Genomic DNA, 56,368 nt, shown 5'->3' on the forward strand with positions numbered 1-56,368 from the left:
GGCTGCGCTTCATGTCCTGGTCCTTGTCGTGGGCCAGAACGAACTCAAAACTGGATTAAGCCCAGGGGGCAAGGTCAAGCTTTGACGTTACCCAACGCGACCCGTATGACATCTGCTATTACAACCAATTCGCTGGCGGCAATTAATACGTCACCGGTACTTGCGATATGAATTTCCGGCTCGAAATTTCTCATTCCGCGCAAAGCAGATTCAGACGCAATCTCTACGGCCTGCTCAAGGGTATATCTGTGCATCCCTTGCCCAACTTCTTGTCGCACGAACCATTCAGACACGCTCTCGATTTCCGCCTGGATAGTAGCCGACGCGTCCCCAATAGCCGCACTCAGTTCCGCAACAGCGGGGCACTCGGCCATCAGAGGGTAGATCTTAGCTCTCAGCTGCTCAAAGAGCGTCGCAATCTTCGACTTAGTATCTACACGCAGTCTTTCTCGGGCTCGCTCCAGCGACGGATTAAGTGTCACCCAAAAGAGCGCAAGACAAGTGCGCGCGAAGTCTTCCACTTCTAGTCGCTGCTGCACCACACTGCGTAGCAGATGCAGCATGGGCGCCGTGAGCGTGAATTCGAACAAACCGCCCGGATGCTCCTTCGAGCGAATGTGAAAGTCCTCAGCTCTAAGGGCGACCAATATCCTATCGAAACTTTCGGAAAATTCGTTTAGATACGCCTCCAACTCCAAGCTTACTTCAATTGGACACTCTTCACTCACCTCAGTCCAACGAGTGTTCTTCTCATACCTTCCAGTCCTTGAGTCTATTTGGGTAATCAATGACTTTCGCTCAAGAGGGTTACGCAAATAGCTAGTCAACGATTCATGGCGAACGCGCTTGCTTAGATAACTGTCCAACCCGTAACTACTGTCATTAATAAATCGATCGGAGATCTGGGACACCATACGAATAAGAATATCGTCTGCCTCACTCTTAGGAATCTCAAAGTACGCCTTGTTGAACTCGTCTGCCTTGAAGAATCCTCGCATGAGAGTATCGTAATTGTCCGCTACGCCGACACCTGCCTTTACAAGATCGCAATATCTACGAAACGTCTCTCCAAGCTCTCTCGACGCCCAAAATACCAATGCATCCTGATCGACATGTATTCGACTGCTGTCGACGACGCGTAGACCGCTCTTAACGACTCTCTGATGTTCGGATACAAATATCTCATCTTGATACAAATCACTATTTTTTGGATCGAGCTCCGACAGAGCTCGACAAATATTTACCCGCTCGTCCTCCACTATCTGAGAGCTCGAAAGCGTTGGCAACATGTCCAGAACGGTTGCAGTGCATACCGACTGAAGAAAATAAACTATCCTCTCTGGACCGACATCGCCCGCAGCCTGAGCTATCTGAGACGGGACCGCCAACGAATGTGCTGCCAGGAATTTCTGAACGGCGAAACGCTTAGCGGTCGAGTCCCTGTCATCACCAGTAACCCTCCAGATGAGATCAATGACAATAGGAATTGCTATATTTGCACTGTATTGCCTAAGTCGTCGCCACGTATCACCTGCCGCGAGCTCTCGGAGGGGCAAAACCTGTGATGACAGCCCCTTCAAGAGCACCAAGTCCACTATAACATCGGCAACCATGCCTAGCTCATCGGTTTCCAGCAACCGATTGACGAGATGAAGCGCACAACGGTTCTCAACAAAATCCGGAAGCTTACTTTCTTTTATTTCAGACCAGATACTAGGCCACTCGCGAGACGCTGGATCGTTGATCCTATCAATATGAGCGAGCGCTATACTAAGGTAAGGATCCAGGTTTTTGCTGATGCCAGTTCGATCACCCAGCAAGTAGCCTAAATACTCAATCGTTAGCCCGCTTCTTCCATCTATCAATTGCTTGACTTGATCGTTTCCAACCTTAACGAGGTCGAATATGCCCAACAGAGAGCGAGGATCATTCGAAGCGGAATTGAGCAACCGCTTAAGCGACCACGATAACGCTCGGTCGTTCAGAGACCTCGAATCCCATAGCACGAAGGCGGAAATGGCGCGGACGGAGGGCAGAAACGACCAATTGACCGCAAACTTTTGCAGATCTGCGTTAGCTCTTTCATATTCGCTACCCTTACGTAACAAGACAGCGAGATTTCGAGTTTGATGACCGAGCATCAGCTTCCCACCGCTGAGGCTCAATTCAAGCTTAGAGGCAGCCCTGACTGTTGCGATCGATATTAAGTCGTTCGAATTAAGCTTTCCCTTTCGGAGCGAGTCGCGATTGACGCGCAGCGCCTCTCCAAGTCTACCCGCAAGCATGAGATCGCTTCCCAAAATCTTAGCCTGCTCCTCACCTTCGACCGACTTGTTTTCGCCTGTGACTAATAGAATCTGGCGGAGACGGAAATCGTCAACCCTCTTGGCGAGATCCCCTACGAGAGATCCTACAAGACTGACAAGATCCGCTGATGGAGCCTTGGATACGATCTCCTGGCACACGACCAAGAACGTTTCATACAGATCGATGTCAGCGCTACCGTGCTCAACCATTAGCAAATCGGCAAGTCGAGCGAGATTGACCGGCATCAGCCCCGCTATTTTAAATAGCAGGTATATTTTTACTGACGCAGAGTATTTCGTTTTCCTTATGATGCTTTCAAATTCCTCTGCAAATCGAGCCGGCGTAGCGTTTGGTTCATTTCGAACGCTGAGATAGTAGGAATAATATTCGGCTTGCCGCCGCCTGGAGATACTTCCAATCCGCTCTGCAAAACGCTTTTGAGATTCCAGTCCGGATACATATTGCTTCGTAGCAATCGTTGCCTCTATCAACCAAAGCGAATGCCCGAAGCGCTTCTCGATTTCCCCTAAGATGCTTTCGAGCATATCGGTTTGATCGGCCCAAACAGCCGCTTCGAATACGCGATGAACCCTTATTTGTTCTGAGATTTCTTTTGCGGTACCGCCAATATGCAGAGCCGCAAATAGAAGCTCGTCGCGAAGCGACCTTGGGCTTCGCTTCGGAAGAAATCCAAACTCTTCATACAATAGTGGCGCGGTGGAGAGAGAGGCCAATTGCGAGTTTATCAGGCTCCGCGTCCACTCGAAGAAGTCGGAGTAAACCGGTTGATCAAGCAATCTTCGACCATCAGCGAGAACCCGCCTTATTTTCATTCGCGTTTTAGACAACGAAGTCTGAGCGCCGGGGGACCTATTTTTTGCGGCGGCTAAATGACCTCTAACCCGATTTTGCAATCGCATCAATTCTGAGTTGGACAACGGGGAACCTTCGATTTCGAAATTCAACTTTAACTAGAGCTGCGCGAGCTACAAATCAAGCGACTAATAAGTTTAGTGCGGCGCACTATTTCTTTGCGTCCGAACGGACCGTCTTCGGGGGAAATAATCGCAAGAGAATAGCGGTTCAATCGAACCGCAATGTGCTTTTGGATTACGGTGCCACTGCACAAAACTCGAGGCACGCGGGGGACGAGATCCGGAGCGCCGACGAGATCGAGAGCGCCGCAGTTTCAAACGCATCTCACGCGGACGCCAGTTGCGAGATGACGAGGTCGAGCAGCGCCCGCAGCCGGGCGAGCCGGCGCAGATCGCGGTGATAGCCGACATAGGTGTCGCGCCCCGGCGGCTGCTCGCCGATGTCGACGGGCCGCAGGCCCGGCGTCGCGTCGCCGAGCGGCCGGGGCAGCACGGCGAGCCCCGCGCCTTGCGCTGATAGCATGGCCTGAACGTCGCGGTTGTTGCTGCGCATCGCGACCTCGGCCTTCGGCAGTCGCTTCGCCAGCCAGCGCGCATCGGGCATGTCGGCGAAGGCCGTGTCCATGGTGACGACCCTGATCCCCTGGCCATCGCCCTCGACGGCCTGCGGGCCGTCGAGCGGGCCGTACACGGCATAGGGGATGTGCAGGAGCCGGCGCGAGATCACCTCCGGCTCGTCGAACGCGCGGATGCGAAACACGAGATCGGCCTCGCGGCGGGGAAGACTGTAGAGCCGCGCGTCGGTCAAGAGCTCGACACAGACGCGCGGGTGCAGCCGGCCGAATTCGGCCAGAACCGGCGTCAGCATCAGGCGGCCGAACCAATCCGACGACGAGATCCTGAGAAAACCGTCGAGCTGCGCCTGCGCGCCCGCCAGGCGCCGCTCGAACGCGAGCGCCTCCTCCTCCATCCGCTCGGCGTGGGCCAACACCGCCGTGCCCTCGTGAGTCAGCACGAAGCCTTCGGCCGTGCGCTGAAACAGCGTCTGGCTCACGGCCGCTTCGAGCGCCGCCAGGCGGCGTCCCATGGTCGGCTGAGACAGGCCGAGCCGGCGCGCGGCCGCGCCGAGCGTGCCCTCGCGCGCGATGGCGAGGAAGATCCGCAGGTCGCTCCACTCCATGCGAGGCCTTTCGACGACGGGGGCGACGGACACGAGACGCCCATTCAAAACTGAATGGATTACATACGAACTCGATGATGTCCATTCATGGCACGACGGCCGATGATGCCGCCATCACAACAGGAGGTCGCCATGACCATCTCGATGAAGGCTGCCATTCTCCACGAAACCGGCGCGCCGCTGCGCGTCACCCCGATCAGCCGCCCCGCGCCGGGACCCGGCGAGGTCCTCGTCCGCATCGCCGCGGCGGGCACCAACCCGCTCGACGCCAAGATCCACGCCGGCCAGGCCGCCCATGCCAGGCACCCGGCCCCCGCCATCCTCGGCCTGGACATGGCCGGCACGGTCGAGGCCACGGGCGAAGGCGTCACCCGGTTTCGTCCGGGCGACGAGGTCTACGGCATGGTCGGCGGAGTCGGCGGCCACCCGGGAACGCTGGCCGAATATGTCAGCGCCGACGCGGATCTGCTCGCGGCCAAGCCGGCGAACCTCAGCTTGCGCGAGGCGGCCGTCCTGCCGCTGGTGACGATCACGGCCTGGGAAGGTCTGGTCGATCGCGTCGGCATCCGGCCGGGACAGACGCTGCTCGTCCTGGGCGGCGCCGGCGGTGTCGGTCACATCGTCGTCCAGCTCGGCCTCGCCTTCGGCGCAACGGTTTTCGCAACGGGACGTCCAGAGAGCCGGCCGGTGATCGAGCGCCTGGGCGCTGTTTTCATCGACCGCAACGAACCGATCGCCGACGCCGTCGAGCGCATCACGGCGGGCCGCGGCTTCGACATCGTCTACGACACGGTCGGCGCGCTCGACACAGCCTTCGCCGCGGTCGCGCGGTTCGGCCATGTCACCTCGTCGCTGGGCTGGGGTACCCATCCGCTGGCGCCGCTGTCGTTCAAGGGCGGCACCTATTCCGGCGTCTTCACGCTGCTGCCGCTGCTCGACGGCAAGGGACGGCGGCATCACGGCGAGATCCTCGCCCAGGCCGCACAGCTGGTGGAAGCCGGCAAGCTCACGCCGCTGCTCGACTCGCGCCGGTTCGCCCTCGAGGACGTCGGTGCGGCCTATGACGCGCTCAAGACGGGCGGCACCGGCAAGATCGCCATCGACATCGCGGCGGCATGAGCCGGCGCGACCCGCGAGCCTCACACGCAACGGCAATATCGAGGAATAGTCCGATGAGAGTCTGGTTCATCACAGGGGCCTCGCGCGGCTTCGGCGCGCTGGTCGCGCAGCAGGCGCTGGACAGAGGCGACGCCGTCGTGGCGACCGCCCGCAATCCGACGGCGATCGTCGATCGCATCGGGGCGCATCCCGACCTCCTGGCCCTCGCGCTCGACGTGACCAGGGAGAGCGAGGCGGTCGCGGCGGCGCAGGCGGCGATCGACCGCTTCGGCAGGATCGACGTGCTCCTCAACAACGCCGGCTTCGGCCTGATGGGCGCGGTCGAGGAAACCAGCCAAGAGGAGATCGAGGCCGTCTTCCGCACCAACGTGTTCGGACTCCTGGCCGTCACCCGCGCCATTCTGCCCCACATGCGCAAGGCACGGTCCGGCCGCATCCTCAACATCTCGTCGATCGGCGGCTATCGCGGCTCGGCCGGCTTCGGCGTCTATGGCGCGACCAAGTTCGCCGTCGAGGCGTTGTCGGAGGCGATGCGCGCCGAGCTCAAGCCGCTCGGCATCCATGTGACGGCGATCGAGCCGGGCTACTTCCGGACCGACTTCATGGACGCCTCGTCGCTGAAGGTCAGCCGCATCGTGATCCCCGATTACAGCGCGACGGCAGGTCGGGTCCGCGCGAACGCCGGCACCGTCAACGGCGCCCAGCCCGGCGATCCCGACAAGCTCGCGCGGGTGCTCGTCGACTTCGCCGGCGAGCCCGATCCGCCGGTGCGGTTACCACTGGGGGCCGACACCGTCGCGGCGATCGAGGCGAAGCACGCCTCCGACGCCGCCATCATCGCCCGATGGCGCGAGGTCGCGCTCTCGACGGGCTTCTGAGTGGGGACCACGGTGACGGTGCACCGGATCAAACGCTAAGGAGAGACGCCGTTTGATCACCCGTGCCGTCTCCCGCTGCTGTGACAATCGCGGCCGACCTCACGGCCAGACCGGCGCCCCCTCCAGTCCCGCCGTCTCCTCCAGCCCGCACATCAAATTCGCGTTCTGCACCGCCTGCCCGGCTGCGCCCTTGCCGAGATTGTCGACGACGCCGAGCGCGATCACCAGGTTGCGCTCGGGGTCGGCGGCGTAGCTGACGAAGGCGAGGTTGGAGCCGGTGGCCCATTTGGTCTGCGGCGGCTTGTCGGTGACACGGACGAAGGCGCTGTCGGCGTAGAAGCGGTGGGCGGCGTCGAGGCACTGCGCCGTCGTGGCGCGGCCGCGGGCGTAGATGGTGGCGAGGATGCCGCGGGTCATCGGCACCAGATGCGGCGTGAACACGAGGCCGGCGGCGCTGCCGCCGCTGATCCGCGCGATGGTGCTTTCGATCTCGGGCATGTGGACGTGCCGGAGCAGGCCGTAGGGGATCAGGTTCTCGTTGCTCTCGGCATAGCCGAATTTGCTGTCGCCGCCGCGGCCGGCGCCCGAGATGCCGGTCTTGGCGTCGATCACGATGTTGTCGGGCGAAATCAGTTTGTCGGCGAGCAGCGGCGCCAGCGGCGTCAGCGCCGCCGCCGGGAAGCAGCCGGGATTGGCGATGCGGGTCTTGCCTGCGATCTCCCTGGGCCAGACGTCGGCGAGGCCGTAGGTCCAGCCGTCGACGTAGCGGTGGTCGCCGCCGATGTCGACGATCTTCACGCTGCTTGGCACGCGCGCCAGCGCCTCCCGCGAGGCGCCGGTGGGGAGCGAGGCGAACAGCACGTCGAGCTGCGGCAGGCGCGCGGGGTCCCACTTCTCGATCACGAGATCGGCGAGCCTGGCCGGCACGCCGGGGAAGCGCTCCGCCAGCCGCTGGCCGGCGCTGCCCTCGCCCGCGGCGTAGACCAGCTCGAACGCCGGATGCCCCGCGACCAGGCGCATCGCCTCGCCGCCGCCAAAGCCGCTGATCCCGACAATGCCGACGCGAATGCTCATGGGGGTGTCCTGATGGTGAAGTGAGGGGATAGTTGAGTGACTTCGGGCTGGCGGAGCGCGACGCTCGCTCCTATTGCGACACCCATCTCGGTCGTGTCGCGTTGAGAATCGGCCTCATCTCGTCATCGATCTGCTCCGCAGATGAATTCCCGTCCGGGAAAATCGAAAGCGCCCCGACCGTGCTAGCCTCGCGCACTGATAGAAAGAACGCTTCCCGCATATAAGCAATCGCGTACAGACGAAAGTTGGTATCGAGGGCATCCAGGTGGCGACCAACCATCAACACAAGCTGCGATGCGGGAGCACCGGCCTCGGCTGCCTTGCGCAGCTCTCGAACCAGGGCATGGTCAAGACTCATCCCGCTATTTCCCGGTTGCCGTGACGCCGCACGAAGAGCGCTGCGCGGAGGCGGTAGATCGACGAACCGCCAATCTACAAAGATTTGCCCCTCACAGCCACGGCGCCGGCGTATCCATCGCGATCAGCTGCTCCACCTCGATCCGCGGGCGGATCACGGCGGCCTGGTCGCCCTTGACCAGCACCTCGGGCACCAGCGCGCGGGTGTTGTAGGTGCAGGCCTGGACGGCGCCGTAGGCGCCTGATGTCATGATGGCGAGGAGGTCGCCGGGCGCAGGCTCGGGCAGCGTGCGGTCGAGCGCGAGGTAGTCGCCGCTTTCGCAGACCGGGCCGACGACGTCGGCTGTGAACGACGGCGCACCGGGCGCGGGCTGGACCACCGGCAGGATGTCGTGATGCGCCTCGTACAAGGTCGGGCGGATCAGGTCGTTCATCGCGGCGTCGATGATGACGAAGTTCTTGGCCTCGCCGTGCTTCACGTAGATCACCTTGGCGACGAGGATGCCGGCATTGCCGACGATCATGCGGCCGGGCTCGAACATCAGGGTGCAGCCGAGATTGTGCGAGACGCGCTTGACCATCGCGGCATAGGCGGCGGGCTCCGGCGGCACCGCGCGGTCCATGTGATAGGGGATGCCGAGGCCGCCGCCGAAATCGACATGGGAGATGTCGTGGCCGTCGGCGCGCAGCGTCTGCACGAAGTCGGCGAGGATGCGGAACGCCGTCTCCATCGGGCCGAGATCGGTGATCTGGCTGCCGATATGGACGTCGACGCCGGTGACCTTGATGCCCTGCATCTTCGCCGCGCGGGCGTAGACGCGGCGCGCGTGCTCCAGCGGGATGCCGAACTTGTTCTCCGACTTGCCGGTCGAGATCTTGGCGTGGGTGCCGGCATCGACATCCGGGTTGACGCGCACGGAGATGCGGGCGGTGTGGCCGGTCTCGACCGCGAGGCGCGCCAGCAGATCGAGCTCGGGCTCGGATTCGATGTTGAGGCAGTGGATGTCGGCCGCGAGCGCGGCGCGCAGCTCGGCCTCGGTCTTGCCGACGCCGGAGAACACGATCTTGCGCGAGGGGATGCCGGCCGCCAGCGCGCGCTTCAGCTCGCCGCCGGAGACGACGTCGGCGCCGGCGCCGAGCTTGGCGAGCGTGCGCAGCACCGACTGGTTGGAGTTGGCCTTCATCGCGTAGCAGATCAGCACGTCCTGGCCGGCGAAGGCGTCCGCGAACACGCGGTAGTGCCGCTCCAGCGTGGCGGTGGAGTAGCAGTAGAACGGGGTGCCGACGGTGGCGGCGAGCTCGGCGAGATTGACGGCCTCGGCGTGCAGCACGCCGTCGCGGTAGTCGAAGTGGTTCATGGGTCAGGTCCGCGCACGGGGCCGCGAGAAGGTTGATTGTGGCGGCGAATTGCCGGGAAATGGGGTGGATTGTCAAACCCGCGCTGCCACCCTCCCCTGGAGGGGGAGGGTCGATCGCACGCGAAGCGGGCGAGCGGGGTGGGGTGAAGCCGCGAGGACGGTGCGCGTGGAGAGATCACCCCACCCCGCCTCGCGTTTCGCTGCGCTCAACGTGAGGGGACCCTCCCCCTCCAGGGGAGGGTGGCACCGACCGCTGATCGAGAGGGAGTTCGAGCTCTATTTGCTGTCGAGCAGCGGGTCGAGGATGAAGGGTTTCTTCTGGCCGCGGGTGGCGGCGGGGGCGGCGTCGGCGCCGTAGCCGGAGTTGAACAGGCCGGGCTTGTTGGCGGCATCCGTCGCGGTGTCGGCGGGAGCGGCCGACATCTGCGGCGCCGGCGGGGAGTTGGCCGGCAGGTCCAACGGACCCTTGCGGCCGCAGGCGGCCAGCAGAAGGGCTGAAGCGCCCAGGACGAGCAGGACCCGGGCGGCGGAGGTTGGACGGCGAGCGCGATTCACGTGTGAAATCCCCATGCGGGCGGCACCATACAGAGAATGCACCGGCCTGACGAGTGCGGGAGTGCCACGCCGGGCCGATCAAATTTCGAACGGGAGCCCTACTTTCGCTGTTTTTCCAGCCGCTTCAGCCAGGCTTTGGCCTGCGCGGCCACGTTCTTCGGCGCGGTGCCGCCGTAGCTGGTGCGGCTCTTCACCGAGGACTCGACCGAGAGCACGCCGAGCACCTCGGCTGATATCTTCGGCTCGACCTCCTGCATCGCCTTCAGCGGCAGCTCGTGCAGGGCGACGCCCTGCTTGGCGGCCAAGGCCACGATCCGGCCCGTGACGTGGTGGGCCTCGCGGAACGGCATCTTGAGGGTGCGCACCAGCCAGTCGGCGAGGTCGGTCGCGGTGGCGTAGCCCTCGCCGGCTGCGGCCTTCATGCGGGCCTCGTCCGGCACGAGGTCGAGCGCCATGCCGGTCATGGCGCGGATGGCGAGCGACAGCGCCGCGAACGCCTCCATCGCGCCCTGCTTATCCTCCTGCATGTCCTTCTGATAGGCGAGCGGCAGGCCCTTCATGACGATCAAGAGCCCGTTCAGCGCGCCGATGACGCGGCCGGTCTTGGCGCGCACCAGCTCGGCGGCGTCCGGGTTGCGCTTCTGCGGCATGATCGAGGAGCCGGTGGTGAACTTGTCCGACAGCTTGATCAGGCCGACCAGCGGCGAGGTCCAGATCACGATCTCCTCGGCGAAGCGCGACAGGTGCACGGCGCAGATCGAGGCGGCGGACAACGTCTCCAGCACGAAATCGCGGTCGGACACGGCGTCCAGCGAATTGGCCATCGGGCGCTCGAAGCCGAGTGCCTCGGCGGTGGCGTGGCGGTCGATCGGGAACGAGGTGCCGGCGAGCGCGGCGGCGCCCAGCGGCGATTCATTGAGCCGCTTGCGGGCATCGATGAAGCGGCCGCGGTCGCGCCCGGCCATCTCGACATAGGCGAGCAGATGGTGGCCGAAGGTGACGGGCTGGGCGGTCTGCAGATGGGTGAAGCCGGGCATGACCGTGCCGGCGTATTCGAGCGCGCGGGTGGCGAGCGCGTGCTGGTAGGCGGCGAGCGCCGCGTCGATGTCGTCGATGGTGTCGCGGACGAACAGGCGGAAGTCGGTCGCGACCTGGTCGTTGCGCGAGCGCGCGGTGTGCAGGCGGCCGGCGGCGGGGCCGATCAGCTCGGAGAGCCGGCTCTCGACATTCATATGGATGTCTTCCAGGGCCCGCTTGAACTCGAACGAACCCTTGGTGATCTCTGACAAAATCGTGTCTAGACCCTTAGCCATATTTTTCGCATCACCCGCGGTGATGATGCCCTGGGCGGCGAGCATGGCGGCGTGCGCCTTGGAAGCGGCGATATCCTGCGCGTAAAGGTGGCGATCGACGTCGATCGAGACGTTGATGTCCTCCATGATCTCGTCGGGACGCTCCGAGAACCGTCCGCCCCACATCGTGTTGCTCATGCCTGAACCGCTTCCAAGACCTTGCTGACCGCCGCTGGATGGGACACACCGTCCGGTATCCCGAAATTCGCGCCTCTGATAGCCGCAACCGACCCGAGATGACAAACGATAAGCCTGACCCGTCCCCTGCCCGCCCCGCATCCTCGCGGCGGACGCTGCTCGCGGCCGGTGCCGTGGCGGTGGTCGCCGTGGCCGGCATCGCGGCGGTGACCCTTGGCGGATTGCTGAAGGGACGGCCGGCGGGCGACCAGGCCTGTCAGGCGGCGGTCGACACCGCCAAGCGGATCGCACCGCTGATCAAGGGCGAGGTGGCGGCGCTGACGGCGGCAACAGTGCCGCTGCGGCTGCCGGATCTCGCCTTCGAGGACGGCACGGGGGCAGCGAAGAAGCTGTCGGATTTCCGCGGCAAGACGGTGCTATTGAACCTGTGGGCGACCTGGTGCGTGCCCTGCCGCAAGGAGATGCCGGCGCTGGACGGGCTGCAGGCCAAGCTCGGCAGCGACGCCTTCCAGGTGGTCGCGGTCAACATCGACACCCGCGACCCGGAGAAGCCGAAGACGTTCCTCGCCGACGCCAAGCTGACGCAGCTCACCTATTTCAGTGACCCGAAGGCCAAGGTGTTCCAGGATCTGAAGGCGGTCGGCCGCGCGCTGGGGATGCCGACCTCGGTGCTGGTCGACGGCAATGGCTGCGAGATCGCGACCATCGCGGGTCCCGCCGAGTGGGACAGCGCCGACGCGGTCAAGCTGATCCAGGCGGCGACATCGAAGGCCGCCGCGGGAATCTAATCGGGAGAACTCAGGCGGCGATGTTGAGGTTGCCGCCGACGCCGGGGCCGGCATTGGCGAGCGACAATGTCTGCTGCGCGCCGCCGAGCAGCGTCAGCACCGCATCCTTCTGGGCGTTCAGGTTCTGCTTCAGCACCGACGTGGCGACCTGCTGCTGTGTCGCACTCGCCTGCTGCGCCATGACCGCAGCCACCAAGCTCATGTCCATACGCGCTTACCTCGCTAGCGGCACGCTAACCGAGGAGCCTTAACGAAGCGTATCGGTCGAGCCCGGCGGCGGTAAAATCAGCGGGTCGGCACCGGCTTGGGGCCACGATAGTCGTAGAAGCCGCGCTGCGTCTTGCGACCGAGCCAGCCGGCCTCGACATATTTCACCAGCAGCGGGCACGGCCGGTATTTGGAATCCGCCAGCCCCTCGTGCAGCACCTGCATGATGGACAGACAGGTATCCAGACCGATGAAATCGGCCAGCTCGAGCGGCCCCATCGGGTGATGCGCGCCGAGCTTCATCGCCGCATCGATCGCCTCGACATTACCCACGCCCTCGTAGAGCGTGTAGATCGCCTCGTTGATCATCGGCAGCAGCACGCGGTTGACGATGAAGGCCGGGAAGTCCTCGGAAACGGCGACCTGCTTGCCGAGCCGGCCGACGAACTCCTTGGCCGCCTCGAAGGTGGCGTCGTCGGTGGCGATGCCGCGGATCAGCTCGACCAGCTCCATCAGCGGAACCGGGTTCATGAAATGAATGCCGATGAAGCGCTCGGGGCGATCGGTGCAGGCGGCGAGCCGGGTGATCGAGATCGACGAGGTGTTGGAGGCGATGATCGCCTCCGGCTTCAGCACCGCGCAGAGATCGTGGAAGATCTTGCGCTTGACGTCCTCCTTCTCGATCGCGGTCTCGATGACGAGATCGCAATCGGCGAGGCCATCGAGGGTTTCGCTGATCGAGATATGGCCGAGCGCCTGGTTGCGGGCGTCCTCGGAGATCACCTTCTTCGCGACCTGGCGGGTCAGATTGCCGTTGATGGTCGCCATGCCCGATTTCAACCGGTCGGCAGTGACGTCGTTGAGCACCACGTCGAGGCCGGCCAGCGCGGCAACGTGCGCGATGCCGTTGCCCATCTGTCCTGCGCCGATCACTCCGAGCTTGTTGATCTGAGCCATGTTGTCATCCACCCGAACGGCACGCCTGCTGCGCCCGCCCATGCCCTTGGAAGTGAGAACACCGGCCGCCGCGGTCCCACGCGGCCGGTGCCAGCAGCGTTATTTGCCGAGCTTGCCGAGCGCCTCGGTCAGCTCCGGAACCGCCTGGTAGAGATCGGCCACCAAACCGTAATCGGCCACCTGGAAGATCGGCGCGTCCTCGTCCTTGTTGATCGCGACGATCACCTTGGAGTCCTTCATGCCGGCCAGATGCTGAATGGCGCCTGAAATGCCGACCGCGACATACAGTTCCGGCGCGACCACCTTGCCGGTCTGGCCGACCTGCCAGTCGTTCGGCGCATAGCCGGCATCGACCGCGGCGCGCGAGGCGCCGACGCCGGCGCCGAGCTTGTCGGCGAGCGGCTCGATGTACTTGGCGAAGTTCTCGCGGCTCTGCATCGCGCGGCCGCCGGAGACGATGATCTTGGCCGAGGTCAGCTCGGGACGATCGCTCTTGGCGACCTCCTCGCCGACGAAGGTCGACAGCGCCGGATCGCCGGCGGCCGCCACGGTCTCGACCGACGCGCTGCCGCCCTCGCCTGCGGCGGCGAAGGTCGAGGTGCGCACGGTGATGACCTTCTTGGCGTCCTTCGACTTCACGGTCTGGATCGCGTTGCCGGCATAGATCGGCCGCTCGAACGTGTCGGGCGCGACGACCTTGATGATTTCCGACACCTGCATCACGTCGAGCAAAGCGGCGATGCGCGGCATCACGTTCTTGAAGCGCGAGGTCGCGGGCGCGACGATCGCGTCGTAGTTCGCGGCGAGCTTGACGACGAGGTCGGCGAGCGGCTCGGCGAGATCATGCGCGTAGGCCGCATCATCGGCGAGCAGCACCTTCTTGACACCGGCGAGCTTGGCGGCGGCTTCGGCCGCAGCCTTGGCGCCCTGGCCCGCGACCAGCACGTCGACATCGGCGCCGAGGGCTGTCGCCGCCGTCAGCGCCTTGTTGGTCGCGTCCTTGATGGATGCATTGTCGTGTTCGGCAATCAGCAGCGTGGCCATCAGAGCACCCCCGCCTCGGTCTTGAGTTTGTTGACGAGCTCGGCGACGTCCTTGACCTTGACGCCGGCCTTGCGGCCCGCCGGCTCGGTGGTCTTGAGCACTTCGAGCCGCGGCGTGAGATCGACACCGGTGTCGGCCGCCGTCTTCTCGGCGATCGGCTTCTTCTTCGCCTTCATGATGTTCGGCAGCGACGCGTAGCGCGGCTCGTTGAGGCGAAGGTCGGTGGTGACGATCGCCGGCCCCTTGAGCTTCACGGTCTGCAGGCCGCCGTCGACCTCGCGGGTGACCTTGAAATCGGAGCCCTCGACCTCGAGCTTGGAGGCGAAGGTCGCCTGCGCCCAGCCCAGCAGCGCGGCCAGCATCTGGCCGGTCTGGTTGGAATCGTCGTCGATCGCCTGCTTGCCGAGGATGATCAGACCCGGCTGCTCGTCCTGCGCCACGGCTTTGAGGATCTTCGCGACCGCCAGCGGTTCCACGTTGCCCTCGGCCTTGACCAGGATGCCGCGGTCGGCGCCCATCGCGAGCGCGGTGCGGATCGTCTCGGACGCCTGCGCGGGCCCGATCGAGACCACCACCACCTCGGTCGCCTTGCCGGCTTCCTTCAGCCGCAGCGCTTCCTCGACGGCGATCTCGTCGAACGGATTCATCGACATCTTGACGTTGGCGAGCTCAACGCCCGATCCGTCGCTCTTGACGCGGACCTTGACGTTGTAATCGACCACCCGCTTGACCGGCACCAGAACCTTCATCGATCCTCTTTCGCTCTAAATTGTCCGGGGTTGACCTTTCGGGCGCGGAACCTAAAGCCCCCGTACCCCCCGGTCAACGCGCGAGGGGGAAAAAACGCAGGCCCGCACGCCCCCGCGTTAACGGTTTTGCGGGTTAACGGTTTTGGCCCGGCACCCACAACACGTCGCCGGCGCCGTTCCGGTTTGCCGCCCGGCTGGCCACGAACAGGAAATCCGACAACCGGTTCATATAACGAATAGCGGCCTCGCTGACCGGCTCGTCAGGCTTGCCGGCGAGTTCCGTCATGATCCGTTCCGCCCTGCGGCAAATGGTACGCGCCACATGCAGATGCGCCGCCGCCGCAGTCCCTCCGGGCAGCACGAACGACGTCAGCGGCGAGAGCCGCTCGTTCAGCGTATCGATGTCGCGCTCCAGGCGGTCGACCTGGCTCGCGACGACGCGCAGCCGCTCCGCCTTGCCCTCGCGCTGCGGCACGGCGAGATCGGCGCCGAGGTCGAACAGATCGTTCTGGATCAGGCCGAGCATCGCATCGATCTCGGGCGCATCGGCCAGATGCAGCCGGACCACGCCGATCGCAGCGTTGGTCTCGTCAACGGTTCCATAGGCGGAGACGCGCAGATCGTACTTGGGACGCCGCTCGCCATTGCCGAGCGCGGTCGTACCGTCGTCACCTGTCCGTGTGTAGATGCGATTCAGGACCACCATGCTGCGTTCTCAACGTCCGTTTCTCGACGCCTCGGCGTCTCGGTCTCAGCGCCCCATTGCCCAGATCGCCGCCATGGCAACGACGATCGCGACGAACTGCAGGATCACCCGCCAGCGCATCAGCTTCTGCGACAGGTTCGGCGAGCCGCCGCGCGTCATGTTGACGAGGCCGAGAAACAGCACCAGGGCGACCGCGCCAACGGCGATGGGAAGGATGAATTTACCAAGAAGTGAAGCCATCGGTGCTAGATAACACCGCAAACGCAAGAGCGCCATGGCGGATCCGCGCAGCCGGCGCTGCAACTTCTGGCTTTTGGACCCGTAATATCGGATTGTACAAATCACGTTCTTTCGCGGAGTGCAGGGACAGGTGAAGGCGCTTCGCTACATCTTCCACGTCGTCATGGACGCGTTCTACACCTTCCTCGCCGACGACGGCTGGGCGATCGCCAGCCATATCGCGCTGTCGACCCTGATGGCGCTGTTTCCCTTCCTGATCGTCCTGACCTCGCTCGCCGGCTTTCTCGGCTCCAAGGACCTGGCCGACCAGGCCGCCACCTTGATGCTCGAGACTTGGCCGGCGCAGGTGGCGGATGCGCTGACCGGCGAGATCCACGACGTGCTGACCACGACCCGGACCGATGCGCTGACCATCGGCGCCGTGCTCGCGGTCTACTTCGCCTCGAACGGCGTCGAGGCGCTGCGGGTCGCGCTCAACCGCGCCTACGGCGTGATCGAACAGCGCCGCTGGTACTGGCTGCGGCTGGAATCGATCGGCTATACCCTGGTCGCCGCGTTCACGGCGCTGGCGATGTCGTTCCTGATCGTGCTCGGCCCGCTGATGCTCGCCACCGCCCGGCGCTACCTGCCGCTGGCGGTCGAAGCCAACGAGCGCTTCGTCAACCTGACGCGCTACGGCATCACCATCAGCGCGCTGGTCGTCGCGCTGTTCATCCTGCACGCCTGGCTGCCGGCGGGGCGGCGCAGCTTCATGCAGATCCTGCCCGGCATCGTCTTCACCTTCATCGCCTCGCTGGTGTCAGGGATCGTGTTCGGCCAGTACCTGGCGCGCTTCGCCAACAACTACGTCACGATGTATGCAGGGCTCGCATCGGTGATCATCGCACTGGTGTTCCTGTATTTCATCGCCGCGATCTTCGTGTATGGCGGCGAATTGAACGCTTCGATCATCAAGTCGCGGCTGCCGCGCGGCGTGTCGCTCCAAGAAGCGCAGTCGCTAGAGCCCGCGGCGAAACGGGCTTGAGCAGGAACGCGTCCGCGCCGGCAGCCCGCGAGGCCGCCTCGTCCTCGCCGCGTCCGGACACGCCGATGATCGGGATGGTCCCGTGGGGCGCGTCCAGCTTGCGAATGCGAGCAATCGCCTCGACGCCGTTGATGCCGGGCAGCACCATGTCCATCAGCACCGCATCGTAATTGCCGGCCGCGATCCGCTCCGGCGCCGCCTCGCCGCGGCCAATGAACTCGGCCTGGTGGCCGAGTTCATTGAGGATGGTGTTGAGCACCACGCGGCCGAACGGATTGTCCTCCACCCCGAGGATCCGCAGGGGCCGCGTCGGCGCGAGGGCGACACCATCTTCCGATCCGCCGGCGGTGGCGTGCGGTGTAGCCGCAACGGTCAGCGTCACCGTCAGGGTGAAGGTCGTGCCGCCGCCTTCATGCGGCGCCACTGCGACATCGCCGCCCATGGCGCGCGCCAGTTGCCGGACCGAGGACAGTCCGAGTCCGGCCCCGCCGAAGCGCGAGGCAATCGAAACATTGGCTTGGCTGAACGGCCGGAACAGCCGCTTGATCTCCTTCAGGGTCAGGCCGATGCCCGAATCCGAGACGTGGAAGGCGATCGCGGCGCTGCCCCTGCCCGCGCCTCGGCCTGCGCCCCTGCTCGGCTTGCCGCGACCGCCGCGGCGTGCCGGAACGACCTCCAGCGCCACGCCCCCCTGCTCGGTGAACTTCACCGCATTGTCGATCAGGTTCTCGAGCGCAGCGCGCAGCCGCACGGGGTCGCCGATCACGAGTCCCGGCAAGTCGTCGGAAACGTGGACCTTGACATCCAGCCCCTTGGCGGCGGCGCGGCCCGACAGCGAGTCTCCGGCGGCCCGCGCCAGCACGCGCAGATCGAACAGATCCTCACGCGGCAGCGCGCCGGTGGTCTCGTCCTTGGCGGCATCGACGAACAGGGTGGCGAGGCTCGACAGATGCTCCGCGCCGGCCTTGATCGTATCGACCCAGCGCCGCTCGCGCTCGCCAAGCTCGGAGGTGGCGAGCAGGTCGCTGATGGCGAGAATGCCAGTCAGCGGCGTGCGCACTTCATGGGCGAACACCGCCAGCGCGGCTTCGACGACTCCTGGTGATCCAGCGGCAGCCTTGGGCGCGGACTTCGCGGTCTCGGGCTTCCTCACTCCGGACTTGGCCGCGCTTCGCCGGCTCCCCGCCATCGCCGTGACCTGAGGAACGTGCTTCTTGAGCGGTCGCGCCTTGGTGCGCTCCTTGGCCGGCGCCGCCTTCGCGGCCCTGGTCTTCTGCGTTTGTGTCTTCGGCGCTTGTGCTGCGGACGACGGCATCCTCGGGGATGTCGTCCTGGAGGGCGCCTTTTCCGCGGGCGCTCTGGACGCGCCGGCGGACCTGGGCGCAGCCGGCTTGGCCGGTCGGGCCCGACGCCCCGTACTCATCTTCCGAACGCGCTTCATCATGGCCCCTGTGACATGAACTCCGAAAAACGAAGGGGCACTTGTACTGTCATGTCTCGTCGTGCCGCTTTCGATTGAAGCTCCCGATTACCCGCGCCATTGAGCAGCATGGCACGGTCGTTTCCGGGTGTCACGATGCCCCGGAGGTTGTCCCCGCCGGAAACGTGGGGAGACATCAGGGCTTGCGGCAGGACGCGGCTAGACCATGCCGATCCTGTGTCGGATTTCCGCCGGCGAGACGCCTTCCGCACGCAAGGCGCGCAATCCCGTCGCCCGGGAGGACTTGGACAGCTTGTGGCCCTGCTCGTCGCGAATCAGTTGGTGATGCCGATAGGCCGGAGCCGGCAGGCCGAGCAGGACCTGCAGCAGCCGGTGCACGCTGGTGGCATGAAACAGGTCCTGCCCACGCACCACCTCGGTCACCCCCTGCAGGGCATCGTCGAGCACGACGGAGAGGTGATAACTGGTCGGCGTCTCCTTGCGCGCCAGAACCACATCCCCCCAGGCCTCCGGCCTTGCTTCGACCCTGCCACTCTCGCCCGAAGGCCCGGCGCCATGCTCGTCCCAGGCCGGCCGGCCGGCGCGCGCGACCGCGGCGGCCATGTCGAGCCGCAAGGCATAGGGCGCGCCGCTGGCCATCAGTGCCGCACGGCGCGCCTCGGAGAGCGAGGTCGCCGTCCCCGGATAGAGCGGCGCGCCATCCGGATCGCGCGGCCAAGCCCCCTCTGCATCCCGTTGCGCGACCATCCGCGCGGCCTCGGCCCGGCTCTCGAAGCTCGGATAGACCAGCCCCATGCCCCGCAGCCGGTCCAGCGCAGCGCGGTACTCGGCAAGGTGCTCCGATTGCCGCCGCACCGGCTGCTCCCAGGCGATGCCGAGCCAGGCGAGGTCCTCATAGATCGCCTGCTCGAACTCGGGGCGGCAGCGGGTCGGATCGATGTCCTCGATGCGCAGCAGCAAGCGGCCGCCGCTCCGCTGCGCGCATTGGAAGTTCAACAGCGCCGAAAAAGCGTGGCCGAGATGCAGATAGCCGTTGGGGCTGGGGGCAAATCGGAAAACGGGTGGCATCATGATGAGTTCGACGCCACAGAGCCCTGCGCCTCTCCTGCCTGCGTTTCGCGTTCCAGACGCTCGACCACGGTCCGATAGAAGTGCTCTGCCTGCTGCATCATCTCGGCCGTACTGCTGCGGCATTCGCTGAAGGCCGACCGGGCCAGCTCGAACTCGGCATCGACGAACGCGGCCACCACGGGCGGCAGCGGTGCGATGCCGAGCTCGCGGGTCGAGGCTTTCCGCTGCATCAGCTCGGCCACCTCCGCCTGCAAGGCCGCGGGCGGATCGCACTCCGCCATCAAGGTCGGAAAATGCATCGGCGCCACCGCTTCCCTTGGGTGCAGGCGCAGCCAGCGCAGCGTCGCGGCTGGCCGCAGCGCGTAGAAGATCTTCTTCTGCGCAACCTCCGTGCCGTCGCCGAAATACGCGCGGCGTTGCCGTTCACCGAGATGCAGATAGTGCCGCGCCACGGCATCGCGGCTCGCCACGCTCCTGGCGAAGGCGAGAAAGTCATCACGAAACCAAGCGGAGCCACGATACACCACCGGCGACCGCAGCCATTCGATGATGACCGCATTGCCCTTCAGCAGCAGCTGTACCGCCTTGGCCAGGTCCCAGCCGTTGGCGTCGTAATCATCTTCGAGCGGAAACTCGATGACGTCGCGCACCGGCCATGGCTTGATATGATCGGCGGCGCGCCGCACATAGACGAAACGGCAATCATAGTCGCTGTCGGGCGAGGCAAAGCCCCAGGCGCGGCTGCCGCTCTCGATGGCGAGCGGCAGAAACACGCCGTACTCGGCAACGACGCGATCCAGCAGGGAGTCGATCCCGGCGACCTTGTGGCGGGCCATGTCGGAGGGGATGCTACGCAAGCTCATGAGAGTTCCAGCCGTGACTGATGCTGCCTTAGCCCTGGGCCTTCCTGCCGTCCACCCGGCGCGACATGGCCCAGCCTTGCGTTCGGCGACGCCATGACCCTTCACCTCGACAGCCAAGCCGTTCTCGAGGACGCGATCCGCGACCTGGTGAAGCAGGACGCGCGGCTGGCGCCCGTCCTCGAAGCGACCGGCATGCCGGCGCTCCGGAGGCGTGAGCCGGGCTTCGCCGGGATCGCCCACATCGTCTGCGGCCAGCAGCTCTCGACCGCGAGCGCGGCCGCGATCTGGGGCCGGCTGCAGGCGGCATTCGATCCGTTCGATGCCGACGCCGTCCGCCGCGCCCGCGCCGACCGGCTGGGACGGCTCGGCCTCTCTGCCGCCAAGATCAAGACGCTGAAGCACATCGCGCGCGAGCTCGGCGCCGGGCGGCTGAACCTCGACGTGCTCGCCAATGAGGACGCCGACGCCGCGCACGCCACCCTGACCGCCCTGCCCGGCATCGGGCCGTGGACCGCCGACGTCTACCTGCTGTTCTGCCTCGGCCATGGCGACGCCTGGCCGTCCGGCGACCTCGCCGTGCAGGAGGCGGTCAAGGTCGGGCTCGGGCTTGCGACGCGGCCTACGGCCAAGCAGATGATGCCGCTGGCCGAAGCGTGGCGCCCGCTGCGCGGCGCGGCGGCGCACCTGTGGTGGAGCTATTACCGCGTCGTCAAGAAGCGCGAGGGCGTGATCACGCCGGCGAACTAACAACTCCGGCGAACGCCGTTTCAAACAAAGTTGGGGTTGCAAAACGGTCATCGATGTCGGCCAGGATCGCGCCACGACGCACAGCAAACGAACGGCCGAGGTCTTCATCATGCAATCGTCCGATTTCATCGTCGCGCGCGGCGATCTGCAGCAGTGCAAGACGATCGCCACCGAGCTTCCCGATGGCGACGCGCTTCCTGCCGAGGCGCTGCTGGTGAAGGTCGACCGCTTCGCCTTCACCGCCAACAACATCACCTACGCGCTGCTCGGCGAGCAGTTGAAATATTGGCAACTGTTTCCCGCGCCCGACGGCTTCGGCATCATTCCCGTATGGGGCTTCGGCAACGTGATCGCGTCCCGCCATCCTGCCGTCGCCGAAGGCCAGCGCCTGTTCGGCTACTTCCCGATGGCGACGCATCTCGTCATCGAGGCCGCCGACGTCGGCAAGCGCGGCCTGCGCGACGCGGCCGCGCACCGCCAGGGCGTCGCGCCGGTCTACAACGCCTATGCGCGGGTGGGCGACGATCCCGCCTTTGCCGGACGGCAAGGCGATGATCAGGCGCTGCTGCGCCCGCTGTTCATGCTGTCGTTCCTGGTCGACGACTTTCTCGCCGAACAGGCCCATTTCGGCGCCACAACCGTCATCCTGTCCTCGGCCTCGAGCAAGACCGCGTTCGGACTCGCCCACCTCCTGCATACGCGGCGCAAGGGCATCCGCGTGATCGGGCTGACCTCGCCATCGAATGCCGCCTTCGTCCGCTCGCTCGGCTGCTACGACGAGGTCGTGACCTACGACGCGGTCGACATGCTCGACGCGAGGTCGCGCGCGGCGTTCGTCGACATGGCCGGCAACGCCAGCCTCCGCGCCGCGCTGCATCGGCACTACGGCGACAACCTCGTCTATTCCGGCCGCGTCGGGCTGACGCATCAGGACGGCAGCGATGACGCAGAGGTGCTTCCCGGTGCCCCGCCCACCTGGTTCTTCGCACCCGACCAGATCAGGAAGCGTGCCAGGGAATGGGGACCCGGCGGCATCGAAGGCCGGCTCGGCGCGGCGTGGCGGGACTTCGCTCCGCGGCTCGACGGCTGGCTCACGATCACGGAAGGACGCGGACCGGAGGCCGTACAGCGCGTCTATCTCGACACCTTGCAAGGTCATATTCCGCCGCATGAGGGCCACATGCTGACGATGGCGACGTAAGCAGGTTTTCACCCGCGACCAAACCCGTGTAGCGTTGTCCGGACCGAGGTTGCGCAGAGGCAGGGAGGCGAGGCGATGTCCATTCTCGGAACGGGCAATTACAGCTATCGCGTCGTCAAGGACTGGGCCAAGCTGCCCGAGGGCTGGGCGCTCACCGACGTCGCCTCGGTTGCCGTTGACAGCAAGGATCGCGTCTACGCCTTCAATCGCGGCGCCCATCCGATGATCGTGTTCGACCGCGACGGCAATTTCATCAAGAGCTGGGGCGAGGGCCTGTTCAGTCGCGCCCACGGCTTGTCGATCGACAGCGAGGACAATCTCTACTGCACCGACGATGGCGACCACACCGTGCGCAAATGCACGGATGACGGCAAGGTGCTGCTGACCATCGGCCTGCCGGAGCGTCCGGCGCCATTCATGAGCGGCGAGCCGTTCAACCGCTGCACCCACACCGCGCTGTCGCCCTCGGGCGAGATCTACGTTTCCGACGGCTACGGCAATGCGCGGGTCCACAAATACACACCCGACGGCCGGCTGATCCGCAGCTGGGGCGAGCCTGGCTCCGATCCCGGCCAGTTCAACATCGTTCACAACATCGCGACCGATGCCGACGGTTTTGTCTATGTCGCCGATCGCGAGAACCACCGCATCCAGATCTTCGACGGCGACGGCCGCTACGAGACGCAGTGGAACAATCTGCATCGGCCCTGCGCGCTGTGCGCCTGCGGCGCGGGGCGCAAGACCTTCATCATCGGCGAGCTCGGCCCCGGCATGCCGGTCAACCTCAACGTTCCCAATCTCGGACCGCGGCTGACCATCACCGACGCCACCGGCCAGCGCATCGCCCGGCTCGGCGGCGAGCACGGTCCGGGCCTGGAAACCGGCCGCTTCCTGGCCCCGCACGGCCTCGCCATTGACAGCCGCGGCGACATCTATGTCGGCGAGGTCGGCGTCTCCAACTGGAGCACGAGCTTCCCGGACCGGCCGATGCCGGACGAGGTCAGGATCCACCGCTGCCTGCAGAAGCTGGAGCGGGTCCCGGGCTGACCTTGGTCGTCCTGCTGGTCGTCGTCGCGCCGGAAGAGATGCAACTGATTTGCAGTGCGGCGATCGGGCGCTCTGCCACGGTTCTGACGCGCTTTGGACGGCAGCTCCAAAGGCGGGAGAAGCCATGTCAAGCCATTCTTGGGGCTTCACAATCCCGTCACGCTGCATGTAGTATGTCAGGGCATGCTGCTTCGCAGCCGTTATGGAGGCCAGGAGCGTTACTTGAACGCACATGTCTCGCAAGGCGGTTGGCCGGTGTTGGTGCTGAACGCGGACTTCCGGCCGCTGAGTTACTACCCGCTGTCTCTCTGGTCGTGGCAAGACGCGATCAAGGCAGTGTTTCTCGATCGCGTCAACATTGTCGAATACTACGACCGCGCGATCCGAAGTCCGTCCTTCGAAATCCAGCTGCCCAGCGTGGTTTCGCTGAAATCCTTCGTAAAGCCGTCGACGCATCCGGCCTTCACCCGCTTCAACGTCTTCCTCCGCGACCGTTTCGCCTGCCAGTACTGCCACTCCGGCGACGACCTGACCTTCGATCACGTCATCCCCCGCAGCAAGGGTGGCCAGACCACCTGGGAGAACGTCGTCGCCGCCTGCTCGCCCTGCAATCTGAAGAAGGGCAATCTGACGCCACAGCAGGCCAAGATGTTCCCCAAGCAGGCGCCCTATGCGCCAACCGTCCACCAGCTCCATCGCAACGGCCGGCTGTTCCCGCCGAACTACCTGCACGACAGCTGGCTCGACTATCTCTATTGGGACACCGAGCTCGATCCGTAGCGGATCGGCCCGTTGTCGGTGTTGATGCTGGACATCGCCCCGGCGGCGGCGACATGCTGCTCTCGCTGGAGTCTGCGAACGCCCGGCCGCCAGATCCGCAGGCCCGAACGGCCCGGCCGTCCGGCCATATATCGGACTGGATTAACTCCACTTTAGGTCCCTGTTCAGCATGCTCGCGCGTTGCCGCATGGGCCGCCGCCATGGCTGCCCGCTTCCGTCACCGATCCAGCAGGGCCGTCCGTTCCGCGCATGCAGACCGCAACCACCGAGTGCAAAGCGGCGGCGCTCGCGAAAGCCCAGGCAGCCAGCTCGCTGCAGAACATTTCCCTCACGATGTTCGCCAATGTGGCGATCGCAACGTCGCTGGCGCTGCTGCTGTATCTCAGGGAGGGCGGCACCCTCATCTTCTGGTGGCTGGGCGCAGCCATCGTCTTCGCCGCGTTCCGCGCCGGATGGGTGTCGTACCTGAAATCGTCCGGACGGATCGAGCGCGATCCACAGCGCGTGCTGCGCAATCTCACCATCATGGCTTTCGCCAGCGGCGTGCTGTGGGCGATCGTCCCGATCGCGCTGCCGGCCTTCTCCCACGCGCACAACGTCAACGACGTCGTCTTCATCATGGCCGGCACCACCACCGGAGCCATCATCCAGAGTCTCGCCTATTCGAGGATGGCGATCGCGTTCGGCGCGCCGCTGATGGGCGCGACCGTGCTGCGGATGCTGATCTCGGGCAGCGACGTCGACTACATCGTCGCGGTCGACGTCGCCTTCCTGACCTTCATGCTGTTCCGCGCAGCGCGGCTCGGCGAGCGCAACTTCATCGCGAGCCAGAAGACCGCCATCGAGGCGACCGTGCTGGCGGAATCCGTCGCCGAGGCCAACCACGCTTTGGAGCGTCTGGTTCGCACGGACTCGCTCACCGGGCTCGCCAATCGCAGCCATTTCCGCACCGTGGCCGCCGCGGCGTGCCGTTCCGGACGCGGGGTCGCATTCCTCCTGATCGACGTCGACAACTTCAAGACCATCAACGACGCGCGCGGCCACGATGCCGGCGACCGGGTCATTCAGGCCATCGCCGCGCTGCTGCAATCCGCCTGCCGCGGCGACGATCTGCCGGTCCGCCTGGGCGGCGACGAGTTCGTCGTCGTCATGCAGGGCGACGACGTGGCGAGCCGGTCCGTCGCACTCGCCGAATGGCTGATGGCCGCCCTTGCGCAGCCGCTCGCGATCGCGGGCCAGGTGCTGCCCGTGAGCTGCTCGATCGGCATCGCGGCGCATGCGGAAGGCCCGATCGATCTGGAAGAGCTCTCCGCCCGCGCCGACGTCGCGCTCTATCGCGCCAAGGACGACGGCCGCGCCTGCATGCGCGTGTTCGACGCCAAGATGCAGTCCGAGCTGACGCAGCAGCGCCGGCTCGATGCCGAGCTCCCCGCCGCGCTGGCCCGCCGCGAGCTCCACGTCGAATTCCAGCCCCAGGTCGCGATGGCCACGCAGGAGGTCATCGGCTTCGAGGCGCTGCTGCGCTGGAAGCACCCGAGCGCCGGACTGATCCCGCCGCCGGACATCGTGTCCGCGGCGATCCGATTGCGCCTGTCCGGCCAGCTCACGGAGTTCGTGGGCGAGCGCGTCTGCGCGTTCCTGCGCGCGCTCGACCGCAAGAAGGCGCACGGCATCCGGGTATCGATCAACGTCTCGCCGCGGGAATTCCCGCTTCACTCGCCGGCGCAGACCCTCAAGACCGTCTCCGAGCGCTACGGCGTCGATCCCCACCGGATCGAGATCGAGGTGACCGAAGAGGCGATGTTCGATCCCAAGCGCTGCGCCGACGAATTGAAGCTGATCGACCAATACGGCTTTGGTCTTGCGATCGACGATTTCGGCGTCGGCCATTCCTCGATCGCGAACCTGATGGCGGTCGAGATCGACACCATCAAGATCGACCGCTCCTTCATCCACGGCATCGCCGGCAACCGACGGGATCAGCAGCTCGTCGCCGCCATCACCGCGGTGGCGCTGCCGCTCGGCCACCGCATGATCGCCGAGGGCGTCGAGAGCGAGGCGGACGCCGAGTGCCTTCGCATGCTCGGCTGCTCCTACGGACAGGGCTGGCTGTATGGCAAGCCGATGAAGGAGGACGACGCCATCGCGTGGCTCGTCCAGCATCGCAGCGGTGCTGCTGCCGCGGTCGAGCGCTTGCCGCGCAGCGCGTAGGTGCTGCGCGGACGTCGCGCTCACGGATGGACCAGCACATCGGCAAGACCATGGGCAAGGCTCGGTCCGAAGGCGCCGGCCCAGGCGGCTGCGATGACGAGGACGAGGCCGGGGACGAGGCGCAGGGCGAAGGACGACCCGCCGCTGGTCCACGCCACCACGATCTTGCTGATCGTGTTCGCCGACAGCGCCGCGAGCACCGGAGCCACGGCATCGGCGGCGCCGATCTTGCCCGACGCGGCAAGCGCAGCCGCGGCCACCGCCGGCGCATGGGTATCGACGAGACCGGCGACGGCAGCGCTCGCCACCAGGCCGGCTTCGCCGAACGCCTCGCGCAACGCGGCCGAGAGCACCAGCACCGCAGAGATCGTCAGCGCCAGCAACAGCGCGCCCGGCAGGCTGAAGGCGTGTCCGGGCGGCAGGTCGGCGGAACCGCTCTGCCGCAAGCCGACGATCGTGAAGATCGCGCCGTAGATCGCCGCCGCCGCGCCGGCACAGAGCAGCGGGACCAGCAGCGCCTGCAGCGCGGGAAGGCTGGTGACGGCCAGCACCGCGGCGAGCTGGGCGATGGTCGCGACGGTCGACAATGCCGCGCCGGCGGCCGCGGCGCCGCCAAGCTCCGGCGCCTTGCGCGCCCGTGCGCCCATCGCGCCGATCGTGGCCGTGCTGGAGACGAAGCCCGAGGCGAAGCCGGACACGGCGAGCCCGCCGCGTGCGCCGAGCAGACGCATCGAGGCATGTCCGGCGGCACCGATCGCCATCATCAGGACGACGAGCGTCCAGATGCTGCGCAGGTTGAGCGCGCCGTACGGACCGATCGGCTGATCCGGGAGCAGAGGCAGCACGACCAGCGTGGCCGCGGCAAAGATCAGGCCGTCCTTGAGCTCGCTCTCGCTGAGCACCGAACGGACGAAGTCGTGCAGCACCGGCCGGGCCGCCAACAGCACCGCCAGCACGACGGCGACGCCCGCCGCCAGAGCAGGTTGCTCGGTGGCGAGGCCGCCGAGCAGGACGGTCAGGATCAGCGCCGCCTCCGAGGTCAGTCCCGGATCGTCGCTGCGCGAACGCCAATAGGCGATCGCCGTGAGGACCATGATTCCAGCGGTGACGACGGCCAGCAGCAGCTTGCCGCCGATCAGCATGCTCACCGCGCCGGCCAGCGACGCGACCGCAAAGGTCCGCAAGCCCGCGGGCGAGCGCCCGGGCCCCTCGCCCTTGCGGCGCTCGCGCTCCAAGCCGATCAGCAACCCGATGCCGAGCGCGACGACGATCGCGATGATCGCGGGACTGAGGCTCATGAGATCCGGCATCGACATGGTCCTACGTCAAACCGCCAGGTCTGCGCCGGGGGACATCGGGCAACCCGGTACATCGCCGCAAGGTTTCCCATCGGTCCGCTCAGGCCGCGACGAACGCGCTGACGATCATCAGCATACACGTGATGAGACCAAGTGCGGGGACCCATAGCGGCACCCGCACATGGGCGGCATCCGATCCGATGCGCCGGATGCGGATACGGAGCAGGCACAGATTGACGATGGCGAAGATCGTCAGCGTCGCGAGCGAGGTGCCTTCCGCCAGCCGCTCCAGCGGGAAGGCCAGCGCGAGGATCGCGACCGCCAGCATGACGAGGCCGGTTGCGATCAGCGGCGTTCCGGTGCGCGGATCGACGCGGCCGGCGATGCGCGGCAGGTCGCCCTGCCCCGCCATGCCATAGACGACGCGCGCCGTCATCGTCATCTGGGCGAGAACGGTGTTGAGCGTGGACACGATCGCAATCGCGGTGAAGGTGGCGGGGCTGATGCCTGCGACGGCATTGAACACCAGGCTGAGCGGCGCCGGAGAGGCCGACAGCACGCCCGGCGCCACGGCGGTCACCGCGATCGCAGCAATCAGCACATACAGCACGGAGGTGATCAGCAGCGTGAGCGCCATCGCCCACGGAATGCTTCGCTGCGGGCTCTTGGCCTCCTCCACGACGTTGGCGAGGTCCTCAAAGCCGACGAAGGCGAAGAACGCGAGCAGGCCGGCGAAGGTGATGCCGGAGAGAACGCCGAGATCGAGCGGCGGCGGCGTCAGCAAGGCAGGGCCGAACGCGACGCCGGAGTGAACGGCCGAGACGACGATCCACACCAGTCCGCCGGTCTCGATCAAGGTCAGCAGTCCGGCGAGCATCACCGATTCGAGAATGCCCCAGGACGCCACAATGCCGAGCGCGACCACGATGGCCGTCGCGATCAGCGGCGTCGGCAGATCGATCAGTTGCCGGATGTAGCCGGCGCCGCCGAGCGTCACCGCGGCCGCCGCGATGATGCCGGTGGCGAGCCGCAGCGAGCCGACCGCCGTCGAGAGCAGCCGCGACTTGAAGGCCGCGCGGACATAGGCGGCCTCGCCGGCGCTCACGGGATAGCGGGTCGCAAGCTCGGCATAGGAGGCGGCGGTGAACGCCATCACGAAGGCCGCCAGCGCAAAGGCCCAGGAGGAATGGACTCCTGCATGACCGGCGACCGCGCCGATCAGGACATAGATGCCGGCCCCGACGGTCACACCCGTGCCGTAGAGGACCAGCAGCGGCAGTCCGAGCCGCCGCCGCAAGCCAGATGGAGGCACGATTGGATCTTGCGGCACCACGACGTCCATTCTTGATCACAACGAACAACAGAGTTGTAGGGGCTTAAGGGAGCAAGCGCGAGCGCTCTTGATCCCGGTCAATCCGGAGCGCGCGCCCGCGGCCGGCTGCTGCGGCATTCGGCCGCCGGGCCTTCTTCGCGAGGCGCGTTCGCCTTCACGGCCATCGGCCAACTTGAGATGCGCCGCGTCGAGACATGACTTCGCGCTCTCGCGGCGCGATGGGCCCGAGCTGTGCTGATCGATCTCCTCTCGAAACGAGAGGGCGCAGGGAAGACCGAGCCTCGGCCGAGGCCCGTGGCCCCCGTGCGGAGAAAATGCACGGGGCAGGAACCACAGGTTCAGCCGGAGCGACCCGGCCTTCCCTGCGCGATGGTTTTCACGGCTGCTCCGCGCTCTCCCCGGGGACCGGCTTGTTTGCCCCCGTCGCTCGCAACCACGCACGAACGTGATCGCAAGCTTGGCGCCAGCTTCGGGGCGCCAGGACCACACGGCTTGACCGTCCGCCACGACATCAGTCGTCTTGCGCGCGAACGCGCCCGACCTCGCGACGGCCACCACTCCCCGCCCCCGCGTATCGTGACGACGCGTACGCCCCTCTCTGCATGAGGCGGGATGCGCGGGAGATAAGCATGATTTCCGGAAAAGCGAAACAGGAATATTTTTCGCAGGCGGGCTGGACACGAGCGGCAGATTGCGTTCGCCACCTCGATCGATTTGCCCGACGGGCAGCCCGGTACAACCTGCCTACGCCAATGCGATGGATTGCTCGTGCCCGTCCCGCCTTTCACCGCGGACGGCAGCAGCTTAGGATGCCATCGTCTCCACAATCCGGAACACGCGACGTGCCCGACTTCGAGCCGATCTACACCACGACCGGCGCCGAGAGCGTGGGCCGCTTCGTGGCAACACACTACGCGCTATCAGAGCCGCTCGCGTGCCGCCTGATGAACCGCGGCTTCAACGACGTCTATCTGATTACATCCGCAACGGGCGCACGCTACGTCTTCCGTCTGTCGCATCACCGCGCCCGCGGCCCGGCCGATGTCCGCACCGAGACCGACTTCCTCGCACATCTCGCGCGCTGCGGCGTGCCGGTGGCCGCGGCGGTTCCGGCGCGCGACGGCGCGCTGTTCGTACGCGGCGAGGCGGCGGAAGGCGGCCGCGAAGGCGTGCTGTTTCACGCCATCGAGGGACGGACCCCGGAGGTCGCATCGCAGAGCGACGCGCGCGCCAATGGCGTGACGCTTGCCCGAGTGCACGCGGCGGCGATGTCCTATCGGCCCGAAGCGCCGCTCTATCTTCTGGACCTCGACCATCTGCTGCACCGGCCGCTCGCGCGCGTTCAACAGCTCTGCAGTCTGATCGATGCCGATGATGGCCGCTTTCTCCAGGACATCGCGGAGCGAACCGCCGCACGGATCAAGGCGATGGAGGGCCTGACATGGACGCATTGTCACGGCGACTGCCACGGCTTCAATGCGCGCATCGGCGCCGGCGGCGAGGCCGTGTTCTTCGACTTCGACGACGGCGGTCCCGGCTATCTGGCCTATGACCTGGCCGTGTTCCTGTGGACCAAGCTGTCGTTCGGCCGGCGCTTCCATGCGGCGTGGCACGCCTTCGTCGACGGCTACCGCTCGGTCCGCCCGATCTCGGCCGCTGATTTCGAGGCCGCGCATGCCTTCGTGATCGTCAGGCACTTCTGGCTGATGGGCGAGCAGGCCAGCCGTTCGCGCGAATGGGGTAGCGAGAATGTCCGCTGGGTCACGCAGCAGCGGGAATTTCTCGAAGGCTGGGAGGCGCAGCAGCTTGCGACGCGCTTGCTATGAGCTTGGGCGGATCGGAGGGATTGAACCGGAGAGCTCCGGCGGCCGACGCATGATCCAGGCGTTCAGGCTTGCGGGGGTTGGGTCCTTTCCGCGGTGACGATGACGAGATTAACGTTTCGCAATCCTTCCGCCGCGACCGAAGCAGACGCAGCACGCCCGCATCGGAGATTTTGAGCCATGACAGACACGATCGTTCAGTCACGTCGGCTGGGCATCATCGGTTGCGTGATCGGGCTTGTTGCTCTGGTCGCGGCGGTTCTGCCGCATTGGGTGCTGCCGGTGATCGATCCGCCGCCGCCGATCGACCAGGTCATCGTCGATGTCGGACATCGCGTGAAGGAGCGCCTGATGGCGCGCATCAAGGGCGTCGACGACCAGGCGCCGGCGCGCGAGACGTCCTGGACCGACCGCCTGCACCAGCAATTGCCGGTGGCCGCGGTCTCGCTCGGTTTGCTTGCGATCATTCTCGGCGTCGTGGGTCAGTTGCGTCGCGAGGAGCGGCACGTCGCGGCGATGGCGACGACCCTGGGCGGCTGCGCGATCGCCGTGCAGCTTTCCTTCTTGCTGATGGGCGCGCTGATCGTGGTGGCCATCATCTATTTCCTCGGCGATTTCCTCGCGCTGTTCTGATCGCGAGGATGCACGTGCCTGGATCTGCCGGCTGCGGGCAGATGCGCCGTCGTCCATCTTCGATGCCACCCATTCTGTGCGAGCGCGGCGATGAATCCAGTGTGGTGCGCGGGGCCCTGGATTGCTTCGTCGCTGCGCTCCTCGCAATGACGGAGAGAAAGCGAGCTGCTCGAAAACGACGGGGCATCCGTGTCCTGTACGTCACAGCGGGACATCGGTTGAATGACGCACATTGCCAATATGATCGGGATGTGATTACTACGCGCTCCGGCGTTGAGCATTCGGCTCCGCCGCACAGGAGAGAGACGATGACTGCGATCATCCGTTGCTCCGCCAGGAGCCGCCGGGACTGATCCTCGCGTGAGGCGAGGTTTGGTCTGGCATGCGTGCGTCCGCGCGCGCAGATAGTCCCTGACCAGTTCTCCCTATCTTTCTCCAAGGTATTTACATGGGCAATTCCCATCGCGTGGACGGCTGTGCGCCGGTCCACGGCTTCTACTCGTCCAGCTCCTGGATCGAGGGCGCCGCTGCGCGCCAGCTCGAAACCGTGGCTGACATCTGTGGCGTGCGTGCTGTCGCCGGCATGCCGGATCTGCATCCCGGCAAGTTCGGTCCCGTCGGCTGCGCCATCCTCGCCGACCATATCCACCCGGCCTTCGTCGGCTCCGATGCGGGCTGCGGCATGGCGCTGTATCAGCTCGACCTCGCTTCGCGCCGGATTCGCGTCGACAAGGCGGCCGACCGGCTGCGCGACGTCGCCACACCCTATGACGGCGACATCGTGAGCGAGCTCGCAGCTCATCAGCTTGCGCCGTCCGACTTCGATGCGTCGCTCGGCACGATCGGCGGAGGCAATCACTTCTGTGAGCTGCAGGCGGTCGAGGAGGTGTTCGATCCGTCCTGCGGCATCGATCGCGACCGCGCCCATCTGCTGGTGCATTCGGGCTCGCGCGGCCTCGGCCATGCGCTGCTCGAACGGCAGATCGCCGACGGCCTCAAGCCGCTCGCGCCGGACAGTGGGGCTGGCCACGCCTATCTCGCAGCACATGATCACGCGCTGCGCTGGGCGTCGCTGAACCGGCAGGTCATCGCGCAGCGGGCCGCGACGGCCCTGCGCTGTGAGGCCGATCCGGTCTGCGCGTGCTCGCACAATTGCATCGAGCATCGTGCAGACGGCGTGTTGCACCGAAAGGGGGCTGCGCCGTCCGACCAGGGTCTCGTCGTCGTGCCGGGCTCGCGCGGCGCGCTGTCCTATCTGGTCGCGCCGCTCGCGTCAGCGCCAAAGGAGGCGTTGTGGTCGATCGCGCATGGCGCCGGTCGCAAGTTCGACCGGAGCTCGATGATCGGCCGTGTCGGCGCCACGCGATCGGATCGCGAGCGTCTCGCGCGCAATCCGTTCGGCGGCCGCGTGATCTGCGAGGACCGCGCGCTGCTCGCCGAGGAGGCGCCGGAGGCCTACAAGCCGATCGCCGGCGTGATCGCCGATCTCGAAGCATTCGGGCTGGCGCGCGTCGTCGCCAGCTTCCGCCCGCTGGTGACGGTGAAGAAGATCGCCGTCCAGCGGCCGCGCAGGGAGGACCGGCGATGAGACGGCTGCTCCTCACGGCGGGACGCGGTCCGGCCGAATGCCGGATCGCGGTCGCGCATGCGCTGCGGCGGCTCGCCGACGAGGCCGAGGCGGCGGACTGCGAATGCGCGATCGCGCGAGAGCAGATCGACGGGCATGGGCCGGCCAGCGCGATCGTCGTGCTGGACGGGCCGACGGCGGCCGACCTCGCGCGGCGCTGGACGCAGGGCTCGCTGCTCTGGGTGTGCCGCAGTCCGCTGCGGCCGCATCACGGCCGCAAGAACTGGTTCGTCGGCATCGTCGATCTGCCCCTGTCGGAGCGGATGGCGGCGTTGGCGGCCACCGACGTCCGGTTCGAGAGCTTCCGTGCCGGCGGGCCCGGCGGCCAGCACCAGAACAAGACCGAGAGCGCGGTGCGCGCGGTTCACGTGCCGACGGGGCTGGTCGCGATCGCGCGCGACGGCCGCTCCCAGCATCGCAACAAGGCGCTGGCGCTCGCGCGTCTCGCCGCATTGCTGGACGGCCGCGGGCGCCTGGCGGACGCCGGCGAGGCGCGCCTCATCCACGCGGCGCATGACCGCGTCGAACGTGGCGCAGCCGGGCTGCGCTTCGAGGGACCGGCATTCAGGCCGGCGGGATGATCACCGGACAGCGGGGGCGTCAGCGCCCCCGGCTGCACCTTCGACAGGCAGGATGCACAGTCATCTCTCCGCCAGACGACTGCCATGCGCGCCGCTCCGCACATTGGCGGATGACATCGCACCGCCGAACGGCTAAGCGGACCGCCCCCCCGGACGGAAACGAGACGAGCATGGCGGCAGCGGCCCATTGTGGCATCGACTTCGGCACTTCGAACACCACGGTCGGCCTCAGCAATTCCGCCTCCGCAGAGCTCATCCCCCTGGAGGGCGAGCAGCGGACCTTGCCGAGTGCGATGTTCTTCGATTTCGAGGATCACGGCACCCAGTTCGGGCGCAGCGCGATCGAGCGCTATCTGACCGGCCACGACGGCCGCTTCATGCGCGCGCTGAAGAGCATCCTCGGCACCGCGCTGATTCACGAGAAGACCTATATCCGGCAGAAGGCGGTGCCGTTTGCCGGTATCCTCGGCTTCTTCTTCGCGCATCTGAAGACGCGGATCGAGACGCGGCTCGGCAGGGAGATCAATCAGGTCGTGCTCGGCCGTCCCGTCCGCTTCGTCGACAAGGATGATGCGGCCGACGCGGAGGCGCAGAGCGCGCTGGAGGGCATCGCGCGGGACCAGGGTTTCAAGCACATCGCGTTCCAATACGAGCCGATCGCCGCCGCGCTCGACTACGAGCAGCAGGTCGCCCGCGAGGAGCTGGTGCTGATCGTCGACATCGGCGGCGGCACCTCGGACTTCTCGATCGTGCGCGTCTCGCCCGAGCGGCGCAGCAAGGCGCAGCGCGAGGACGACATCCTCGCCAATGGCGGCATCCACATCGGCGGCACCGATTTCGACCGGCTTCTCAGCCTGAAAAGCGTGATGCCGCATCTCGGCTACGGCAGCCTGACCGCCGACGGCAAGCGCAACCTGCCGACGCTGTACTATCACGAGCTCGCCACCTGGCACCGCATCAACCAGCTCTACAAGAGGGGCGTGATCGGCGAGCTGCGCCAGATCCGCTACGAGGCCGAGCGGCGCGATCTGGTCGACCGCTTCATCAAGGTGGTGGAGGAGCATCGCGGCCATACGCTCGCGATCGGCGTCGAGCAGGCAAAGATCGCGCTGACCGCGGCCAAGTCGCTGACCTCGGTGCTGTCGGAGAAGGACGACTGGGCGCGCATCCGCTTCACGCGCAAGGATTTCGACCGCGCCATCGGCGATTCCGTCGAGCGCGTCGTCGGCACGGTGACCAAGCTGCTCGACGATGCCGGCGTCGGGGCCGCTGCCATCAACACCATCTTCCTCACCGGCGGCTCGAGCATGGTGCCGGCACTGCGTCAGGCAATCCTGGCGCTGTTTCCGGCGGCGCGCATCGCCGAGACCGACCTGCTCGGCAGCGTCGGCATCGGGCTCGCGCTCGACGCGCGGCGCAAGTTCGGCTGAGCCTGCTCAGCGCGGTTCCGACGCCGAGGGCTGCGGATCCTGCACCCGGGGCGTCCGCGGCCGTGGCGCGGCGCGCGGCGGGGCCGGTGCTGATCCGGGAACGCGGGCTTGGCTGCGCTTGGCCCGAGCCGGCGGCGAGCCGGTCGCCGCCGTTCCTGCACCCGCCTGCTGTCCGTCGCGGATGATGCGCCAGGGTTCGGGATCGATCGGACGCGATTGCGGAGCAACGACTGCGGGCCGGCTGGCGCGGCGCCGCCGCGGCGGCTCGCTTGGCGCCGGCCGCGCGACCGGACGGACTACGTCGGATGTCGTCTCGGCGGCCGGCGGCGCATCGGCGGGCATTTCGATCGGGACTGCCGCCACGGCCGGCTCGGCCGCAACAGGCTCCGCTGGAACGGCGGGCTCAGGTTGAGGCGGCCTCTCGACCTGCACGATCGATCCCGTGGTCTCCTCGACCGGCCCCGACTGGAACATGTCATTCGGCAGCAGCACGCCCGCAATCGCGAGTGCGGCGGCAAGGCTTCTGCCGAGCGAGATCCGCGCAGGACGCTCGGGCGGCAGCGCGGCGCGGCTGATCATCCGGCGGCCGGCATCGACGCCGACCACCGCGACGAAGGCTGCGAAGCCGAGGCTGCCGCCGACGCTTGGCAGAACCGCCGCCGCCTGGACCAGCAACGCGGTCAGCGCCACCGCGGCGACCAGCGTCTGGACGACACCCCGCAAACGCTGCGGCGACGACATGCCGACGAAACAACCGGCAAAATACGCGTCGGACAGGCGGGCATCGTCCGGCGCGAGCTGCTGCAGGATGACGAGACCGGCACAGGCCAGTGCTGCCGAGACGAAGATGCGCGCCGGCCGCCCTGCGGCCGCAACCCGCGGCAGCCTCAGCGCCACCATCGTTGCGACCATTCCGACGCCGCACAGCGCCAGCATGAGCACCGAATGATTGAGACCCCTGTCGAAGCCCTGAAGGCTGGCGACGCGCACCGGTGCGCCGTCGGCGCCGAGCAGCGGCGCGAGGCTGAGGAACAGAAACGAGCCGATCGCCGCGAGCGCGCCGAAGCGGCCGCCATAGCCGCGCAACAGCACGACGCGCAGCCGCATTTCGATCGCGCAGACGCTGCAGAACACGAGGCCGCAAAACAGCGACAGCAGCAGGAAGGACCTATCGACTGGAAGCCCCGACCGCGCCACGCTCTCGCTCAACGCAACGATCGGCGTCATCCCGCTGAAGCTGCCGCCATAGACCGAGGAGGAGAAGGTCGTCGGCAGCAGATCTCTGGTTCTTGCCGTGATCAGGCCAGCGCAGAGCAGCAGGGTGGCGGTGACCGACGCGAGCGCCGGGGACAGGCCCGACGTGCACAGGTGCAGCGTCGCCAGACAACCGAGAAAAGCGCCGGCGAACGAGGCCAGCGGCACGACATTCAGCGACCGGCGCGGCCAGCGGCGAGAGCCGGGCTCGGACGGCCGGTCGAGCGCGCCATCGCGGTCCGCTGTCACGGCCCCGCCAACGTCGATGGGTCCGGCCGCCACTCCGGCGCGGGCTGCACCTCATGGCGGGCCACGATGCGCGGTCGCGCCGTCGCGTGCGGCACCACCCGTGCCTGTTGGCGCTTCAGCCGGGCAGCCAGCACGCCCGCTGGCCGACCATCGCGACCGATCCGCCGGGACGGCTCTGCGGACGCGGGCGACGCGGACTGCTGGACCGGCTCACTCGAGGGCCGCGGGGCGAGCGGATTGGCGCCCTCCGGATTCAGGATCTGAAGCGGCAGATCGGGCGCTGTGTCAGCGGCGAAGGCCGGCTCGCCGGGCGCCGTGCCGTCGCGCCGATCCTCGTCGTGTGAGGGCATCGTGGTCCGCGCCGGCGCAGCGGCTTTGTCCGCGTTCACCAACGGACCGTTGGGCTCCGCCACCGGCGGCTGAAACATCAGCTCGCTGGTGAGCAGCACCGCGAAGATAGCGAGTGTGGCGACGAATCCCCGCGTCCAGGCGAGGACGGTCTGCCACGGCGATTCGCCTGCCTCGACGAACAGACGAACCGCAGCATCCACGAAGATGACCGAGACGAAGGCGATGTATCCGAGGCTGCCGCCGACGCTCGGCAGGATGGGACCGGTGAGGATCAGCAGGCACGTCAGCAGCACCACCGCGGCCATCGCCTGCGGCAGGCTGCGGAGCCGCCGCAACGACGACATGCCGACGAAGCAACCGGCGGAATAGGCGTCGAGATCAGGGGCCTTGCTGGGCAGAAGCTGCAGCACCACGAGGCCGGCAAAGGCCACCGTCGCCGCAACGAAGATGCGTACCGCGCGGCGCGACCCTGCCACGGGCGCCCAGCGCAAGGCGGCCATCGTCGCCAGCATGCCGACCGAGCACAACGCGAAGGTGAGCGCGGTGCCGCCGAGCCCCTGCTCCAGCGCGCCGCGGCGCGCGATCGGAAACAGCTCGCCCTCGGCGCCAAGCAGCGGCGCGAGACCGACGAACAGGAACGAAGCGACCGCCGCCAGCGCGCCCAGTCGTCCACCATAGCCACGCGCGAGCCCCCCGCGCAGCCACATGTCGAGCGCACAGCCCAGACAGAACACCAGTCCACAGAACAGCGAGAGCAGAACGAAGGCGGCGTCGAGCGGCAGGCCGGCGCGAATGACGCTTGCGTTCAACAGCGCCACGGGAGTCATGCCGACGAAGCTGCCGCCATAGGCCGACGAGAAGAACGTGCTCGGCACCAGATCCGCGGTCCGTGTCAGGATCAGCGAGGCGCACAGCAGCAAAGCCGCCGCGGCCGAGGCAATCAGCGGCGACAGCCCGGTTGCACTCAGATGCAGGGTCATCAGACAGCCGAGGAACGCGGCGATGAACGACGCCAGCGGCGGGCAGCCGAGCTGGAACAGCTCCGAGCCGTAGAACGGCGCGGCCCGGCCGAGCTGCCGATCGCGCCATGTGCGCGGATCGAAGCTCTGCTCTGCCTGCAGACGACGTAACTGACGATCCGCCGCTTTGCGGTTCATATCCACGACACCCCGAATCGCGCCAGCCCAAGATCTGCGTGATGATCTCGCGGCAAGCGAATGGTTGACGTTCGGGCGCAACCCTGAGCCCGAGCCGGCGCAGTTTCCTGCGACGGTTGTACGCGCGCTGCATTCGTGCAGGCTGCGTGTGCTCGATTCATGCACTGCAATGCAACGTTGTGGAAGTATCGGGCTCCAGTCCGGGCGTGAAAGTTCCTGGCAACCTTAATGGCGGAGCGCGATGCGAAGTATCAATGACATGCGAGTTAGACGGCGTAGCAACCCCGGCTTGCAAACGAGCTTGGTAAACGACAGCATTGCGTCATGCTCACGCCCACGTTGCATACCGCCCGTCTGATCCTGCGCCCGCTGGCCCTCGCCGATGCGCCGGCGATCCAGCGTCAGTTCAACAACTGGAACGTTGTCCGCAACCTCGCAGCCGTCGTTCCGTGGCCCTATCCTCCCGACGGCGCCGAGACCTTCGTCAGGCTGCAGCTCGACAGGATCGCGGCCGGCGAGGAGCTGTATCAATGGGTGCTGGCGCTGCGCGACGGTGACGGCGAGGCCATCGGCAATATTCACTTCCGGCCGCGCATGGAGTCGATGAAGGGCCATCGCGGCTTCTGGCTCGCTGAGCCCTATTGGAATCGAGGGCTGATGAGCGAGGCGATCGCCGCCGTGAACGACTTCGCCTTCGGTCCGCTCGGGCTCGATCAGTTCACCGTCTGCAACGTCGCGAGCAACATCGCGTCACGGCGGGTCAAGCAGAAGACGGGCGCCGAGTTCGTCGGCTTCATCGAGGTCGCGCACCACAATGGCGAGACCCGCTCCGAGCAATGGATCGTGCGGCGGGAGACGTGGCTGCAACGCCGAGAAAGGCAACGCGCTCCCGCCTGAGATCGTCGGCGCTACGCGCTCGCCGTCACGTCGAGCACCGCCTGCGCAAACGCCTGCGGCGCCTCCTGCGGCAGGTTGTGGCCGATGCCGCCAGTGATCAGCCGGTGCTCGTAGCGGCCGGTGAACTTCCTGGCGTAGGCCTCGGGCGCCGGATGCGGCGCGCCGTTGGCATCGCCCTCCATCGTGATGGTGGGCACGGTGATGTCGGGAAAGGTCGCGAGCCTCGCCTCCAGCGCATCGTATTTCGCCTCACCCTGCGCGAGGCCGAGCCGCCAGCGATAGTTGTGCACGACGATGTCGACGTGATCGGGATTGTCGAAGGCGGCGGCGCTGCGCGCGAACGTGGCGTCGTCGAACGCCCATTTCGGCGAGGCCGTCTGCCAGATCAGCCTGGCGAAGTCGCGCCGGTTCTTGTCGTAGCCCTCGCGACCGCGCTCGGTCGCGAAGTAGAACTGGTACCACCATTGCAGCTCGGCGGCCGGCGGCAGCGGCATACGGCCGGCCTGCTGGCTGCCGATCAAATAGCCGCTGACCGAGACCATCGCCTTGCACCGCTCCGGCCACAGCGCCGCGATGATGTTGGCGGTGCGCGCGCCCCAGTCATAGCCGGCGAGGGTCGCGGTCCTGATCGCGAGCGCGTCCATCAGCGCGACGATGTCGGCGGCGACGGCGACCGGCTGGCCGCTGCGCAACGCGGTCGGCGACAGCAGCCGCGTCGTGCCGTAGCCGCGCAGATGCGGAATGATGACGCGATGGCCGGACGCGGCCAGCGCCGGCGCGACGTCGGCGAAGCTGTGGATGTCGTACGGCCAGCCGTGCAGCAGGATGACGACGGGGCCGTCGGCCGGACCTGTCTCGGCATAGCCGATGCTGATCTCGCCGGCCTCGACCTGCTTGATCGGTCCGAGCGACGTCCCAGCCCCCGGCCGGATCGCCGGCAGCTTCGACGCCGACTTGAAGCTCTGCGCCTGCCCGGCGCTGGAGCCGAGTTGAAAGGCCGCAACGGCGGTTCCGGCAAGGGTGAGGAAACGGCGGCGGCTGGCGTGAAGGATGGTCGGCATGGCGGAGGCTCCTGGTTCCGAGGTGCGGTCGTTGTGCGCCTTGCGCCCGCGCGGCGCTTGGAGGAGGCATTGATTTTTCCTTGAGGCCGGCTTGATTTTGCGGATCGCGTGACGCGAAGGTGAAACCGGCGGCCAGGACGGTGCCTGTGGTATATTGCTTCGACGATTTCGTGCTCGATCCCGGCCGCCGCGAGCTGCGCCGCGGCGACGACCTGGTCGCGATGGAGCCGCAGGTGTTCGACCTGCTCGCGTTCCTGATCAGGACGCGCGAGCGCGTCGTCAGCCGCGACGACATCCTCGCCGAGGTGTGGGGCGGCCGCATCGTCTCCGAGGCGACGCTGGCGAGCCGCATCAGCGCGGCGCGGAGCGCGATCGGCGACAGCGGCGAGGCGCAGCGGCTGATCCGCACCATTCCGCGCAAGGGCGTCCGCTTCGTCGGGGCGGTCCGTGAGCAGGCCGACGCGGTGCAGACGCCGGCCGTATCAGCCGCACCCGCCTTCGACGGCCCCGCCATCGCCGTGCTGCCCTTCACCAACATGAGCGGCGATCCCGAGCAGGACTATTTCGCCGATGGGATGGCCGAGGACATCATCACCGCGCTATCCCGTTGCAGCGGCCTCGCTGTGATCGCCCGCAACTCCTCCTTCATCTACAAGGGCAAGGCCGTCGATATCCGCACGGTCGGACGCGAGCTCGGCGTCGGCTACGTTCTCGAAGGCAGCGTGCGCCGCGCTGGGTCCCGCCTGCGCATCAACGGGCAGCTGATCGATGCGGCGTCCGGTGCGCATCTGTGGGCGGAGCGCTTCGACGGCCAGCTGGACGATGTGTTCGCGCTGCAGGACCGCATCACCGAGAGCATCGTGGCGGCGATCGAGCCGACGCTCGAGCTGGCGGAAGGCGAGCGGCGCCGCGCCACGCCGCCGCTGCATCCGGACGCCTACGATCTGCTGCTGCGCGCCGCCAGCCTGCGCGACGCTTTCACGTCCGACAGCCTCGCGGCGGCGACCGCGTGTCTGGACCAGGCGCTGGCGGTCGATCCCGCCTGCGCGCCCGCGATGGCGGCTTGGGCCTATTGCCAGGCGCTGCGCCACTTCCAGGGCTGGAGCGCGCCGGACGAGACCTATCGCACGGCCGCCGTGGCGCGGGCGTGGCAGGCGTGCGAGCATGCGCCCGGTGACGCGCAGGTGCTGTGGATGGCGGCCTTCGCGATCTGGAACATGGCCGAGGACATCGCCCCAGCACGGGAGCTGTTCCGCCGCTCGCTTGCCATCAACCCGAACTCGGCGATGGCGCTGACCTTGAGCGGCTGGATCGAGATCATGGCCGGACACACGGCTGCGGGACGCGCGATGATCGAACGGGCGCGGCGGCTGAATCCGCGCGATCCGCGGGGCTGGTTCGCAGCCGGAGCGCTCGCGATCTGTGCGGTGGCGGAGGACGATCTCGCTGGCGCCGTTCAATGGGCGGAGATCGCGCTGGCGCAGAACCGGCGTTTCGCCGTCGCGCTCCGCGTCCTGATCGTGGCCCTGGTCAGGACCGGAGAGATGTCGCGCGCCGGCGAGGTCGCGCGTCAGCTTCTGAGCCTCGAACCGCATCTCACCGTGTCCGAGTTCCTCGAACGGATCCCGTTTCCGGCCGGGACGCTCGCCACAACCTATGCGGAGGCGCTGCGCGCAGCCGGTGTGCCGCCATGACCCCGTTCGCGTGCAGTGGACCGTGCTGCAACTGAGATTTTCGACATAAACGGCAAAGTTGCGAAACTTGGCTAGACCTCGTTCATACTACCTTAGGTTCCATTCCGTAGTTTCGCGGGCATCGTTCGGCGGTCATATCGCCGGGCGGCGGAGGGAATTGATGAAGAAATTGCTTCTCAAATTTTACGAGGATGAATCGGGCGCAACCGCGATCGAGTACGGCCTGATTGCGGCCGGCATCGCGCTTGCGATCATCACCATACTCAACAAGCTCGGACTCACCCTGGAAGGCATCTTCACGACCCTGACCACGAAGCTGAACGGCGGCTGATCGATCGATTGTCTGCGATGGCGTTCTCAGGACCGGAGCAATCCGGTCGCCATGGTCGGACTGGCCGGGCCTCGCGCCCGGCCTTTGTCTCTTGATGAGCTCCATTCTTCGATGGAGCGGCGCCGCAACCGACCTATCAATGGGTCGTGCTGCGTCCAGCCTCCTCGCACGCGTTCATGCAGCGCCGGCAGGACTCGGCGCAGATCCGGCAATGGGCATGCATCTTGGCGTGCTTATCGCACTCCTCGGCACATAGTCGGCACGCCGCCGCGCAGGCCTCGAGCATGCGGCTGATCATCTCCTGGTCGGAGCCCGTGCGCCGCGTGGCAAGACGGCCGGTGACGTTGCAGACGTCGGCGCAATCGAGATTGAGCCGGATGCACTGCGTCAGCCTGGCGACGCTATTCTCTCCGAGACACGCATCGGCGCAGGAGGTGCAGATCTGAGCGCAGGAGTAGCACTCCTCGACGCAGCGGACGAGTGCGTCGTCAACTCGACCGCGGACGTGCGGGTGGGTTTCGATCATCTGTTGAGCGTGCATGGGAGCTCCTGTCCGTTGGCCCCCGCGAGCGACAATGAAGATCGGCTGCAAAGATTCTTATCGCCGCGCCGTTCGGTGCCTGACCTGTTCCCGTGGCGCGACCTCGATCGTCTTACGATCCGCGTGACGGAATTATCAGTCCGCCTAGCGTCACGGCTCCCCAGCCTTTCAGTCCTACCTCGGGCTCATCAGCGCCATTTCGCAGAACTGCCATCGGAAACCTGGCGGCGCGCGCGTATGGACGACCCGGTTCGGTTGAGGCACAACACCTCTCGTCACTGACGTCGGCGGCCGAAGCCGCAGACCAAGAATGGGCGCCCGTGCGAGGCAGCCGACGATGCGGAGGAATGGATGCTGATTCCGATGGCCGACGTGCCGCGCTGGTATGCGGAGCGCAAACCCGGGGACAGCGTCGCGCTCCGGCATGGCACCGATGTCCTGACCTGGGAGCAGCTCGAGCGCCGCGCCAATGCGCGTGCGCGCGCCTTCGCGGCCAAGGGCGTCAAGCCCGGCGACTTCGTCGCGATCGGCCTGCCCAACGGCAATGCGCTGTTCGAGACCAGCTTCGCGGTGTGGAAATGCGGCGCGACGCCGACGTCGCTGTCGTGGCGGCTGCCGCGCGGCGAGGCCGCCGCGGTGCTCGAGATCCTCAAGCCGTCACTGGTGGTCGGCGGCGAGGCCGACTGGAATGCGCCGAACGCGCTGCCGGCCGATTTCACGCCCGAGGGCTTTTCCGACGCGCCGCTCGCCGCGCCGGTGTCGCGCTATTGGAAAGCAATGACCTCGGGCGGCTCGACCGGACGGCCGAAGGTGATCCTCGATCACCAGCCTGCGGTAACCGACACCGCCGCCGAGCCGCCGCTCGGCATTCCGAAGGGCGCATCGCTGCTCAATCCCGGCCCACTCTATCACAACGCGCCCTTCATCGTGTCGCATTACGCGCTGTTCGCGGGCGGCAGCCTGACCGGGATGGTGAAGTTCGACGCCGAAGAGACGCTGCGGCTGATCCAGGCGCAGCACATTCAGTGGGTCAACTTCGTGCCGACGATGATGCACCGGATCTGGGCGCTGCCGGAGGCGGTCCGCAACAGCTACGATCTGTCGAGCCTGAAGATGGTGTTCCACATGGCCGCGCCGATGCCGCCATGGCTCAAGGAAAGATGGATCGAGTGGCTCGGGCCCGAGCGCGTCTACGAGCTCTATGGCGGCACCGAGCGCCAGGGCCGCACCATCATCTCCGGCACCGAATGGCTGCAGCACAAGGGCTCGGTCGGCAAGATCGACGAGTCCTGCAAACTGCGCATCCTCGATCCCCAAGGCAATGACGTCGCGCCGGGCGAAAGTGGCGAGATCTACTTCCTGCCTGCGGATGGTCCCGGCAGCACCTATCACTATCTCGGCGCCGAGCCGAAGCGCCGCGCCGACGGCTGGGAGTCGCTCGGTGACATCGGCCGGCTCGATGCCGACGGCTATCTCTATCTCGGCGATCGCCTCGCCGACATGATCCTGCGCGGCGGCGCCAACATCTATCCGGCCGAGGTCGAGGCGGCGCTGATGGCGCATCCCGACATCCGCTCCTGCGTCGTGGTCGGCCTGCCCGATCCAGAGCTTGGCCAGCGCGTGCATGCGATCGTGGAGATCGACCGCTCCAGGAATGCGCAGGGAATCGTCGACGGCATGAGCGCGTTCCTTGCCGACCGGCTCAGCCGCTACAAGCACCCCGAAAGCTACGAGCTGGTCGACGTCATGCTGCGCGACGATTCCGGCAAGGTCCGCCGCACCTTGCTGCGCGACGAGCGCGCGGAGTGGGTGAAGGATGGCCGCGACTTCCGTCTCGTGCCCACGCGGGCGCGCCCGGCGGCAGACTGACGGCACGGAAATTTTTCGAACGTTTACGATGCTGGCGTAGACTCCGTGAAGGGAAGGAGAGTCCGCGCCATGATGTCGAGACGACGGTTTCTGCGCGCCGCGGGTACGGCCGCGGCGCTGCCCTTGGCGCGGATGCCGCGGGCGCGGGCCGAGCTGCGCACCATCCTCAACGACGCCAGCCGGCTCAACCCGACGCCGGTCGCCAGGCATGTGGTGATCAGCAAGCCCACGATCGACGACCTGATCGCGCGGCTGCGCGCCGAGCTCAAGGAGGCGGCCGCGGCGAAACGCCCGGTGACCGCGGCCGTGGCCCGGCATTCGATGGGCGGCCAGAGCCTGCCGCGCGACGGCACGGCGATCACGCTCGACGGCGGCGCGATCGAGCTCGACACGGCGGCGAAGACCTATCGCACCGCGGCGGGCAACCGCTGGTGGGACGTGATCGCCGCGCTCGATCCCAAAGGCTTCTCGCCGGCCGTGATGCAGTCCAACAGCGATTTCGGCGTCGGCAGCACGTTCTGCGTCAATGCCCATGGCTGGCCGGTGCCGTATGGCCCGTTCGGCTCCACGGTGAAATCGATCCGCATGCTGCTCGCCGACGGCACCTTGGTGCAGTGCTCGCGCAACGAGAATGCCGAGCTGTTCGGGCTCGCGATGGGTGGCTACGGCCTGTTCGGCATCGTCGTCGATCTCGAGGTCGAGATGGTGCCGAACCTGCTGCTCGAGCCGCGCTTCGAGCGCATGGCGCCGGAGAAATTCGCCGAGCAGTTCACACGCAACATCGACGGCGACGCCAATGTGAAGATGGCCTATGGCCGAATGTCGGTGTCCCGCAAGGCGTTCTTCGACGACGCCCTGCTCGTCACCTTCCGCCCCGCCCCCGATGCTCCGGCGACCCTGCCCGCGGCAGTCAGCTCCGGCAAGCTCACCGGCGTCGCCAACACGATCTATCGCGCCCAGACCGGATGGGAGGTCGCCAAGGGCCTGCGCTGGTTCATGGAGACCCGGCTCGGCCCCGCCATCTCCGACAGCCGCTACACCCGCAACTCGCTGATGGCCGAGCCGGTCGCCAATCTGGCGCAGAAGGACATGCACCGCACCGACATCCTGCACGAATATTTCGTCGCGCCGGAGCGGTTCGGCGAGTTCCTCACCGCCTGCCGCGAGATCATTCCCAAGGCGCGCGCCGAATTCCTCAACGTCACCCTGCGCTACGTCGCCGAGGACAAGACACCCGCGCTCACGATCGCACCGGTGCGCCGGATCGCGGCCGTCATGTCGTTCTCGCAGGCGACCTCGCCCGAAGGCGAGATCGACATGCTGCGGACGACGGAAGCGCTGATCGACCGCATCACGGCGATTGGCGGCGCGTTCTATCTGCCCTATCGTCTGCACGCGCGCCGCGACCAGGTCGAGAAGGCCTATCCGGCGGCCGCGCGTTTCGTCGCCGCCAAGCGGCAGTATGATCCGAACCTCCTGTTCCGCAACGCGATGTGGGACGCCTATTTCGCATGAATACATCAGCAGCAGATGGCTTCGCATTGGACCGCTATCGCATCGCCGCGCTGGCGCTCGCCATGGCGCTCCTGTTCGCCGCCGCGACCGACTACATCCCGACCTTTATCGATGCGCAAGGCCGCGTGTTCGGCCTGTTCCAGCTCGACATCTACAAGGATGCGCTGCATGTCGCCTCCGGCCTGTGGGCGCTGGCGGCGATGCTGACCCGCCGCAGCGCGGTGTTCTTCCTGCGCGTGTTCGGCTCGCTGTATTTCCTCGACGGCGTGATGGGCGTGTTCACCGGCTCGGGCTATCTCGACCTCTCGATCGTCATCGACGGCATCCGCGACACCTCGTGGCTGGTGAAGGTCCTCTCCAGCCTGCCGCATCTCGCACTCGGCGCGATCGGCATCGCGGTCGGCTGGTCGCCGTGGCGTAGACAGGCTGCCCTCGCATGAGCCTGCGTCGTAAAGCGCTGTATCTTCTCGGCGTCGTTTTGGCAGCCGCGGCGATCGGCGTTGCCACCACCGTGATCAGCGTCGAGACGGTCTGCGTGGCCGACGTCCCGACCCCGATGGTAACCTCCTACTTCGGCATCACCGATCCCGCATATGCGCGATCACAGGGTGACAGCTTCCTGACCTTTCCTGAATGGTACATCGTCCACGCCTATGCGGACCTCGCTGCGGTGACCGGGCAGGCCTCGGAGTCCGACTTCCACTATCTATCGAGCGTCTCCGGCTTCTGGCGCAGCCTGTGCCGGGCCACGCGCCAGGCCGCAGGCTCCGGTCCCGCTACCTCGGAGCAGAAGCTGACGAACTACATCATCGGCTTCAGCTTCACCGCCGAGATGGCGCTCCAGGGCGCTTACGAGAAGAGCATCGGGGCGATCAGCTGGGAGACCACGGACGGCGTCAAGACCGCGGAGGACGCCTTCAACCTTGCCCTGCTGAAGGACTACGCTGCGTTCCTGTATCAGACACCCTGGTATCGGTATCCCTTCGTCGCCAAGCTCGATCAGTTCTGGCGCGAGACGCCCTTCGTGCCATCGTTCCGCGCCGTGGAGCGGCGCGTCTCGCTCAGCCTGCAATATGCCGGGCGCGCCGCCTATGCGGCCGTCATCGGCTATGTGGCGGGCTACGATCCGGCCGTGCTGACCATCCAGAGCGTCGTCACCGGCCTGCCTGCCGCCGAGCTTGCAGTCATTCCGGGCGTGAAGGTGATCCGCGAGGTCACGGACTCCAAAGGCATGAAGGGCGTGCTGGTGGAGACCGAGCGCTACGCCAAGTTCGATTCCTTCGCCAAGGAGCTCGGCCGTCATGACGGCGCCGCGTTCGGCGAAATCGCAGGCAATCATCGTATCCTGGTCACGATCGTGGTCCCTCCGGGCGACGGACGGCTGGCAGCTTTCGATGGGCTGCCTATATTCAGTGTCCCGATCCAGTCGCGCCCCGGTGCCCGTCGCATCGGCGTCGACGTACCGGTCCGGTCTTTGGTTCAGGACATCGGCCGTTTCGAAGCCGCGGGATATACGTTCGAGCATGCCTACGACTATTGACCGGCATCCCCCGTCCCGCGCCCTTCCCTTGAAGGGCGTGCTGGCCGTTGCCCTCGTCTGGTTTGCGGGCATGGCTGCCATGGCCCTGGTGATCAAGCCGGATGCGGTGGTCGTGTTCGGCCCGTCCGACCGTATGATCTCGGCGATCGTCGCCTCCGATGGAGCCTTGCTCGATGCCGGACGTTTCCACATCGCGGCCAAAACCGGAGCCACGACTGTCGGCAGCCTGTATGCTGCCGGAGCGTGGCTGGTCTGGCCCCTGATCGGCAGGGGCTGCGGCCGCGGGTAGTTGGGAAGCCAGTTCCTCCCGACGCCGATGCGGAGCCGGCGGAACTGGCGCAGCCGCCCAAAGATGTTAAGCTCGCGTTCACGCTGTGGCCGTCACGCGACACGAAGCAGAAGCTTGGTCGATGCACCCGGGGGTATCGACAGAGCAGGAGAACGAAATGCCTTCTTTGACCGAATGGAAAGTGCCGTCCGCCTTCCAGCCTCGCGCCGAAGACTATCAATATGATCTCGATCAAGCGCTGTCCTCGATCGTGGGCCTGCATGCCATCATTCCGTCCGACGCCTTCAGCGCGGAAACGCTGGGGACCGAGCGTGCCGGCAATGCCGTCGTCATCGACGACGGGCTGGTGCTGACCATCGGCTACCTGATCACCGAGGCCGAATCCGTCTGGCTGCACCCCAATGACGGACGCGTGGTCGAGGGCCATGTGCTCGGGTTCGACTTCACGACCGGCTTCGGCCTGGTGCAGGCGCTCGGATCGCTCGACCTGCCGGCGCTGCCGCTCGGCTCGTCGGCGGCAACCAAGGTCGGCGATCATGTCGTGCTCGGCGGCGCCGGCGGACGCACGCGATCGGTCGCGAGCCAGATCATCGCCAAGCAGGAATTCGCCGGCTATTGGGAATATCTGCTGGACGAGGCGATCTTCACCCACCCCGCCCATCCGAATTGGGGCGGCACCGGCCTGCTCTCGGCCAAGGGCGAACTGATCGGCATCGGGTCGCTGCAGTTGGAGCGCGAGCGCGACAGCAAGGACGAGCACGTCAACATGATCGTGCCGATCGACCTGTTGAAGCCGATCATCGATGATCTCAGGCGCTTCGGCCGTGTCAACAAGCCGGCACGCCCCTGGCTCGGCATGTACGCGACGGAGGTCGACGATCGCGTCGTCGTGATCGGCGTCTCCGACAACGGCCCGGCGGCCCGCGCCGAGCTCAAGGCGGGCGACGTGATCCTCGGCATCAACGGCGACAAGGTGACGAGCCAGAGCGAGTTCTATCGCAAGCTCTGGGCGCTCGGCGCAGCCGGCGTCGACGTGCCGCTGACGGTGCACCATGAGGGCGTCACCTTCGACGTCACCATCGCCTCGACCGACCGCGCCAAGCTGCTCAAGGCGCCGCGGCTGCACTGAGGCGACCGCGGGCCTGCGTTCACGCGTTGACGTGCCAGGCCGCCGCGATCTGGTCGTGCAGTTGCGCATCCGTCGGCAACTGTGATGCCACCGTGGGATCGAAAGTCGGATGCGCCTGGGCGTAGGTCGCCATGGCCTGGACGAGTTGCGAAACCTGGGTATCGATCTCGAGACCGCCGGCCTTGATCTCCTGCAGCTGATAGGAGCCGCCAAGGAACCAGTCGGCGACGGTGACCTGCTGATGGGTACCGAGAATGTCGATCTCGAGATCGTTGCCCGATTTGACGAACCAGAAATTGTCGGCCGTGTAGGTCGTTCCGAAATCGAGCGTGCCGGTCGGCTTCGACAGCGACGCTACGCCGTTGATGATGACGTCGTTGCCGTCGCCTTGCGCATAGACGTAGGTGGCGCCGACGCCGCCGACCAGGATGTTGTCGCCGGCCCCGCCCTTGAGCACGTCGCTGCCGCCGCCGCCGATCAGCAGGTCGTCATTGGCGGTGCCGAACAGCGTGTCGTTGCCGCCGCCCGCGATCAGCAGCGCACCGTCGGACGCAGCAATGATCGCGCCCGGCACCGGATCGAGCGCGACCGTGGTCGCCGCATCGCTCAGTGTTGCGCTGAGCCAGTCGAGATTGTCGGTCTTGCCGCCCCACAGCACGCCGATCGCCAGGTCGATCAGGCCAGCGTCCTCACTGTCGAAACTCGCGACGGCATCGATCAGCGCGAGCTTGCCCAGGACGTCGACAGCCGATCCGGTGTCGGCGCGCGACCACAGGTCGGACGACAGGTCCGCGACCAGCAGGTTGTTGGCCGTGTCCTGATAAAGGATGCCGTGCTCATGGCCGATCACGCCCGGCGTCGCGGTCACCTCGTCGTGATTCTGCGCCAGCAGCGCCGAATATTCCACCACGATCTCGGCCAGCGCCTTCTCGACCCCGCCGTTCTTCAGGTAGGTCGCCGCAGTGTCGGCGCTGACGCTGTTGCCGAGCACACCACCGCCGTTGAACAGGGCCTGCACGGCGCTGTTGCCGTAGCCGCTGGCGTCGGTCACCGTCGAATAGGCGATCATGTCCTTCATCTTGTCGGACGGCGCGCCTTCGCCGCTCACACCGGCCGCGGGAATGCCGACGGCCGAGGCAATCGCGTCATCCTGCAGCGGCGCCAGCAGCACAGCCGCCGCCTTCTTCCAATCCTGGGCACCGTTGTCGCTCGCCCACTGCATCATCGTCAGCAGCGCGATCGAGTGCAGGCTGACCGGATCCAGACCGAGATCCGTGCCGGCGCCGAGCACGGTCTTCTGCTCTGACGAGATGCCGATCGCAGCATGGGCGATGGCGAGCGCGCCGGCGACCGGTCCGAGCTGCAGCAGCGCCAGCGGCGCTTCCAGCACCGGCGCCGCAGCCCGCACATATTGCAGGATCTCGCCGGACAGGGAGACCATGTGAATGTCGGAATAGCGGTCGACCGGGTGCGACGTCAGCGCGCCCCAGAAGCCGTGCAACTGGTCGTAGCGGACCTCAGCCGCGAATTCGAACGGCATCGCGTCATACGCATAGGCCACCTTGTCGTTGAGCGCCGCGATGTAGCCGGCAAGTCCGCCGCCGAGCGAATGTCCGGTCAGCGAGACGTTCGATGTCGCCCATGTCTTGTAGTAGGACTCCGCATCCGGGAACTGCGTCGGCCAGCCGGCCAGACCGGCACCGCCAAGCCACGATGGCACGTCGGCGAGACTGTCGGTGCCGCGAAACGAAATGATCCGTGTCGATGGATCGCCCGCGAGCTGATAGGTCGCGGCCTCGAAATTGTCGGCGGTCGAGGTCACGCTCGCCGCCACCAGCTCATAGCTCCCGATACGGTTGAAATTGACCACGAGCGTCGGGTTGACGCCTCTGTTGTAGACGTCCATGGCGAGCACCGCGTTGATCAACGCGGCCGACGGCGATTTGGTCATGATGCGAATCCCCCCTCGGCAACCGATCGGCAGTTTTGACCCAGGGCGGTGATCCACGAGGAACCCTCCGCCGCGCCGCCGGCTCTCACCAAGTGCGACATCGCGCCCGAATTTTGTCAATCAACTATCGTCTGCGCGTGTATTCGCGCGCGACTCACCTGCCGCGCGCGACGGCAGCGTCCGCACCGTGTTGACTTGCAGGAGCCGCATCGCGAGATTGCGGCTTCGCGGAGCGAACACGCGTTCGGAAAATGGTCATTGCCCGGACGCCCGATTTTGCGTTGCATGACCGGCAAGCAGACGAGACGGCCAGCCCCGCGTATCGCGTATCAAGGAGACCTGCATGACGGATGCCGTGGTGGATGACATTCTCATCGTGTTGCCGCCACTGCTGCAGACGCTCGAAGCCCTGTCCCACGTTGCACGCTACCTGAACCCGCCGGATTTCGATCGCGTGATGGCTGACGTCGGCGATCCCGAGCAGGTGCTGCACACGGCGCGGATTCATCTCACGTCGTGGCCGGCGGACTTCGCCCATATCCGTATCGCCTTCGACACCGCAGCGGACGCAGCGCTGATGTCGTTTGCCGGCCTGCGCGCCGTTCAGCGCGGCGAGGGCGACCTGGTCGACGTGTTCAGGGCCCTCCGTCAATTGCCCCGCGCACTCGAGGCGCTGTTTCCATTGGCCGCGACGCTGCCGCCGCTGAGCGAATTCTTCCTCGATCCCGCCGTCGACGGTGACGACGGGCTGCGCCAGCTGCTGGCCGCGTCCTCTGCAGGCAAGGACACTGTGTTTCACGACCATAACGAGATCGGCAATCGCGGCGGCTTTTCGCTGTATGTGCCGGAATACTACACGGCGGACCGAGACTGGCCGCTGGTCATGGCGCTGCATGGCGGCAGCGGCAACGGCCGCGACTTTCTCTGGAGCTGGCTGCGCGCCGCGCGCAGCCTCGGCGCGATCCTGGTTGCCCCCACCGCGGCAGGACCGACCTGGGCGCTGATGGGCGACGACGCCGATACGCCGAACCTCCTGCGCATTCTCGACCTCGTCCGCAGTCGCGTCGCGATCGATCCCGCCCGCATGCTCCTGACCGGGATGAGCGACGGCGGCACGTTCTGCTACGTCAGCGGACTGGCCGCAGGCTCGCCGTTCACGCATCTTGCGCCGGTGGCCGCGACGTTCCATCCGCTGATGGCCGAGATCGCCGACCGGGACCGTCTGCGCGGCCTGCCGATCCAGATCGTGCACGGCCGGCTCGACTGGATGTTTCCGGTCGAGATCGCGCGGCATACGGCCGACGCCCTGGCCAAGGCCGGCGCCAACGTCGCCTATCGCGAGATCGACGATCTCAGCCACTGCTATCCGCGCGAGGCGAATGTCGAGCTGCTGCGCTGGCTGATGCGCTGAGCGCGCCTCTCCTTGCTACGACATGGCTGATCGGCAATGCCGCCGACACAATGTCGGCGGATTTTGTCCGCATTGGTTCTGCTCGGTCATACAGCGGGGGCGCTGCACACGGGCGGCCATGACGCCGCCGAAGGTTTGCTCATGCCCTCGCCGCTGATGCCCTCGCCTGCCGCGTCCGTCGCGCAAGTCTCGTCCGCCCGCTCCTCCACCTCCGTCGTGCTCGCCAATGGCGTCAACCGTCTCGAGGTGACGCTCAAGCTCACGACCGCGATCCTGGCGCTGGCCGCCGGCGTCTACACCTATCTTGGCGTCCGCGAGCTGCTCAACGGCAGTCCGACCACGGTGTTTTTTGCGGCGGTCATCTACTCGGTCGCGGTCTCGGTCGGCATCTACGCCTTCTGGGTGTTCATGATGCAGTTCATGCCGCACGTCACCAGCGCGATCGGGCGCTTGATGATGGCCGGCTGCATGCTGCTGGGGTCGCTGATGATCGTCGCGATGTCGTCCTGGCTGAATGCGTCGGCCCTGGCCGGCGCCGCAGCGATCCAGCAGCATCTCGCCATCACCGTGCAGAACTACACGCGCGACCTCGACAGGGCCAACAGCCAGGCCATCGCTGCGCAAAGCCTGCTGCCGGACATCCAGCTCGCCTCCTCCCGCTTCGCCAAGCTGGCGGACGCCGAACGCGCGGGCTCGCTCACCGGCACCTCCGGATCGGGCACCGTGGTCCAGCTCCTCGCGCAGATGTCGACGCAGCTCGACGGACTGGGACAACAGGTCCAGGAGTCCGGCAAGCGCGTCTCTGCTCTCTACGAGCAGGGCGGCAAGAGCCTCGCCAAGATGCGCGAGCTGATCTCCGACCGCGGGCCGATCGCAACGCGTAGCGACGCCTTCGCCACCGAGTCGTTGAACCTGATGGGCGTGATCGCCAATCTGCAGCAGACCTCGGTGGCACCTGCGGTGAGGCGCGCCGCGACGTCGCTTTCGGCCGGATTCATCGCGCCTGCCGCAGGCGGACGCAGCGGCGACCTGGCCGAGCGCCAGACCGCCGTCGTCGGCAAGGTGGAGAGCGCGATCGCCACGCAGGCCGCCTCGCTCGCCGACGCCGCCGACAAGATCCTGGCGCTGCCGCGTATCGAGCCGACCCGGTTCCAGACGCTGTCGCCCGCTGAAGCCGTGCTGCGCTACGCTGGCGACTTCATCCCGAGCTGGGCCGGCGCAATCTCGATCGACCTGATGCCGGCGGTGCTGGTGCTGATCCTCTGCGTCGTCCATGCCGCCATCCGCCGCGAGGGCCTGCCCGCCGTGAGCGCCTCCAGCCTGACCGCCGCCGATCTCGTCACCGCATTGCAGATTGCGCGCGAGGTCGAGGACGCCAGGCGGGCGGCCGAGCGACGGCCAGCCGAAACGCCCACGGAGGAGCCTTCTGCACCGGCCATTGAGCCGGCGCCGGCCGCGGTGGATGAGAACGTGACGTCGCTGTCATCGGCTCGAATCGGAAAGTAGTCCCGTGGCTTCGGCGCTGAACCGACGCGTCCATGCCTGGCTCGCGGACAATCCCGATGAGAGCATTCTGCGTTGGGTCTTTCGCAGCATTCTCGTCGTCACCGTCGCAGTTCTCGCGGCGGACCTGCTCGAGTTGAATGCTCCGCAGGTGCCATCGGATGCGGCCCCGCCTCAGCTCGACATTCGGCGCGACGCGCCGGACCTGCCGGAGGAATCACCATCCGTGCTGGCGCCCCTGATGAAGCGGCTGATGCCGCTGCCGCAGGGCGATCGTGCCTTGCAGCAGCCGATTCAGTTCGAGCTGCGCGGCGGCGGCCGGCTGCTCGCGACCGGCACGATCACGCCCGGCAGCGCGCGCAGCTTTGCGGACGCAGTCGAACGTCATGGCGAATATATCAGGACGATCGTGCTGAACTCGCCCGGCGGCTCCGTCGCCGACGCGTTGGCGATGGGGCGACTGATCCGCGCGCGGAAATTCGCAACCGAAGTGGAGGCGGGAAAATATTGCGCGTCGTCGTGCCCGCTGGTGTTCGCCGGCGGTCTCGAGCGCCGGGCCGGCGAGCGGGCGATCATCGGCGTGCATCAGATCGCCGCAGTCCCCACGTCCGGGACCGCCGTGAGGTCCGGCGACGACATGAGCCTTGCGCAGAACATCTCGGCGCGATGCCAGCGCCATCTCGCCGAGATGGGCATCGATCTGAAGGTCTGGGTGCATGCGATGGAGACGCCGCATGACCAGCTGTTCACGTTCAAGCCCGACGAGATGAAAACACTCAATCTCGTCACCTCGCTGCCGGAATCGCGGCCTGAAAAATCGCGCAGTTAGGATGTTCTGATCGCGGTGGACCGGGACCGCGGCGGGCGCGGAACCAAGTTTCGACCGCGGCGTTATTGGCCGTCACACTGGAGAACATGACATGCGGACATTCGTGGGAATGATCCTGGGGGCTCTCATTCTGGGGTTCGGCGTCTACATCCATGATTCGATGCAGACCTCCGAGGTCGCCAACGGGCCGACCGCGCAGACGCGCCGGACGATCGTGAACTGGGACGTCGCGGCGGACAGCTGGAATTCACTCAAGACCCGCGCACATGACGACTGGGTTCGCATCTCGTCGAAGTAACGCGCACGACGCTGCTGTTTTCAGGGCGCCTCGGCCGTTGGTCGGGGCGCCTTTGCTTTGCCAATCAGTTGGCCGCCCTGGCCTTGCGCGCGTCGGCGATGACCTGCTCGAACTGCGCCATGGTCAGCACGCCGGGTACCCTGAACTTGCCGACGATGAAGGACGGCGTACCGCGGAAACGCAATCCCCGCGCCTGCTTGTCGTTGCGCGCCAGCATGTCATCGATGGCCTTGGCGTTTGCGGCGAGGTCGCGCTTGGCGCGGTCGACGTCGACTCCTGCTCCCGCGAGCAGCTCGTCGATGCGCGGTTCGGTGAGTTTCGAGCTGACGCCGATCAACGCCTCATGCGCCTTGGCATATTTGTCCTGATATTTGCAGGCCAGCGCCATCCGCGCGGCAACCACGGAAGTCGGCCCGAGAATCGGCCACTCCTTGAGAACCCAGCGCACCTTGCCATCATCATGGATGACCTGCTGCAGCTCGGGATCGAGCTTGCGGCAATACGGACAATTGTAGTCGAACCATTCGACGATCGCGATGTCGCCCGAAGGATTGCCGAGCACAGGCGCATCGGGGTCGCGCAGCACCGCGCCCTCGTCGGGCTCGTTGGCATCCTCGGCGCGACCGTCGCGGGGCCACAAGGAAAGCGCCGCGCCTGCGCCAAAAAGCGTCAACACGTCACGCCGGCTGCTGGCGGAGGTGATCGCAGTCGAGGGGACGCGCTTCATTGAGGTCAGCTCCAGATATGCAGCAGGCTGCGCGTCAGCATATACAGCGCCACCACCGCGATCACGACGGAAAACACCACGTTCAATGCGCCGCGCCGTCCAGAGAGATGGCGCGCCAGGCGCGTGCCGGCAAGGCCACCCGCGATCCCGCCGGCGATGAACAGTCCGGCGAGATCCCAGGCGACGAGCCCGGACCAGGCATAGCTCGCCGCGGTGGTGAGCCCGAAGGTCGTCACCGCGACCAGCGACGAGCTGACCGCATTCATGATCGGCATGCCCGTCGCAGCCATCAGCGCCGGCACGATCAGGAAGCCGCCGCCGATGCCGAAGAAACCGGACAGCGTGCCGGTGCCGAGACCGAAGCCGACGATCGCCGGGACGTTGGCCATGCTCATCTTCACATCGGGGGTGCCGATGCGGGCGCGCGTCTTCAGCATCAGCATGGCGATGACCATCATCACCAGCGCGAACAGCGCCAGCAGCTTCTGGCCGTCGACCATCTTGCCGAGCAGCGAGCCGGTGAAGGCGCCGACGATGCCCGCCGTTGCGAACAGCGCCGCGATCGGCCAGATCACGGTGCCGCCGCGCGCATGATTGGCGAGATTGACGGCCGCGTTGGTGGCGACCGCGATGGCGCTCGAGCCGATCGCGATGTGCGGCTCGGGCACGCCGACGACATAGACCATCAGCGGCACCGCCAGCACCGAGCCGCCGCCGCCGACGAGGCCGAGCGAGAACCCGACCATCGCGCCGCAAAACAGGCTGAGCACACCTTGGA

General features: G+C 66.4%; 52 protein-coding genes (1 of these 52 cut by a window edge). 27 read left to right on the forward strand and 25 right to left on the reverse strand.

Translation table 11 applies throughout. The annotated features are described in order from the left end of the window. Positions 1–74: 74 nt before the first annotated feature. Complete coding sequence (locus tag ACQR03_RS32620; protein ID WP_434842348.1) at positions 75–3,014, reverse strand: hypothetical protein; 2,940 nt, start codon at positions 3,012–3,014, stop codon at positions 75–77. A gap of 493 nt (positions 3,015–3,507) precedes the next feature. Then, entirely contained in the window at positions 3,508–4,362 is an 855-nt protein-coding gene (locus ACQR03_RS32625; RefSeq protein WP_041751260.1) for a LysR family transcriptional regulator, read from the reverse strand. A 132-nt stretch (positions 4,363–4,494) separates the two neighbouring features. Between ACQR03_RS32625 and ACQR03_RS32630 the strand changes: the two genes are divergently transcribed. Beyond that, positions 4,495–5,481, forward strand: coding sequence for an alcohol dehydrogenase catalytic domain-containing protein (locus ACQR03_RS32630; protein ID WP_434842349.1), 987 nt, complete (start codon positions 4,495–4,497; stop codon positions 5,479–5,481). Positions 5,482–5,534: 53 nt separating this feature from the next. Then, a complete protein-coding gene (locus ACQR03_RS32635; RefSeq protein WP_316173135.1) occupies positions 5,535–6,359 on the forward strand; it encodes an SDR family NAD(P)-dependent oxidoreductase in 825 nt (274 codons plus the stop codon). Positions 6,360–6,458: 99 nt separating this feature from the next. Here the strand turns inward: ACQR03_RS32635 and argC are convergent, their stop codons facing one another. From argC to argH, 5 genes are all read right to left on the reverse strand, one after another. Then, positions 6,459–7,433 (reverse strand): N-acetyl-gamma-glutamyl-phosphate reductase, encoded by a 975-nt coding sequence (argC, locus tag ACQR03_RS32640; RefSeq protein WP_434842350.1) that lies wholly within the window; start codon positions 7,431–7,433, stop codon positions 6,459–6,461. Positions 7,434–7,503: 70 nt separating this feature from the next. Further along, positions 7,504–7,791, reverse strand: a complete 288-nt coding sequence (locus ACQR03_RS32645) for a hypothetical protein (RefSeq protein ID WP_316173137.1) — start codon at positions 7,789–7,791, stop codon at positions 7,504–7,506. Between the two features lie 91 nt (positions 7,792–7,882). Continuing rightward, entirely contained in the window at positions 7,883–9,148 is a 1,266-nt protein-coding gene (gene lysA, locus ACQR03_RS32650; protein WP_434842351.1) for a diaminopimelate decarboxylase, read from the reverse strand. Positions 9,149–9,424: 276 nt separating this feature from the next. Further along, positions 9,425–9,718, reverse strand: coding sequence for an LPS translocon maturation chaperone LptM (gene lptM / locus ACQR03_RS32655; RefSeq protein WP_315718142.1), 294 nt, complete (start codon positions 9,716–9,718; stop codon positions 9,425–9,427). Positions 9,719–9,801: 83 nt separating this feature from the next. After that, positions 9,802–11,193 carry an argininosuccinate lyase gene (gene argH / locus ACQR03_RS32660; RefSeq protein WP_316202570.1) on the reverse strand — a complete coding sequence of 464 codons (1,392 nt, stop codon included), beginning with the start codon at positions 11,191–11,193 and terminating at the stop codon, positions 9,802–9,804. A gap of 98 nt (positions 11,194–11,291) precedes the next feature. On the opposite strand from argH, the gene tlpA reads away from it, so the two are divergent. Next, positions 11,292–11,981 (forward strand): thiol:disulfide interchange protein TlpA, encoded by a 690-nt coding sequence (gene tlpA / locus ACQR03_RS32665; protein WP_434842352.1) that lies wholly within the window; start codon positions 11,292–11,294, stop codon positions 11,979–11,981. A 10-nt stretch (positions 11,982–11,991) separates the two neighbouring features. On the opposite strand, the gene ACQR03_RS32670 is transcribed toward tlpA, so the two are convergent. The 6 genes from ACQR03_RS32670 to ACQR03_RS32695 all read right to left on the reverse strand — a co-directional run bounded on the left by ACQR03_RS32670 (position 11,992) and on the right by ACQR03_RS32695 (position 15,884). Further along, positions 11,992–12,189 (reverse strand): putative motility protein, encoded by a 198-nt coding sequence (locus ACQR03_RS32670; protein WP_315718145.1) that lies wholly within the window; start codon positions 12,187–12,189, stop codon positions 11,992–11,994. Between the two features lie 77 nt (positions 12,190–12,266). Continuing rightward, positions 12,267–13,145, reverse strand: a complete 879-nt coding sequence (locus ACQR03_RS32675) for a 3-hydroxybutyryl-CoA dehydrogenase (protein ID WP_315718147.1) — start codon at positions 13,143–13,145, stop codon at positions 12,267–12,269. Between the two features lie 99 nt (positions 13,146–13,244). Beyond that, positions 13,245–14,189: an electron transfer flavoprotein subunit alpha/FixB family protein gene (locus ACQR03_RS32680; protein ID WP_315718148.1), complete on the reverse strand. Its 945-nt coding sequence runs from the start codon at positions 14,187–14,189 to the stop codon at positions 13,245–13,247. Continuing rightward, positions 14,189–14,938, reverse strand: a complete 750-nt coding sequence (locus tag ACQR03_RS32685; protein ID WP_315718150.1) for an electron transfer flavoprotein subunit beta/FixA family protein — start codon at positions 14,936–14,938, stop codon at positions 14,189–14,191. Before ACQR03_RS32685 ends, ACQR03_RS32680 begins: the two co-directional genes overlap by 1 nt. Positions 14,939–15,071: 133 nt before the next feature. Beyond that, positions 15,072–15,644: a cob(I)yrinic acid a,c-diamide adenosyltransferase gene (locus ACQR03_RS32690; RefSeq protein ID WP_315736202.1), complete on the reverse strand. Its 573-nt coding sequence runs from the start codon at positions 15,642–15,644 to the stop codon at positions 15,072–15,074. A gap of 45 nt (positions 15,645–15,689) precedes the next feature. After that, a complete protein-coding gene (locus ACQR03_RS32695; RefSeq protein WP_315718162.1) occupies positions 15,690–15,884 on the reverse strand; it encodes a twin transmembrane helix small protein in 195 nt (64 codons plus the stop codon). A 130-nt stretch (positions 15,885–16,014) separates the two neighbouring features. Here ACQR03_RS32695 and ACQR03_RS32700 point away from each other — a divergent pair, with 130 nt between their 5' ends. Then, positions 16,015–16,908, forward strand: a complete 894-nt coding sequence (locus ACQR03_RS32700) for a YihY/virulence factor BrkB family protein (protein WP_315718152.1) — start codon at positions 16,015–16,017, stop codon at positions 16,906–16,908. On the opposite strand, the gene ACQR03_RS32705 is transcribed toward ACQR03_RS32700, so the two are convergent. From ACQR03_RS32705 to ACQR03_RS32715, 3 genes are all read right to left on the reverse strand, one after another. After that, positions 16,835–17,989, reverse strand: a complete 1,155-nt coding sequence (locus ACQR03_RS32705; protein WP_409999241.1) for an ATP-binding protein — start codon at positions 17,987–17,989, stop codon at positions 16,835–16,837. The genes ACQR03_RS32700 and ACQR03_RS32705 overlap by 74 nt on opposite strands. A gap of 558 nt (positions 17,990–18,547) precedes the next feature. After that, positions 18,548–19,417, reverse strand: a complete 870-nt coding sequence (gene gluQRS, locus ACQR03_RS32710) for a tRNA glutamyl-Q(34) synthetase GluQRS (RefSeq protein WP_434842363.1) — start codon at positions 19,415–19,417, stop codon at positions 18,548–18,550. Beyond that, a complete protein-coding gene (locus tag ACQR03_RS32715) occupies positions 19,417–20,283 on the reverse strand; it encodes a nucleotidyltransferase domain-containing protein (protein WP_316186177.1) in 867 nt (288 codons plus the stop codon). Before ACQR03_RS32715 ends, gluQRS begins: the two co-directional genes overlap by 1 nt. Positions 20,284–20,376: 93 nt before the next feature. Between ACQR03_RS32715 and ACQR03_RS32720 the strand changes: the two genes are divergently transcribed. From ACQR03_RS32720 to ACQR03_RS32740, 5 genes are all read left to right on the forward strand, one after another. After that, positions 20,377–21,030: a DNA-3-methyladenine glycosylase family protein gene (locus tag ACQR03_RS32720; protein ID WP_316193849.1), complete on the forward strand. Its 654-nt coding sequence runs from the start codon at positions 20,377–20,379 to the stop codon at positions 21,028–21,030. 109 nt (positions 21,031–21,139) lie between these two features. Beyond that, positions 21,140–22,231 (forward strand): DUF2855 family protein, encoded by a 1,092-nt coding sequence (locus ACQR03_RS32725; protein WP_315753877.1) that lies wholly within the window; start codon positions 21,140–21,142, stop codon positions 22,229–22,231. A gap of 75 nt (positions 22,232–22,306) precedes the next feature. After that, positions 22,307–23,278 (forward strand): peptidyl-alpha-hydroxyglycine alpha-amidating lyase family protein, encoded by a 972-nt coding sequence (locus tag ACQR03_RS32730; protein WP_315753879.1) that lies wholly within the window; start codon positions 22,307–22,309, stop codon positions 23,276–23,278. 222 nt (positions 23,279–23,500) lie between these two features. Then, a complete protein-coding gene (locus ACQR03_RS32735; protein WP_006610584.1) occupies positions 23,501–24,058 on the forward strand; it encodes an HNH endonuclease in 558 nt (185 codons plus the stop codon). A gap of 249 nt (positions 24,059–24,307) precedes the next feature. Further along, positions 24,308–26,269, forward strand: a complete 1,962-nt coding sequence (locus ACQR03_RS32740) for a putative bifunctional diguanylate cyclase/phosphodiesterase (protein WP_315753881.1) — start codon at positions 24,308–24,310, stop codon at positions 26,267–26,269. Between the two features lie 20 nt (positions 26,270–26,289). Here ACQR03_RS32740 and ACQR03_RS32745 read toward each other — a convergent pair whose 3' ends face one another. Beyond that, positions 26,290–27,585: an MgtC/SapB family protein gene (locus ACQR03_RS32745; protein WP_316202569.1), complete on the reverse strand. Its 1,296-nt coding sequence runs from the start codon at positions 27,583–27,585 to the stop codon at positions 26,290–26,292. An 82-nt stretch (positions 27,586–27,667) separates the two neighbouring features. Beyond that, the gene (locus ACQR03_RS32750) at positions 27,668–28,879 is read right to left on the reverse strand and encodes an APC family permease (protein WP_316202568.1); all 1,212 of its coding nucleotides are present in this window, start codon (positions 28,877–28,879) and stop codon (positions 27,668–27,670) included. Positions 28,880–29,742: 863 nt separating this feature from the next. Here ACQR03_RS32750 and ACQR03_RS32755 point away from each other — a divergent pair. From ACQR03_RS32755 to ACQR03_RS32775, 5 genes are all read left to right on the forward strand, one after another. Beyond that, positions 29,743–30,726: a phosphotransferase enzyme family protein gene (locus ACQR03_RS32755; protein WP_315826611.1), complete on the forward strand. Its 984-nt coding sequence runs from the start codon at positions 29,743–29,745 to the stop codon at positions 30,724–30,726. A gap of 177 nt (positions 30,727–30,903) precedes the next feature. Then, positions 30,904–31,356 (forward strand): hypothetical protein, encoded by a 453-nt coding sequence (locus tag ACQR03_RS32760; protein WP_315826610.1) that lies wholly within the window; start codon positions 30,904–30,906, stop codon positions 31,354–31,356. Between the two features lie 448 nt (positions 31,357–31,804). Continuing rightward, positions 31,805–32,944: an RNA ligase RtcB family protein gene (locus ACQR03_RS32765; RefSeq protein WP_316202567.1), complete on the forward strand. Its 1,140-nt coding sequence runs from the start codon at positions 31,805–31,807 to the stop codon at positions 32,942–32,944. After that, complete coding sequence (gene prfH, locus ACQR03_RS32770) at positions 32,941–33,564, forward strand: peptide chain release factor H (RefSeq protein ID WP_315754357.1); 624 nt, start codon at positions 32,941–32,943, stop codon at positions 33,562–33,564. Before ACQR03_RS32765 ends, prfH begins: the two co-directional genes overlap by 4 nt. Before the next feature lie 170 nt (positions 33,565–33,734). Beyond that, positions 33,735–34,994 (forward strand): Hsp70 family protein, encoded by a 1,260-nt coding sequence (locus ACQR03_RS32775; RefSeq protein WP_316202566.1) that lies wholly within the window; start codon positions 33,735–33,737, stop codon positions 34,992–34,994. Positions 34,995–35,000: 6 nt separating this feature from the next. On the opposite strand, the gene ACQR03_RS32780 is transcribed toward ACQR03_RS32775, so the two are convergent. Both ACQR03_RS32780 and ACQR03_RS32785 read right to left on the reverse strand, forming a co-directional pair. After that, entirely contained in the window at positions 35,001–36,497 is a 1,497-nt protein-coding gene (locus tag ACQR03_RS32780) for a hypothetical protein (RefSeq protein ID WP_434842353.1), read from the reverse strand. Next, complete coding sequence (locus ACQR03_RS32785) at positions 36,494–38,005, reverse strand: hypothetical protein (protein WP_316166733.1); 1,512 nt, start codon at positions 38,003–38,005, stop codon at positions 36,494–36,496. Before ACQR03_RS32785 ends, ACQR03_RS32780 begins: the two co-directional genes overlap by 4 nt. A 324-nt stretch (positions 38,006–38,329) precedes the next feature. Between ACQR03_RS32785 and ACQR03_RS32790 the strand changes: the two genes are divergently transcribed. Further along, positions 38,330–38,902 carry a GNAT family N-acetyltransferase gene (locus tag ACQR03_RS32790; protein ID WP_316226877.1) on the forward strand — a complete coding sequence of 191 codons (573 nt, stop codon included), beginning with the start codon at positions 38,330–38,332 and terminating at the stop codon, positions 38,900–38,902. Positions 38,903–38,913: 11 nt separating this feature from the next. On the opposite strand, the gene ACQR03_RS32795 is transcribed toward ACQR03_RS32790, so the two are convergent. Next, positions 38,914–39,963, reverse strand: a complete 1,050-nt coding sequence (locus tag ACQR03_RS32795; RefSeq protein WP_434842354.1) for an alpha/beta fold hydrolase — start codon at positions 39,961–39,963, stop codon at positions 38,914–38,916. Between the two features lie 146 nt (positions 39,964–40,109). Between ACQR03_RS32795 and ACQR03_RS32800 the strand changes: the two genes are divergently transcribed. Continuing rightward, a complete protein-coding gene (locus ACQR03_RS32800; protein WP_434842364.1) occupies positions 40,110–41,657 on the forward strand; it encodes a winged helix-turn-helix domain-containing protein in 1,548 nt (515 codons plus the stop codon). A 160-nt stretch (positions 41,658–41,817) separates the two neighbouring features. Beyond that, the gene (locus ACQR03_RS32805) at positions 41,818–41,988 is read left to right on the forward strand and encodes a Flp family type IVb pilin (protein ID WP_284418181.1); all 171 of its coding nucleotides are present in this window, start codon (positions 41,818–41,820) and stop codon (positions 41,986–41,988) included. A gap of 136 nt (positions 41,989–42,124) precedes the next feature. Here the strand turns inward: ACQR03_RS32805 and ACQR03_RS32810 are convergent, their stop codons facing one another. Beyond that, on the reverse strand, positions 42,125–42,529 hold the full coding sequence (locus ACQR03_RS32810; protein WP_434842355.1) for a four-helix bundle copper-binding protein: 405 nt from the start codon (positions 42,527–42,529) through the stop codon (positions 42,125–42,127). A 351-nt stretch (positions 42,530–42,880) separates the two neighbouring features. On the opposite strand from ACQR03_RS32810, the gene ACQR03_RS32815 reads away from it, so the two are divergent. From ACQR03_RS32815 to ACQR03_RS32840, 6 genes are all read left to right on the forward strand, one after another. After that, positions 42,881–44,398, forward strand: coding sequence for an AMP-binding protein (locus ACQR03_RS32815; protein ID WP_316226879.1), 1,518 nt, complete (start codon positions 42,881–42,883; stop codon positions 44,396–44,398). 69 nt (positions 44,399–44,467) lie between these two features. Further along, positions 44,468–45,913: an FAD-binding oxidoreductase gene (locus ACQR03_RS32820; RefSeq protein ID WP_434842356.1), complete on the forward strand. Its 1,446-nt coding sequence runs from the start codon at positions 44,468–44,470 to the stop codon at positions 45,911–45,913. Then, positions 45,910–46,353 carry a DUF4383 domain-containing protein gene (locus tag ACQR03_RS32825; RefSeq protein WP_315716214.1) on the forward strand — a complete coding sequence of 148 codons (444 nt, stop codon included), beginning with the start codon at positions 45,910–45,912 and terminating at the stop codon, positions 46,351–46,353. Before ACQR03_RS32820 ends, ACQR03_RS32825 begins: the two co-directional genes overlap by 4 nt. Further along, positions 46,350–47,453 (forward strand): hypothetical protein, encoded by a 1,104-nt coding sequence (locus tag ACQR03_RS32830; RefSeq protein ID WP_315826601.1) that lies wholly within the window; start codon positions 46,350–46,352, stop codon positions 47,451–47,453. Before ACQR03_RS32825 ends, ACQR03_RS32830 begins: the two co-directional genes overlap by 4 nt. Beyond that, the gene (locus tag ACQR03_RS32835; protein ID WP_316186188.1) at positions 47,437–47,742 is read left to right on the forward strand and encodes a hypothetical protein; all 306 of its coding nucleotides are present in this window, start codon (positions 47,437–47,439) and stop codon (positions 47,740–47,742) included. The genes ACQR03_RS32830 and ACQR03_RS32835 overlap by 17 nt, the downstream gene beginning before the upstream one ends. 157 nt (positions 47,743–47,899) lie before the next feature. After that, positions 47,900–48,871 carry a S1C family serine protease gene (locus ACQR03_RS32840; protein ID WP_315716217.1) on the forward strand — a complete coding sequence of 324 codons (972 nt, stop codon included), beginning with the start codon at positions 47,900–47,902 and terminating at the stop codon, positions 48,869–48,871. Positions 48,872–48,890: 19 nt separating this feature from the next. On the opposite strand, the gene ACQR03_RS32845 is transcribed toward ACQR03_RS32840, so the two are convergent. After that, complete coding sequence (locus ACQR03_RS32845) at positions 48,891–50,822, reverse strand: calcium-binding protein (RefSeq protein WP_434842357.1); 1,932 nt, start codon at positions 50,820–50,822, stop codon at positions 48,891–48,893. Positions 50,823–51,165: 343 nt separating this feature from the next. On the opposite strand from ACQR03_RS32845, the gene ACQR03_RS32850 reads away from it, so the two are divergent. The 4 genes from ACQR03_RS32850 to ACQR03_RS32865 all read left to right on the forward strand — a co-directional run bounded on the left by ACQR03_RS32850 (position 51,166) and on the right by ACQR03_RS32865 (position 54,863). Beyond that, on the forward strand, positions 51,166–52,233 hold the full coding sequence (locus ACQR03_RS32850; protein ID WP_315716219.1) for a phospholipase: 1,068 nt from the start codon (positions 51,166–51,168) through the stop codon (positions 52,231–52,233). Between the two features lie 141 nt (positions 52,234–52,374). Next, on the forward strand, positions 52,375–53,739 hold the full coding sequence (locus tag ACQR03_RS32855; RefSeq protein ID WP_410052236.1) for a hypothetical protein: 1,365 nt from the start codon (positions 52,375–52,377) through the stop codon (positions 53,737–53,739). 4 nt (positions 53,740–53,743) lie between these two features. Beyond that, positions 53,744–54,565, forward strand: coding sequence for a hypothetical protein (locus ACQR03_RS32860; protein WP_434842358.1), 822 nt, complete (start codon positions 53,744–53,746; stop codon positions 54,563–54,565). A 91-nt stretch (positions 54,566–54,656) separates the two neighbouring features. Further along, positions 54,657–54,863, forward strand: coding sequence for a hypothetical protein (locus tag ACQR03_RS32865; RefSeq protein WP_172111383.1), 207 nt, complete (start codon positions 54,657–54,659; stop codon positions 54,861–54,863). 64 nt (positions 54,864–54,927) lie between these two features. Here the strand turns inward: ACQR03_RS32865 and ACQR03_RS32870 are convergent, their stop codons facing one another. Then, a complete protein-coding gene (locus ACQR03_RS32870) occupies positions 54,928–55,590 on the reverse strand; it encodes a DsbA family protein (protein ID WP_434842359.1) in 663 nt (220 codons plus the stop codon). Between the two features lie 5 nt (positions 55,591–55,595). Then, a protein-coding gene (locus ACQR03_RS32875) for a sulfite exporter TauE/SafE family protein (RefSeq protein WP_434842360.1) crosses the window boundary here: on the reverse strand, positions 55,596–56,368 show its 3' portion. 13 nt of this gene lie beyond the right edge of the window; the window shows 773 of its 786 coding nt (coding positions 14–786); its start codon lies off the right edge, out of view — the gene reads right to left on this strand; the stop codon is at positions 55,596–55,598.

Source organism: Bradyrhizobium sp. HKCCYLS3070 (assembly GCF_051167575.1).
Classification (GTDB): Bacteria; Pseudomonadota; Alphaproteobacteria; order Rhizobiales; family Xanthobacteraceae; genus Bradyrhizobium.

Coding starts and splice junctions, on each gene's coding strand:
- ACQR03_RS32805 (WP_284418181.1), top strand. CDS start 41,818: ATGAAGAAATTGCTTCTCAAATTTTACGAGGATGAATCGGGCGCAACC.
- ACQR03_RS32680 (WP_315718148.1), bottom strand. CDS start 14,189: ATGGCCACGCTGCTGATTGCCGAACACGACAATGCATCCATCAAGGAC.
- ACQR03_RS32790 (WP_316226877.1), top strand. CDS start 38,330: ATGCTCACGCCCACGTTGCATACCGCCCGTCTGATCCTGCGCCCGCTG.
- ACQR03_RS32850 (WP_315716219.1), top strand. CDS start 51,166: ATGACGGATGCCGTGGTGGATGACATTCTCATCGTGTTGCCGCCACTG.
- ACQR03_RS32635 (WP_316173135.1), top strand. CDS start 5,535: ATGAGAGTCTGGTTCATCACAGGGGCCTCGCGCGGCTTCGGCGCGCTG.
- ACQR03_RS32765 (WP_316202567.1), top strand. CDS start 31,805: ATGGGCAATTCCCATCGCGTGGACGGCTGTGCGCCGGTCCACGGCTTC.
- ACQR03_RS32675 (WP_315718147.1), bottom strand. CDS start 13,145: ATGGCTCAGATCAACAAGCTCGGAGTGATCGGCGCAGGACAGATGGGC.
- ACQR03_RS32785 (WP_316166733.1), bottom strand. CDS start 38,005: ATGAACCGCAAAGCGGCGGATCGTCAGTTACGTCGTCTGCAGGCAGAG.
- ACQR03_RS32865 (WP_172111383.1), top strand. CDS start 54,657: ATGCGGACATTCGTGGGAATGATCCTGGGGGCTCTCATTCTGGGGTTC.
- ACQR03_RS32720 (WP_316193849.1), top strand. CDS start 20,377: ATGACCCTTCACCTCGACAGCCAAGCCGTTCTCGAGGACGCGATCCGC.
- ACQR03_RS32830 (WP_315826601.1), top strand. CDS start 46,350: ATGAGCCTGCGTCGTAAAGCGCTGTATCTTCTCGGCGTCGTTTTGGCA.
- lysA (WP_434842351.1), bottom strand. CDS start 9,148: ATGAACCACTTCGACTACCGCGACGGCGTGCTGCACGCCGAGGCCGTC.
- ACQR03_RS32630 (WP_434842349.1), top strand. CDS start 4,495: ATGACCATCTCGATGAAGGCTGCCATTCTCCACGAAACCGGCGCGCCG.
- ACQR03_RS32815 (WP_316226879.1), top strand. CDS start 42,881: ATGCTGATTCCGATGGCCGACGTGCCGCGCTGGTATGCGGAGCGCAAA.
- ACQR03_RS32625 (WP_041751260.1), bottom strand. CDS start 4,362: ATGGAGTGGAGCGACCTGCGGATCTTCCTCGCCATCGCGCGCGAGGGC.
- argC (WP_434842350.1), bottom strand. CDS start 7,433: ATGAGCATTCGCGTCGGCATTGTCGGGATCAGCGGCTTTGGCGGCGGC.
- ACQR03_RS32820 (WP_434842356.1), top strand. CDS start 44,468: ATGATGTCGAGACGACGGTTTCTGCGCGCCGCGGGTACGGCCGCGGCG.
- ACQR03_RS32695 (WP_315718162.1), bottom strand. CDS start 15,884: ATGGCTTCACTTCTTGGTAAATTCATCCTTCCCATCGCCGTTGGCGCG.
- ACQR03_RS32795 (WP_434842354.1), bottom strand. CDS start 39,963: ATGCCGACCATCCTTCACGCCAGCCGCCGCCGTTTCCTCACCCTTGCC.
- ACQR03_RS32870 (WP_434842359.1), bottom strand. CDS start 55,590: ATGAAGCGCGTCCCCTCGACTGCGATCACCTCCGCCAGCAGCCGGCGT.
- ACQR03_RS32775 (WP_316202566.1), top strand. CDS start 33,735: ATGGCGGCAGCGGCCCATTGTGGCATCGACTTCGGCACTTCGAACACC.
- ACQR03_RS32840 (WP_315716217.1), top strand. CDS start 47,900: ATGCCTTCTTTGACCGAATGGAAAGTGCCGTCCGCCTTCCAGCCTCGC.
- prfH (WP_315754357.1), top strand. CDS start 32,941: ATGAGACGGCTGCTCCTCACGGCGGGACGCGGTCCGGCCGAATGCCGG.
- argH (WP_316202570.1), bottom strand. CDS start 11,193: ATGAGCAACACGATGTGGGGCGGACGGTTCTCGGAGCGTCCCGACGAG.
- ACQR03_RS32645 (WP_316173137.1), bottom strand. CDS start 7,791: ATGAGTCTTGACCATGCCCTGGTTCGAGAGCTGCGCAAGGCAGCCGAG.
- ACQR03_RS32670 (WP_315718145.1), bottom strand. CDS start 12,189: ATGGACATGAGCTTGGTGGCTGCGGTCATGGCGCAGCAGGCGAGTGCG.
- tlpA (WP_434842352.1), top strand. CDS start 11,292: ATGACAAACGATAAGCCTGACCCGTCCCCTGCCCGCCCCGCATCCTCG.
- lptM (WP_315718142.1), bottom strand. CDS start 9,718: ATGGGGATTTCACACGTGAATCGCGCTCGCCGTCCAACCTCCGCCGCC.
- gluQRS (WP_434842363.1), bottom strand. CDS start 19,417: ATGCCACCCGTTTTCCGATTTGCCCCCAGCCCCAACGGCTATCTGCAT.
- ACQR03_RS32760 (WP_315826610.1), top strand. CDS start 30,904: ATGACAGACACGATCGTTCAGTCACGTCGGCTGGGCATCATCGGTTGC.
- ACQR03_RS32730 (WP_315753879.1), top strand. CDS start 22,307: ATGTCCATTCTCGGAACGGGCAATTACAGCTATCGCGTCGTCAAGGAC.
- ACQR03_RS32690 (WP_315736202.1), bottom strand. CDS start 15,644: ATGGTGGTCCTGAATCGCATCTACACACGGACAGGTGACGACGGTACG.
- ACQR03_RS32810 (WP_434842355.1), bottom strand. CDS start 42,529: ATGCACGCTCAACAGATGATCGAAACCCACCCGCACGTCCGCGGTCGA.
- ACQR03_RS32745 (WP_316202569.1), bottom strand. CDS start 27,585: ATGTCGATGCCGGATCTCATGAGCCTCAGTCCCGCGATCATCGCGATC.
- ACQR03_RS32725 (WP_315753877.1), top strand. CDS start 21,140: ATGCAATCGTCCGATTTCATCGTCGCGCGCGGCGATCTGCAGCAGTGC.
- ACQR03_RS32825 (WP_315716214.1), top strand. CDS start 45,910: ATGAATACATCAGCAGCAGATGGCTTCGCATTGGACCGCTATCGCATC.
- ACQR03_RS32740 (WP_315753881.1), top strand. CDS start 24,308: ATGCAGACCGCAACCACCGAGTGCAAAGCGGCGGCGCTCGCGAAAGCC.
- ACQR03_RS32855 (WP_410052236.1), top strand. CDS start 52,375: ATGCCCTCGCCGCTGATGCCCTCGCCTGCCGCGTCCGTCGCGCAAGTC.
- ACQR03_RS32845 (WP_434842357.1), bottom strand. CDS start 50,822: ATGACCAAATCGCCGTCGGCCGCGTTGATCAACGCGGTGCTCGCCATG.
- ACQR03_RS32715 (WP_316186177.1), bottom strand. CDS start 20,283: ATGAGCTTGCGTAGCATCCCCTCCGACATGGCCCGCCACAAGGTCGCC.
- ACQR03_RS32685 (WP_315718150.1), bottom strand. CDS start 14,938: ATGAAGGTTCTGGTGCCGGTCAAGCGGGTGGTCGATTACAACGTCAAG.
- ACQR03_RS32835 (WP_316186188.1), top strand. CDS start 47,437: ATGCCTACGACTATTGACCGGCATCCCCCGTCCCGCGCCCTTCCCTTG.